This window comes from Sphingomonas cellulosilytica (assembly GCF_052321755.1).
Lineage (GTDB): Bacteria > Pseudomonadota > Alphaproteobacteria > Sphingomonadales > Sphingomonadaceae > Sphingomonas.
Genome location: NZ_JBQRTT010000002.1, coordinates 216,676 through 269,359, shown reverse-complemented (window position 1 = coordinate 269,359; position 52,684 = coordinate 216,676). Strand labels below are relative to the sequence as shown.

Genomic DNA, 52,684 nt, shown 5'->3' with positions numbered 1-52,684 from the left:
CGGGCACGTAGCTGCCCGCCTGCGCCAGCACCGCGATCAGCGCGTTCTGGCGCAGGAAGGTCGACTTGCCGCCCATGTTGGGGCCGGTGACCAGCCACAGGCGGGAGTCCGGCGACAGCGTGCAGTCGTTGGCGACGAAGCGATCGCCCGCGCGCGCCACCGCCGCCTCGACCACCGGGTGGCGGCCGCCGACGACGTCGAAACAGGCGTGGTCGGCGAGGCTGGGGCGCGCCCATTGCCCCTCCGCGGCGCGTTCGGCGAGCGCGGCGGCGACGTCGATGCGGGCGAGCGCATCGGCGGTGGCGGCGATCCCTTCGCGCTGGGCGAGCGCGGCGGCGGTGAGTTCCTCCAGGTGCGCGGCCTCGGCGGCGAGGGCGTGGGCGCCGGACTGGGCGACGCGGGCGGCGACCTCGTGCAGTGCGGGGGTGTTGAAGCGGACGACGCCGGCCAGGGTCTGGCGATGGGTGAAGCCGCTGTCGGGCTTCATCAGCGGGTCGGCGGCGCGTGCCGGCACCTCGACGTGATAGCCGAGGACGTTGTTGTGGCGGACCTTCAGCGTCGCGATGCCGGTCGCCGTCTTCATCTCCGCTTCCAGCGCGGCGATGGCGCGGCGGCCGCCGGCGCCGGCATCGCGCAGCTCGTCCAACGCGAGGTCGTAGCCGGCGGCGATATAGCCGCCGTCACCGGCGTCGATCGGCGGCGCGGGCACGAGCGCGCGCTTGAGGAGGTCGATCAGCGCGCCATGGCCGCGCAGCCGCGGCGCGATGCGATCGAGCAGCGCCAGCGGCGTGTCGATCTGCGCCAGCCGCTCGCCAAGGTGCCAGGCGCCGTCGAGGCCGTCACGAAGCTGGCCGAGATCGCGCGGGCTTCCGCGCCCTGCCGCGAGGCGGCCCAGCGCGCGGCCGATGTCGGGGAGCGCGCGCAAGGCGGCGCGGACCTGTTCGCGCTGGCCCGGCGTGTCGTGGAAATGCTGGACGAGGTCGAGCCGCGCGTCGATCGCCGCCTTGTCCATCAACGGCGCGCCGAGATCGCCGGCGAGCGCGCGGGCGCCGGCGCCCGTCACCGTGCGGTCGATGCAGTCGAGCAGGCTGCCCTTGCGCTGGCCGCCGGTGGTGCAGGTGAGCTCCAGGCTTTCGCGCGTCGCCGCGTCGATCGCCATCGTCTCCGCGGCGCGGGCAAGGCGCGGCGGGCGCAGGAAGGGGAGGGCGCCCTTGGCGGTATGATCGAGATAGGCGACGAGGCCGCCCGCCGCGACGAGGCCGGCGCGGCTGAACTGGCCGAAGCCGTCGAGCGTGGCGACGCCGAACAGGTCCTTCAGCCGCGCCTCGCCGGCGTGGCTGTCGAACGCGGCGCGCGGGCGCAGGCTGGTGGCGGCGGGCGCGTGGTCGCTGGTCTCGGACGCGACGACCTCCGCCGCGGCGAGGCGGGCGAGTTCGGCGCCGAGCGCGTCCGCCGAACAGTCGATCACCTCGAACCGGCCGGTCGAGACGTCGGCGGCGGCGAGGGCGACGGCGCCGCCCGCCTCGCCGATCGCGACGCACCAATTGTCGGCGCGCGCGTCGAGCAGCGCTTCCTCGGTCAGCGTGCCGGCGGTGACCACGCGGACGATGCCGCGCGCGACGAGGGCTTTCGACCCGCCGCGTGCCTTGGCCTCGGCGGGCGTTTCGGTCTGTTCGGCGATGGCGACGCGGTGGCCGGCCTTGATGAGCCGCTGGAGATAGGCGGTGGCGGCATGCACCGGCACGCCGCACATCGGGATCTTCTCGCCGTCATGCTCGCCGCGCGCGGTCAGCGCGATGTCGAGCACCTGCGCGGCGATGCGGGCGTCGTCGAAGAACAGTTCGAAGAAATCGCCCATGCGGTAGAACAGCAGGCAATCCTCCGCCTCCGCCTTCAGGCCGAGGTACTGCGCCATCATGGGAGTGGGATTGGTCATGTGCGTCAGTCTATGTTGCGGGCGCCGTGGTGAACGGAGAGAATCGTCACCTCGTCACCTCGTCCCCGTCGACGGCGTAGGTGATGATGTGCGGCGGCGCCGTCGTCAGCTGGCGCCGCCCATCATCCCGCGGCCGGCCGCGGTGCGGAAAAGCGATAAGGCTGTCGCCCAGATCCGACAGCCGGGCCCTGGTGCGCAGGGCGGCCGCGGGATCGAACTGCTGGATATAGGCCGTGATCGCATTGAGGTCGGTCAGTGCTTGCCTGCTCCAGAGGACGCTAGCCATTCTGGGCGGCGAGCCAGTCCTCGAATGGCACCTGGCCCGGTTCTCCCCACGTGCGAAGCCATTGGCGCACCACGATATGGTCGACGCCGCGGCCGGACGCATAACCTTCCCGGGCGCGCGCGAAATCCTCGGCGGTCGGCAGGGGGATCTTGGGAGAGGATAAGCCGGCCTCGTGCTTCATGCCGCGATCATACCTGCGCTCGCCGCGGGTTGAAAGCCCCGTCCGAATTGGCCAAGAGCCGTAACGTCAGCCCTGGCAGCGAGGTCCCATGTCCGACGAAGCGTCCGTCCAATTCTCCGAGCGCGAGGCGCTGCTGTTCCATTCGGAGGGGCGGCCGGGCAAGATCGAGATCATCGCCTCCAAGCCGATGGCGACGCAGCGCGACCTCGCGCTCGCCTATTCGCCCGGCGTCGCGGTGCCGGTGCAGGCGATCGCGGACGATCCCGCCACCGCCTACGACTATACCGCCAAGGGCAATCTGGTCGCCGTGATCTCCAACGGCACGGCGATCCTCGGCATGGGCAATCTGGGCGCGCTCGCCTCCAAGCCGGTGATGGAGGGCAAGGCGGTGCTGTTCAAGCGCTTCGCCGACGTCGATTCGATCGATATCGAGCTGAAGACCGAGGACGTCGACCGCTTCATCGACGCGGTCGAGCTGATGGAGCCGACCTTCGGCGGCATCAACCTCGAGGATATCAAGGCGCCCGAATGCTTCATCATCGAGCAGACGCTGCGCGAGCGGATGAACATCCCCGTCTTCCACGACGACCAGCACGGCACCGCGATCATCTGCGCGGCGGGGCTCATCAACGCCTGCCTGCTGACCGGGCGGCGGCTGGACGAGGTCAAGATCGTCGTCAACGGCGCGGGCGCGGCGGCGATCGCCTGCACCGAGCTGATGAAGGCGATGGGCGTGCGCGCCGACCACGTCATCATGTGCGACCGTACCGGCGTGATCTACCAGGGGCGCGAGGACGTGAACCAGTGGCAGTCGGCGCATGCCGCGGTCACCGACCGCCGCACGCTGACCGAGGCCCTGGAGGGGGCGGACGTGTTCCTCGGCCTCTCCGCCGCCGGCGCGCTGAAGCCCGAGATGGTCACCCACATGGCCAAGGCACCGATCATCTTCGCCATGGCCAACCCGGAGCCCGAGATCCGGCCCGAACTCGCCAAGGCGGCGCGGCCCGATGCGATCATCGCCACCGGCCGGTCAGACTACCCCAACCAGGTCAACAACGTCATCGGCTTCCCCTTCATCTTCCGCGGCGCGCTCGACGTGCGGGCGACGGGGATCAACGATGCGATGAAGATCGCCGCCGCCCGCGCCATCGCCGAACTCGCCCGCGAACGCGTGCCGGAGGAGGTGGCGATCGCCTATGGCGTGCAGCACAGCTTCGGCCCGGACTACATCATCCCGGCGCCGTTCGACCCGCGGCTGATGGAGCTCGTTCCCTCCGCGGTCGCCAAGGCGGCGATGGATTCGGGCGTCGCCACCAAGCCGATCCTCGACATGGAGGCCTATCGCCAGAAGCTGCGCGCGCGGCTCAACCCGACGACGTCGGTGCTCAGCCTCGCCTATGAGGGCGCGCGGGCGCGGCCCAAGCGCGTGCTGTTCGCCGAGGGCGAGGAAGAGGTGGTGCTGCGCGCCGCCATCGCCTTCAAGGAAGGGGGCTATGGCACGCCGGTCCTGGTCGGGCGCGACGACGTCTACGACCGGCTGGCGGCGCTGGGCGTCGCCAATCCGCAGGAATATGAGGTCCACAACAGCCGCCATTCGCCGCTGGTCCCCAGGATGGTCGACTTCGTCTACGGCCGCCTCCAGCGCCGCGGCTACCTGCGCCGCGATGTCGAGCGGATGATAAACCAGGATCGCAACGTCTTCGGCGCGGCGCTGCTGCAACTGGGCGAAGCCGATGCGATGATTACCGGCATCACCCGCACCTGGGCCGAATCGATGCGCCAGGTGAAGCGCGTGATCGATCCGGAGGCGGGGCGCACCCCCTTCGGCATCCACGTGCTGGTCGGGCAGAGCCACACCGTCTTCATCGCCGACACCACGGTGAACGAGCGGCCGACCGGCGAACAGCTGGCCGACTTCGCCGAACAGACCGCGCAGGTCGCGCGCCGCATGGGGCATGAGCCGCGCGTCGCGATGCTGAGCTATTCGACCTTCGGCAATCCCAAGGGCGCCTGGGTCGACAATATCCGCGACGCGGTGTCGGTGCTGGACGCCCGCAACGTCGGCTTCGAATATGAAGGCGAGATGCCGCCCGACGTGGCGCTCAACCGGCGCCAGCTGGCGAACTATCCGTTCGCCCGCCTCTCCGGCCCGGCCAACATCCTCATCATGCCCGGCCTGCAATCGGCGCATATCTCGGCCAAGCTGCTGCGCGAGCTGGGCGGCGACAACGTCATCGGGCCGATGCTGATCGGCATGGAAAAGCCGGTGCAGATCGCGCCGATGACCTCCACCGCCAGCGAGCTAGTGACGCTGGCGGTGCTGGCGGCGGGCGGCATCGCACGCTGATCGCCGCGCGTCCGGACGACGGACGCGCGGCCCCTTGCTGAGTCGGAAATGACGCGGCCCGCCTGTCCGGCGGGCCGCGTTCTTGTGCGTGGATTCGGGCGCGCCGGCCGCCGGAACGTGCCGGGCATTGTCAGCGTGTCATACTATCCCGTTGATAATGAAGCGGTCGCCTTGCCGTAATAGGACTCAAGTGTCAGCGGCGGGCAACATTGCGCCAAAGTCCTTGCCGGTAGCGGCATGGACGGCCTCGACTCCCGAACCCGGAAAAAGTTCCGACAGGTGATTCGTTGATTTAACATGTTGTAAACAAATTGAAAAAACGAGACTGGGTGAACGCCTGCCTCCGTCGGCACCCCGGTCGTACCGCGCAATCACCAAATCGGAGTGAATTGCCGCCGCACAAAAAATCGGTGATTTATCATAGCCTTGTACTTAGATCGGTCGAAATGGGACAAACTGGTATTTATTAACCCCCAAGTAATATTTGGCTTGGGGCCGTCTCGGGAGTAGAGGGTTGCCAACGCATTAACGCACAGCGGATGGGGGCAACGGTGAAAGCAGGGGGTTTCAGGATGATGCTAGGCGGCTTCGCGCTGCTGGCATCGACTGCGGCGGGGGCACAGGACCTGTCCTACCAGCCGATCAATCCGCGCTTCGGCGGCAATCCGTTCAATTCGAACCACCTGCTTGCCGAGGCGAATGCCCAGAACAAGTACAAGGATCCCGCCGACGCCGCCAACGAATCACAGGCGGATATCTTCGCCCGCCAGCTGCAATCGCAGCTGCTGTCGGCGCTGTCGTCGCAGGTGGTCAATGCGATCTTCGGCCCCAACCCGCAGCAGAACGGCGTCATCAACTTCGGTGGCCAGACGATCCGCTACGACCGCGGTCTCGACAGCGTCACGCTGACGATCACCGACACCACCACGGGCAAGGTCACGACGGTTTCGGTGCCGACGCTGGTGAAGGCGAGCTGAGATGCGCCGGTCGTGTCTTCTCCTGGCGGGGCTGATGAGCCTGGCGGCGTGTACGCCGTACGAATACGGCCCGTCGCACGTCGGCTCGGCGGCCTTCATCCCCGCCAAGACGCCTACCGAAGTCCGGTTGAACCAGCTGCCGCCGCCGGCGCGCCCCGTCGCGGTCGCCGTCTACGGCTTCGGTGACCAGACCGGGCAGTTCAAGCCGAGCGAACAGGGGCAGACGCTGTCGCGGGCGGTGACGCAGGGCGCCGGATCGATCCTGATGAAGGCCTTGCAGGATGCCGGCAACCGCCAGTGGTTCACCGTCGTCGAGCGCGAGCAGTTCAAGAACCTGCTGAGCGAGCGGCAGGTGATCCGTGAGATGCGGGAACGCTATCTCGGCGAAACCGCGGTCAATGCGCAGGCGCTGCCGTCGCTGCTGTTCGCCGGGGTGCTGCTGGAGGGCGGCGTGATCGGCTACGACACCAATACGGTGACCGGCGGTGCCGGCGCGGCGTTCCTGGGCCTCGGCGCCAGCACGCAATACCGGCAGGACACGGTGACCGTGTATCTGCGGGCCGTGTCGGTGCGGACCGGTGAGGTGCTGACGACGGTGACCGCGTCCAAGACGATCGCCTCGCGGTCGCTCAATGCCAGCACCTTCCGCTACGTCGCGTTCAAGGAGCTGCTGGAGGCGGAGATGGGCGTCACCACCAACGAACCCGATCAGCTGGCGCTGCGCCAGGCGATCGAAAAGGCGGTGTACGGCCTGGTGCTCGAAGGCGTCGAATTGAAGCTGTGGGATTTCAAGATGCCGGGCGCGGGCGCCGCGCTGGTGAATGCCTACACGGCGGAGCGCGACGGCAAGTTCGCGCGCGACAAGATCCAGACGGCGATGAAGGCGGCCGATGCCGCCCCGCCGCTCAAGATAGTGGCGACCCATGACCGACTGCAGGATGCGGCCGGTCCCAACAAGGGAAAGACCGGGTCGCCATGACAAGACATTCGGGTTGAAAGGCGCGCCCCAACAGGCGTGACGATCGACCGGATGGCCGTACCCCCGCGGCAAACGATGAATACAGGGGGGTCTTCACGACGGGGCTGCAACCCCGCCGTGAAGGAACGTTGCCGTGGAAAAACAACGATCATGCACCAGGCCGGTCACCCGGCAAGGCGGCATGGTTATCACCTCAAACATGAAGGAATGACAACCATGAAGATTCTCGTCCTCGCTTCGGCCTCGGTCCTCGCGATCGCTTCGCCTGCCTTCGCTCAGCGCGCCGTCTCCGACCCGGCCACCCCCTTTGTGAACCCGACGGTGGCTGCCAACTCCAACATTTCGTACATCGAACAGATCGGCAACTCGAACGCGGCTGCCGTGACGCAGTCGAACGATAAAAACATCTCGGGCGTGCAGGCCACCGGCAACGAGAACGTCGCCAGCGTCACGATGGCCAACAAGACCAATGGTGACTATAACGCTTCGGGCGTGCTGCAGATCGACAACAACAACCTGGCGGTCGTCGACATCAATGGTGCGGGCAACCGTTCGTCCGTGCAGCAGGAGGCGACGACGGCCGGCCAGTACGCCGGTAACGGTGCCAGCGTCACGCTGAAGGGCATGGGCAACCTGAGCGAAATCAATCAGAAGGGCTACAAGAACACCGCCGTCACCTATACCGGCAGCGGCGCGGACGGTAACAAGTCGTATGTCAACCAGACCGGCAACAACAATAACGCCGGCACCGGCTTCGAGGGCGACCGGAACTATTCGTACATCGTGCAGCAGGGCGACAGCAACTACGCGCAGGCCGGCGGTAGCGGCAGCGACAACTACTCGTACATCGGTCAGAACGGAAACAACAACGTAGCGTCCACCCTGCAGAATGGCGGCAACGACATCTCGGTCGCCTACCAGCAGGGCAATAGCAACTTCGCCAACACCATCCAGAAGAACTAACTTCTGGCGCGCGCCTGCAGCGATGCGGGCGCGCCTTTTTCCGTTAATGATCGCGCTGTCGGCGTAAGGATGGTCCAATGACGAACAGGATAGTGCGCCATGCGGTGTCTGCCGCGCTGATCGGCACCGTCGCGACGCCGTCCGCGGCACAGCAGCGCATGGAATCCACCGGCGTGTCGTCCGTCGCCTTCATCGCCCAGGTCGGCGACGCGCAGAGCGCGACGATCCGCCAGAATGCGGCGGAGAGCCAGAGCGTCATCCGCCAGTCCGGCAGGGGCAATCGGGCGATCGTGACCACCGGCGGCACGGCGCGGACCGATGCGCTGGTCGACCAGCGCGGGCGCGGCAACGAGGCATCGGTGCGCCAGACGGGCGAGGGCGATGTGTCGCTGGCGATCATCCAGCGCGGCGCCTATAACAACGCCACGGCGCAGCAGACCGGCAGCGGCGGCACCAACAGCGCGCTGATGGTGCAGGCCGGCGAGTTCAACACGATGAAGCTGACCCAGACCGGCAGCGACAATGACGCCAAACTGATGCAGAGCGGCAACGGCAATACGATGGACGCGACCCAGATCGGCGACCGCAATTCGCTCGACTGGCAGCAGCAGGGCAACAACGTGACCGGGATCAGGGTCCAGCAAGCGAACGGCGCCTCCGCCACCATCCGGCAGTGATGCCGCGGCCGCTGCCCGTCGGCGCGCTGCGGTTTGACCCGCGTTTCGGCCACCGCTCCGGCCCCCGTGTCGGATCGAATGCCGGGGCGATGCTGCTCGCGGCTTCGCTCGGCGCGGCGGCGCTTCCCGCGCAGCCGATGCCGCAGGATCGGGCCGTCGTGGCGAGCGAGCAAATCGATCCGGCCCGCGAACGGCCGTCGTCGGCGATCGGCCAGCTTTCCGGCGCACAGGATGCCGCGCCGCAGTCGCTGGTCGGGCAGATCGCGGCACCGGATGCCACCGCATCCGCCACCCCGCAATTGTCGCCGCGCGAGAACCGTGTTCCCGTCGTGGCCCGCACCGGCGAGCGGGATCGTGCGACGCAGGCGAGCCTTCCCCTGTCCAGGCCGAGCGACGGCCGCAACGTCGCCACCCCTCGCCTCACCGGCGCCGACCGCTGCGATCCGCAGGCGGCCGCGGCCGGCAACGGCGCCTGCCGCAACGTCATCGAGACGCGGGCGGACAGCTACGCCAACGAACGGCCGCAACTGTCGCCCGAACAGCGGCTTCTCGCCGAACGCTACGTGCAGGGCGAGCGCGGCGGCGTGGTGGCGGAGGTGCGCCGGGTCGGGCGCAACGACGTCGATCCGGCATCGATCGATGCCCAGGCGCTCGCCCAGGTGTTGCAGGCGCAGCGCGCCGCGGAACAGGCGGCGGCCGATGCCGCTGCCAAGACCGAAAAGGTCGACCCGGCGGTGGTCAATGCCGTCGCGACCGTTTTGAGCGGCGGCAAATAGCCGAACTTTCAGGTAGTTGGCCGATGCCCGCGCCTCATGGGGCCGGGTGGTCCGCAACACCCCCCTTGCGCAATAAAGAAAATTGCTTTCCATATGTGACCGCGGCGTCGAGACCGCGGATAAACGGAGGGGAAAGCCGATGAAGGGGATGCTGTTCGCCGTGCTGTGTGCGGGCGGAACGATGCTGGCGGCCGGGGCCGGGGCCGGCGTGTCGGCGCAGAATGGCGACATCCTGCAAAAGGCGATCAACACGCCGTCGATCGCCTACGCCGTCTACGGGCCGGCGCAGAAGACCAAGGTGGTCAAGGCCGAGGTGCCGGGCGGGCAGGCGATGCAGATCGACGTGCAGGCCAAGGGCGCCAACGCCTGGACGGTCGGCGCGAGTTCGCCGATCGCCAAGGGGATCGCCAGGGGCGACAGGATCGTCCTCGCCTTCTGGGCGCGGGCGCCGAAGCTTGCCGGCGATGCCACGACGCCGATCGCCTTTGCCGGCATCACCGGCACCGCCGCCCCCTTCGCGCAGGTGATCGGCGGGCCGGTGGCCGTCGGGCGCGCGTGGACATTGCAGCAGGTGACCGGCGTGGCGCCTGCCGATGCCGCGGCGGGGACGGTGCAGGTGACGCTGCATCTCGCCGCCGACAAGGCGTTGCTGGAACTGGGGCCGGTGTTCGTGCTCGACATGGGGCAGGCGGGCTGACGCCCGCGCCCCCCCGTATCAAAGGAGTGACCATGTATAGCCGGCGTTCGATCATCGTGGGAGGCGCGACGCTCGTCGCCGGCTGTGCGACGGGCGCCCCGTCCGGGGTGGCGGGGACAGGCGTGGCGCCGTCGCGCTTCGTGACCGTCGACGGATTGCACTTCCGCCGCGACGGCAAGCCCTATCGCTATGCGGGTGCCAATCTGTGGTACGGCGCGTGGCTGGGCGCCGACAGCGCCTATGGCGACCGCGCCCGGCTGGCGCGCGAGCTCGACCGGTTGCAGGCGCTCGGCATCCGCAACCTGCGCATCATCGGCTCGGCGGAGGAATCGCCGCTCAGGAACTCGATCACCCCCGGTTTCCGCGGGTCGGGGAGCACCTATAACGAGGATCTGCTGAAGGGGCTCGACTGGACGCTTGCCGAACTGGCGAAGCGCGACATGACCGCCGTCGTCTATCTCGCCAATTTCTGGGAATGGTCGGGCGGGATGATGACTTATCTCTCCTGGGTCAACGACGGCAAATACATCAACATGAACGATCCCGCGCATCCCTGGCCGGAATTTCCGGACTGGAACGCGGCCTTCTACAGCAATCCGCGCGCGCAGGCGCTGCTGCGCGACTATATCAAGGCGGTGGTGACGCGCACCAACAGCGTGACCGGCCGCCGCTATGCCGACGATCCGACGATCATGGCGTGGCAACTCGCCAACGAACCGCGGCCGGGCGGATCGGATGCGGTCGCGGTGCCGAACCTGCCGCATTTCTATCGCTGGATCGACACGACGGCGCGCTACATCAAGGCGCTCGATCCCCATCATCTGGTGACCACCGGATCGGAGGGGCTGAAGGGATCGATCGAGCGTGAGGACGTGGTGCTCGCTGCGCATCGTTCGCCCGCGATCGATTACATGACGACGCATATCTGGCCCAACAACTGGAGCTGGATGGATGCGGGCAACCTCGCCGCGACCTATGACGCCGGTGCGGCCAAGGTCGCCGATTATATCGCGACGCACGTCCGGCTGGCGCGGCAGTTGGGCAAGCCGTTGGTGATCGAGGAGTTCGGCTATCCGCGCGACGGCGCGGCGGCCTACGATCCGGGCATCCCGACGACGTTCAAGGATCGGTTCTACCGGCAGATCTATGCGGCGGTGGAGGCGGATGTCGCGGCGGGCGGGCCGCTCGCGGGCTCGAACTTCTGGGCGTGGAATGGCGAGGCGCGCAGCCGCCATGCGGACCACCGCTTCGTGCGCGGCGACCTGGCCTATATGGGCGATCCCCCGCACGAGCCGCAGGGCTGGTATGGCGTGTTCGACAGCGATGCGAGCACGCAGGCGGTGATCCGCGCGCATGCGAAGGCGCTGGCGGGGTGACCGGTTCCTTCCCGAAAGGGGAGGAGGCGCAGCGGAGTGGTGAGGGCGGCCTGATGGGGACGTGGATGTACACGTTCCGACCGGGCTCAAGCCGTCATTGCGAGCGCAGCGCAGCAATCCAGGGCGTCCTGGTCCGGCGCTGGATTGCTTCGCTGCGCTCGCAATGACGGGTGATGTTGCGCCGTGTCGTCAGGCGTCGATGCTGGTCCCCAAGGCCGCGTGGACCAGGCCGCCGTCGACGGTGATCGTCTCGCCGATCACGTAATCGCCGGCGCGGCTGGCGAGGTAGATGGCGGCGCCGGCCATGTCTTCGTCCGTGCCGATGCGGCCCGCCGGGATGCCGCGGGCGATGGTGTCGCCGTGGTCGCGTGCGGCGCGGTTCATCTCGCTGGGGAAGGCGCCGGGCGCGATCGAGGTGACGTTGATCCGGTCGCGCACCAGCCGCGCCGCCAGCCGCTTGGTGAGGTAGATCAGCGCCGATTTGGAGGCGTGATAGCTGTACGTCTCCCACGGATTCAGCCGCTGGCCGTCGATCGAGGTGATGTTGATGACCTTGGCCGGGCGCTCCGCCGAACCCGCCGCCTTGAGCAGGCCGTGCAGCGCCTGCGTCAGGAAGAAGGGTGATTTGACGTTGAGGTCCATCACCTTGTCCCAGCCGCTTTCGGGAAACTCCTCGAACGGCACGCCCCAGGCGGCGCCGGCGTTGTTGACGAGGATGTCGAGCCGCTCTTCGCGCGCGCTGAGCTGCTCGGCGAGCGCCTTGCAGCCGGCGACGGTGCTGACGTCCTGGGGCAGGGGGATGCAGTTCGGGCCGAGCTCTGCGGCGGCGTCCTCGCAGGCGGCGGCCTTGCGCGACGAGATATAGACTTTGGCGCCCTGGGCGATGAAGCCTGCCGCGATCATCTTGCCGATGCCGCGGCTGCCGCCGGTGACCAGGGCGACCTTGCCGTCGAGGCGGAATAGCGTGGTGGTGTCCAAAACGGCTTCCTTATGCATGTCCGTCATTGCGAGCGTAGCGAAGCAATCCAGAGCCGAACCCGGACGCCCTGGATTGCTTCGCTACGCTCGCAATGACGGCGGTGAGGCTGGTAAAGACACGTTACCCCCCGCGCTTCATCGTTTCGCGGGCGATGATGACCTGCTGGATCTGGCTGGTGCCTTCGTAGATGCGGAACAGGCGGACGTCGCGGTACAGCCGTTCGATGCCGTAATCGGCGATATAGCCGGCGCCGCCGTAGATCTGCACGGCCTTGTCGGCGACGCGGCCGACCATCTCGCTGGCGAAATATTTGGCGGCGGCGGATTCGAGCACCACGTCTTCCCCCCGATCCTTGGCCGCGGCCGTCTCCATCACCATCGCGCGGGCGACCAGCGCCTCGGTCTTCATGTCGGCGATCATGCCCTGGATCAGCTGGTGCGCGGCGATCGGCTGGCCGAACTGGTTGCGGCTGCCGGCATAGGCGACGCTGTCGGCGATCAGCCGTTCGGCGACGCCGACGCAGACCGCGCTGATGTGCAGCCGCCCGCGATCGAGCACGCGCATCGCGATCTTGAAGCCTTCACCCTCCGCACCCAGCCGGTTGGCGGCGGGTACGGGCACGTCGTCGAAATGGACGTCGGCGACCTTGGCGCCCTTTTGCCCCATCTTCTTTTCGGGTTCGCCGATGGAGATGCCGGGCAGGTCCCGGGGCACCAGGAAGGCGGAGACGCCGCGCCCGCCCTTTTCTTCACCGGTGCGGGCCATGACGGTGAACAGCTGCGCCTTGTCGGCATTGGTGATGTAGCGCTTGGTGCCGGACAGGCGATAGACGTCGCCGTCTTTGACCGCCCGCGTCTTCACCGATCCCGAATCGGAGCCGACGTCGGGCTCGGTCAGCGCGAAGCTGGTGACGATCGCGCCGCTTGCGATGCGCGGCAGCCATTCGGCCTTCTGTTCGGGCGTGCCGGCCATGACGAGGCCCTGGCTACCGATGCCGACATTGGTGCCGAACGTCGAACGGAAGGCGGGCGTCGTCCGCCCCATCTCGATCGCGACGCGGCATTCCTCGACCATGGTCAGACCAAGCCCGCCATAATCCTCGGCGATCGACAGGCCGAACAGGCCCAGGTCCTTCATCTCCGCGACCACCGCGTCGGGGATCGCATCGGCGGCCTCCACCTCCGCCTCTAGCGGGCGCAGCCGCTCGGCGACGAACCGGCGAACGGTGTCGATCAGCGCATCGAAGGTTTCGGGATCGAGAGCCATGTCACCTGCCCCTGGCGCCTGCGGCAGGCGCGGTTGATTGCCGCCTCTTGCTAGAACGGCGGACCGCCGCCTGCAAACCCGAAATTCGAAATGGCATGATTGACGGCAGATAACCCCATACTATGCTTGCGGAAAAAGATGAGGAGCGAGGATGCAGGTTGCAGGAGAAACCGCCGGCTCCGCCGCCGCCATCGTCCCACCCGCGCGCCGGCTCGGCCAGGGGACGATGGGCGCCTATGCCTTCGGCGCCGTCGCCTATGGCGTGAAGGACGCGGGGTTCGGCACCTTCCTGCTGCTGTTCTACAACCAGGTCGTCGGCTTGCCCTCCGCCACCGTCGGCCTGGTGGTGATGCTGGCCTTGCTGATCGATGCGCTGGTCGATCCGGCGGTCGGCTTCCTCTCCGATCGGACGCGGACCCGCTGGGGGCGGCGCCACCCGTGGATGTACGGGTCGGCGCTGCCGATCATGGTCGGCTGGGTGCTGCTGTGGAACCCGCCGTCGTCGCTGTCGCAGGCGGCGACGCTCGCCTGGCTGTTCGTCGCGGCGGTCGGCGTGCGTACCGCGGTCAGTTGCTATGAGGTGCCCTCGGTCGCGCTGACGCCGGAGCTGTCGTCCGATTACGACGAGCGCACGCGGATCATGGCCTGGCGTTACCTGTTCGGCTGGGCGGGCGGCCTGGCGATGCTGGTGAGCGCCTATCTCTATTTCCTGGCGCCGACGCCGGATCATGCCAACGGCCTGCTCAACCGGGCGGGCTATGCCGGGTTCGCGCTGCTCGGTGCGATGCTGATGGGCGCGGCGATCCTGGTTTCCGCCTGGGGTACGCATCGCGAGATCCCCAACCTGCCCAACCCGCCGATCGTGCGCCAGTCGATCGCCGCCGGCTTTCGCGAACTGGCGCAGACGGTGCGCAACCGCGCCTTTGCGATCCTGATGCTCGCCGGGCTGTGCGCCTATACGGTGCAGGGGATCAGCTATGCGATGTCGACCTACCTCTACACCTATGTCTGGGGGTTTCGCGGGGTGATCTTCGTCTATGCGACGCTGGCGCTGTTCGGCGGCGTGCTGATCGCCTTCGTCGCGGCGCCGCGGATCGGGCGGCGGGTGAGCAAGCCCGGCGCGGCGGCATCGGCGGTGGCGCTGGGGGCGAGCTGCAACATCCTGCCTTACGGCCTGCGGCTGCTCGGCCTGCTGCCGGAGGTGGGGACGCCGACGTTGCTGCCCATCCTGCTCGGCTTCTTCATCGCGGCGACGGCGTGCAACGTCACCGCCTTCATCCTCGGTGCCTCGATGATGGCGGATGTGGTGGAGGATTCGGAGGCGCGCACCGGCCGCCGGTCGGAGGGGGTGTTCTTCGCCGGATCGTTCTTCGTGCAGAAATGCACCTCGGGGATCGGCATCTTCCTGGCAGGGGTGATCCTGGCCAGCGCAGGCTTCCCCGACAAGGCCGTGCCCGGGCAGGTGGCGGTGGCGACGATCGACCGGCTGACGCTGACCTATGGCCTGGTCTATCTGACGATCGCGGGGCTGGCGGCGTTCTGTTTCACCCGCTTTCCGTTCGGGCGCGCCGAGCACGAAGCGCGGCTCGCCCGGCTTGGGGCAATAAAACTGTCTGATTCTCGCTAGATCCCGGCGTTCACCCAGGTGAAAGGATGATGCCGCGGCGACGCTTCGTCGTCTCGTCGGCGCGCAAACACCGTTCGCCGCTTATGGTTCCCGCGGCCATTGGAGAACGCCGAATCGCAGGGTAGCGACATCCTCGACGAACGGGTTTTGACCGGGGGGTCAGCAAATGACTTTGAAGGCGTTGGCAGCGCGTTTTGCGCTGGTGGTTTCGTGCGGCCTGATGATGGCCACCCCGGCCATGGCGCAGTTCTGGCAGTGCGCGCCTTATGCCCGTGAGATTTCCGGCATCGACATCCACGGCAACGCCAACACCTGGTGGGGTCAGGCCGCCGGCCGCTACGAGCGTGGCCATGCGCCCAAGGTCGGCGCGGTGCTCGCGTTCCAGTCCACCCGCCGCATGCGCGTCGGCCATGTCGCCATGGTGTCGAAGGTGGTGAGCGACCGCGAGGTGCTGCTCACCCACGCCAACTGGTCGCGCCCCGGCGCGGTCGAACACGACGTTCGCGCGATCGACGTGTCGGCCGCGGGCGACTGGAGCGAGGTGAAGGTGTGGTACGGCCCGACCGGCGGGCTCGGCACGTCGAGCTATCCGACCAACGGCTTCATCTATTCGGGCCGTGCCCCGGTCGTCGAGGCGGCGCCCGTCGTCGATACGACGATCATCGCCACCGCCGCCGCCGTGTCGGTGATCCCGGTCGCCGGCGAGTAAGCCGGGCGAGCGGAAGGCGCGTTACGCCGCCTTGAAGGTCATCGCGACGCCATTCATGCAATAGCGCTTGCCGGTCGGCTTCGGCCCGTCGTCGAAGACGTGGCCGAGATGCCCGCCGCATTGGCGGCAATGCACCTCGACGCGTTCCATCAGCATGGAACGGTCGCTGCGCGTCGCCACCGCGCGGGGCAGGGGGGCGTAGAAGCTCGGCCAGCCGGTGCCGCTGTCGAACTTGGTCTTCGACGAAAACAGCGGCTGCGCACAGCCCTTGCAGGCAAAGGTGCCGGCGCGATGCTCGTCGTTGAGCGGGCTGGTGAAGGGGCGTTCCGTGCTCTCGTGGCGCAGCACCGCCCAGGCGGCGTCACCCAGTTTCTTGCGCCATGCGGCATCGCTCATGTGCACCGGAAAGGTTTCCGCGGCGGCGGCGGGGGCGCTGCGGCAACCCCATAGGGCGGCGCCGGCGATCCCGGCGACGGCGAGCGACAGGAGCGAGCGGCGATCGGTCGGTTCGGACATGTGACCGATATAGGAAGCCGGCGTCCGTTCCGCATCCCGTTGACCGAACCCAATAACCCAGGTTGGAACAATGTGTCCGTATCGAGCGCTTGCAGCGCCGAGAGGCGAACCGATCCCATGTCCTTCCAACAGCTCGATCCCCCGTTACCCGTTCACGTGCTCGACAAGGGCGCCGGCTTTGCCTTTGCCGTCATCGACTATGGCCAGGAGCATAACCTGATCTGGGTCACCGCGATCAACGACACCGGCGAGATCTGGTGCGCGCCCAATCCGCGCGTGCGGATGCAGGCGAACTGGACGATGGGCCGGAAGAAGCCGGCCGCCGTGGCCGCGCGCGAGCAGGGCGAGTGTTCGGGAGCGTCCGAGCCGATCGCGGCAGAGACGGAGAAGCCGAACTGAGCGTCGAGCGCCTAGGCGTCTAACGCGAAGCTGCGCATGACGCCGACGTGATCGGACAAGCGGCTGCCATCCGCAAGCGTGCCGAAGCCGATCGTGCTGCCCTCTGCCGACACGGCGCCGCGGAACGCCAGGATCGTCTTGGCGCGGGCGACCGTCGGGGTGGACGCGATCGTCCGGCACTCCGGGCCGCACGCCGATTCCGATGCGGCGATGGTCATATCGCGGCCGTCGATCAGCGCATCGGCCAGATAATGCTGGCGGGCCGGATCGTTGCCGACGTTGAAGTCACCGGCGAGCACCAGCGGCGCCTTGGTGGCGGTGAGCGCGCCGACGAAGCCGTGCAGCGCATCGACCTGCCGCTGATAGGCGGCGAAGCTGCGCGCGTCGGCGACGCCCGATGCCGAACGGGCGTTGAGATGCGTGTCGAGCACGATCAGCGGCGTCGCGCGGCCGGGGATGCGCAGGGCGACGGCGAGCATGCCCTTGTTGGCGAGGCAATCGTAGCCGGCACAGGCGAAGCGCGCAAAGGCGATGCGCCGGACCGCGAGGATCGGATAGTCGGAGAAGATGGCGAGGCCGCTATCCTCGCGCGGCGCCTCCGTCTCGCCATGCCAGAAGCTCGCCGCATCCAGATAGGCGCGTTCCGCCGCCGTGGTCGCGGGTGCGGCGGCGAGATCGGCGCTCGGCCCGAAGGCGGCGTAGCGATAGCCGGCGGCGCGGCCGATATCCTTTTGCGCGTCGCCGAACGCCTCCTGCACGGCGACCACCTGCGGCCCCTCGCCGCGGGCGTGCAGGGCGCGCAGGTCGGCGGCGATCGAGGCCGCCGCCTGCGCCCGGCCGTGCGTCAGCGGCCAGGGCAGCCCTTCGACATTGTAGGACAGGATGCGGATCGGGCCGCTCGCCGGCACGGCATGGGGGGCCGTCGCCTCGATGGCCATGACCGGGCGCGGCTCGGCCACACCCATGGTCAGCACGGCTGCGGCCAACATCGCGATCCCGACCCTGCGCATCGAACGGTCCTCCCAACCCTGTCAGGACGGGGGGTACGCCGCATGGGATGACGCCGGGGCGTATCGCCGATGACATTCGCGTCATCTACGCCCGTTTCGGGACGATCAGTAGCGCGTGATCTCCACCGGCAACTGGCGATAGCCGTGGACGAAACAGGCGGCGACGCGGGTCGGTTCGGCCAGCACGTTCACGCGCATGCGCCGCTTCGCCATCTCTTCCAGCAGGATGCCGATCTGCAGTTCGGCGAGGCGGGCGCCGACGCAGCGATGGATGCCGTGGCCGAAGGCGAGGTGGCGGCGCGCATTGGGACGATCGACGACGATGCGGTCCGCGTCGGCCCCGAACACGCTCTCGTCACGGTTGGCGGAAAGATACCAGAGCGCGAGCTTGTCGCCGGCGCGGATCGTCTGCCCCATCAATTCGGTGTCGCGCGTCGCGGTGCGGCGCATATGGGCGAGCGGCGTCTGCCAGCGGATGATCTCCTGCGTCGCATTGGCGATCAGCGCGGGGTCCGCCTCCAGCTTGGCGCGTTCATCGGGGAAGCGGTCGAGGCCATAGGCGAGCGCCGACATGGAATTGCGCGTCGTGTCGTTGCCGCCGACGATCAGCAGGATCAGGTTTCCGATGAATTCGAAATGGTCCATGTGGCTCATCGCGTCCGAATGGATCATCATGCTGATGAGGTCGGGCGTCTGCTCTTTCCCGACCTTGGCGTTCCACAGGCCCTGAAAATAGGCGCCGCATTCGTACATGTAGCCGAGCCGCTGCTTGCGCGTTGCCTCGTTCTTGACCAGTTCGATATCGCCGGCCCAGTCGGACCAGAAGGTAAGCTTGCGCCGGTCCTCCCACGGGAAGTCGAACAGGATCGCCAGCATCTGCGTGGTGAGTTCGATCGACACGGTGTCGACCCAGTCGAACCGCGTGTTCCATGGCAGCGTGTCGAGCAGATCGGCGGTGCGGTGGCGGATATCCTCGCTCATCCGCGCCATCTCGGAGGGCGTGAAGGCGGGCGCGACGGTGCGGCGCTGGCCGGTATGCACCGGCCGATCGCGCGCGATGAACATCGGCATGCGCACGTCGCTGTCCGGAATGAAGTCGGCGAGCGTGATGCCGCCGGCTTCCGACGAATAGAGTTCGGGCAGCGATTCGACTTCGACGATCGGCTTGTAGGCGGACACCGACCAATAGGGGCCGTAGTCGCTATGGTCGCAGCGGTAGACCGGCGCCTCGGCGCGCAGCCGCGCGAAGGGCGCATGCCAGGTGTCGTCGCGGTACAGCTCCGGCCGGCTCACGTCGAGCGGATCGACGGACGGCTCGGCCGCCTGCATCAGGGTCGCCATCATTCCTCTCCTGTCGTTTTGCGACAGGAGATACCTCGCTGACACTTATGTCAATTGCTCTCGTGAGCGGTACGGCCCCGCTTCCAGAACGGCTTGGCGCTGCCCGATTGCAGCACGCCGCGGCGGAACAGGCGGGCGCCGAGCGTGATGAACAGCGTCACCCACAGCAATTGCCAGGCGATGGCGGCGATATGCGGCCACAGCTCCGGCGACGTCGCGGCGCGGCCCGCCATGGCGAAGGGCGAGGAGAGGGGGAACAGCTGCGCGGCGGTGGCGACCCAGCTGTCCGGCCGCGCCGTCCCGGCGAGCGCGAGCGCGAGCATGCCCATCTGCAGGACCGAGATCGGCAGCGCGAGCATCTGGATCTCGCGCGGGGTGGAGGCCTGCGCCCCGACCACCAGGAAGGCGGAGCCGAGCAGCAGATAGGCCATGGTGAAATAGGTGACGAACAAGGCGACGAAGGCCGGCATGCCGACCGCCGCCTGGATCGCCAGCGCCGATGCGACCTCCGGCGGCAGCAGCGATCCCAGCTTGGCGATGATCGTGCCCCAGAAACAGACGAACAGGATGGCGACGCCGAACATGCCGAGCAGCTTGCCGAGGAACACGCTTTCCAGCGGCACGGCGGCGGCGAGCACCTCGATCACCTTGTTGTTGCGCTCTTCCGCCATGGTGCCGACCACCTGGCTGGCGAGGAACAGGTTGAGCAGGAACACGCCGAAGACGGCGAAGGAGGCGGACTGGCGGCGGTTGCCCGCCGATCCGCCGGACCGCTCCATCGGGGTGGTCACGGCGGTGACGCGCGGCACGTCGCCGTTCAGCCGATCCGCCGCGATCGTCTCCGCAGCGAGCACGCCGAGGTAATCGGCGGCGCGCTTGCCGCGGGGGCCGTACAGCACCTGCGGACTGGCGAGTGGCCCGTAGAGCACCGCGCTCGCCTCGTAATCCTTGGCCTGGAAGGCGGCGCGCGCCTGCGCCGCCGGATCGGCGTCGGGGCGCAGCGTGGTGAGCGCCGGCGGCGCCTCGTCGTCGCGGCGGAAGACGGCGCGCAGCCGCGTGTCCGCCTCTGCGATCGTCCGCGCATCGCGATCCGGCACGATCGCGACGATCCGCGTCTTGTCGGCGCGCCCGTCGGCGACGCTGGCCGCCCCCATGCCGCCGACCGCACCGAACGATCCCATGATGACCGGCGCGAACAGGAAGAGGAGGAAGATCGGCGTGAACACGGTGGCGATGAAATCGCGCCGCGCGATGGTGAGCGCCTGACGGAGCGTGCGGGCGAGGCTCATGCCGCGTCTCCCGGAGCCGCGGCATCCCGGGCGGCATCCTGGCCGACGATGCGGACGAAGGCGTCGTGCAGACCGGGTCGCTCGATCGACAGGCCGCCGATCCCGTAGCCGCGCTCGATCAGCGTCACCAGCAACCCCTCGATCCCCTCGCGCGGCAATTGGAAGCGCCAGCCGTCGCCGTCCGCCACTGCATCGCGCGGCAGCACGTCGGCGATAGTGGGGTCGGGGCGGACCGGCAGATAGCGGACCCGGCTCGGCAGGGTGCCGCGCGCATCGTCCACCGTCCCTTCGAAACGGCGCTTGCCGCCGGCGATGATCGCCAGCCGGTCACACACCCGCTCGGCATGCGCCATGATGTGGGTCGAGAAGAGTACGGTGGCGCCGCGATCCCGCTCGGCGAGGATCAGCGATTCGAGCTTTTCCTGATTGACCGGGTCGAGCCCGGAGAAGGGTTCGTCGAGCACCAGCAGATCGGGGCGGTGCACCACCGACCCCAGCAACTGGACGAGCTGTGCCATGCCCTTGGACAGTTTCTTGATCTTCTCGTCCACGGCGTGGCCGAGGCCGGCCGCCTCCATCATCTCGGCGGCGCGGGCGCGGCCGGTCCGGCGGTCGAGCCCGCGCAGCGCGCCCATGAAGGCGATGGCGTCGCGCGCCTTCATCGACGGATAGAGGCCGCGCTCCTCGGGCAGGTAGCCGACGCGGTCGCTCGCCTCGCGCGGGGCGTCGTGGCCGAGGATCGCACGGCGGCCCTCGTCGGGTTCGAGGATACCGAGCAGGGTGCGCAGCGTCGTCGTCTTGCCGGCGCCATTGGGGCCGAGCACGCCGTAGATCGCGCCGCGCGGAACGGCGAGGTCGACGCCGTCGACCACGCGCCGGTCGCCGAAGCGCTTCACCAGATGCTCGGCGAAGACCGCCAACTCGCTTGATGTCACCGTTTTTCCCCGTTCGCGGCTGTGGTAGCGGGGCGACGTGGCCGAACACAAGCGACAACCAGACTTCGAGGCGCGGATCAGGGCAAAGGCGGCAGAGCTGGGCTTCGTCGCCTGCGGCATCGCGCGCGCCGATGCCGCGCCGCGCACCGCCGAGCGCCTGCGCCAATGGCTGGGCGAGGGGCGCCACGGCGACATGATCTGGATGGCGGAGCGCGAGCATCACCGCGGCTCGCCGGCGGGATTGTGGCCGGAGGTGCGCAGCGTGATCGCGCTCGGCATGAGCTATGCCCCGGCCGCAGACCCGCTGCGCCTGGCGACTGAGGGCGAGCGCGGCCGCATCTCCGTCTACGCGCAGGGGCAGGATTATCACGACGTGGTCAAGAAGGCGCTGAAGGCGCTCGGCCGCTGGCTGGCGCAGGAGGGCGGCGGCGACCTCAAGGTGTTCGTCGACACCGCGCCGGTGATGGAGAAGCCGCTCGCCGAGGCGGCGGGACTGGGGTGGCAGGGCAAGCACACCAATCTGGTCAGTCGCGCCCATGGCAGCTGGCTGTTCCTGGGCGCGATCTACACGACGCTGGACCTCTCGCCCGAAACGGCGGGGCGCGACAGCTGCGGCTCGTGCGATGCCTGCCAGCGCGCCTGCCCGACCGAGGCGTTTCCGGCGCCCTACCGCCTCGATGCGCGGCGCTGCATCTCCTACCTGACGATCGAGCATGCCGGGCCGATCCCGATCGAATTTCGGGAAGCGATCGGCAACCGCATCTATGGCTGCGACGATTGCCTGGCGGTGTGCCCCTGGAACAAGTTCGCCGCCGCGGCCGCGGCGAACCTCGCCTTCCAGCCGCGCGCCGAACTCACCGCCCCGGCGCTCGCCGACCTGCTGGCGCTCGACGATGCGGGGTTCCGGCAGGTGTTCGCCGGATCGCCGATCAAGCGGATCGGCCGCAACCGGATGGTGCGCAACGCGGCGATCGCGGCGGGGAACAGCGGCGCCCGGGGGTTGGTGCCGGTGTTGGAGCGGCTGCGCGAGGATGACGATCCGGTGGTGGCGGAGGCGGCGGCATGGGCGATCGGGCGGTTGGGCGTGAGTGCGTGACGGAAACCGTCTGCGCCATCTTCATGCGTGACGGGGCGGTGCTGCTGGCGAAGCGGGCGGCGCACAAGCGGACCTATGCCGGATGCTGGGATTTTGTCGGCGGCCACGTCGAACCCGGCGAAACCCCGGAGCAAGCGCTGATCCGCGAGGTGCGGGAGGAGACGGGGGTGACGCCGGTGCGGTTCCGGCCGGCGGCCGCGATCGACGATGCCGCTTGCGGCGCGACCTACCACCTCTTCCTCGTCGACGCATGGGATGGTGGCGAGCCGGTCATGCTCGGCGACGAGCATGACGCGTTGCGCTGGTTTCCTGCGGCCGAGGCGGCAGTGCTACCGGGGCTTGCGCTGGACGAATATCGGGGACTGATTACGAGAGTATCGACCGCCGCTTGACCTCGCCGGTACGCTGAGGGTGTCCTGCGCCTACTTTCCGCCATCTCGCCGGGTCAGGGCGGCGACGCAGCTGGCGCGGTCGATGGTGCTGCCGTCGGGTTCGCGGGCGTCGAGATAGGTGACGCGGGCGGGTTCCGAGCCCTTGGGGTAGAGATAGGCGTCGAGGACACAGATCGGGCCGGCGAACTGGAGCTTGCGTGCGGTGCCTTCGCGGACGTCGGCATCGGGCTGGCCGAACAGGGTGACGAGGCCGGCGGCGTCCTGGCCGATGACGCGTTCGAGGCCGGCGCTGGTGTAGGTGACCACCGGCCGCGCCACCGGGGGCGCGACGACGCCGGGGGCGGCGCAGGCGCTCAACCCCAGGGCCAACAGGAGAATCGCCGATGCCTTCACGTACCTACCCCCTTCGCGCCCGTCGCCCCGCGTGAGGCATGGAACAGGTGCGTCGCCAGCTGCGCGCCCAGGATCGGCGCCAGCAGGTTGACGAGCGGAACCACGAACAGGCCGGTGCCGGCAAGCCCCGTCGCGAAGCGGCGCCCCCGCGTCGCCTTGCGCCAGCCCCGCATCGTCGCATCGTCCATGTGGCGGCTCGCCACCATGTCGCCGAGGTCGCGGCCGAGCAGCCAGGCATTGACCAGAAAGAAGGCGATGGCCGGCCCGATCGCGGTGAACAGCAGCGCCAGATAGACGGGAAGCATCAGCAGGTTGACCGCGATCGCCCGCGCCGCCGAGCCAAGCCCCATGCGCAGCGAACGGCCGAGCCCCGCCGGGCGGGCGGCGGCATGGGCGGCGGGGTAGTGGCGCGCCTCCACGGCGGCGACCACATCGTCGGCGAAGACGCCGAGCACCGCGATGGCGATGACGCGGAACAGCAGCCAGGCGGCGAGCACGAAGACGACCACCGCCACCACTCCGGCAAGGCCATCATCGTAGCCGCCGGCGAAACCGGCGAGCCAGCGGCGCAATATCTCGAACACTCCGACCGCGAGCGCGGCGAAGATCGCCAGCGTCACCAGCAGCGACTTGCCCGCCACGCGCAGGATCGCAGGGTCGCCGAGTTGGCCGATGGAGAGGGCGAGCGCACGCAGCATCGCCCGCGGGGGTGGCGGCTTGCGGCGGCGGCGTCAACCGCCCGCGTTGCGCGGGGAAGGCGGCGCCTCTAGGGGACGGCGTTTGCTGATTTTCCGGAGCCTGCTTCTTGTCCCAGCCTACCTATGACGTCGTCGCGATCGGCAATGCCATCGTCGACATCCTCGCGCAGGCGGATGACGCCTTCATCGAATCGATCGGCGTCGCCAAGGGGTCGATGCAGCTGATGTTCTCGCCTGAGGACGCCGATGCGCTGTACGCGCGGATGGGGCCGGGGCGCGAGGTGTCGGGCGGATCGGCGGCGAACACCGTCGCCGGCATCGCCGCACTGGGCGGACGCACCGCCTTCATCGGCCAGGTCGCCGACGACCAGCTGGGCGAGGTCTTCGCGCACGACATCCGCGCCGCCGGCGTCGATTTCGCCACCGCGGTGCGGGCGGGCCAGCCGACCACGGCGCGCTGCCTGATCTTCGTCACGCCCGACGGGCAGCGGACGATGAACACCTATCTCGGCGCCTCGCAATTCCTGCCGGAAGGGGCGCTCGACCTGTCGGTGATCGAGGATGCGGCGATCCTCTATCTCGAAGGCTATCTGTGGGACCCGGAGGAGCCGCGCGCGGCGATGCGCGCTGCGATCGAGGCGGCGCGCAAGGCGGGGCGCAAGGTCGCCTTCACCCTGTCCGACGTGTTCTGCATCGGCCGTCACGGCGGCGATTTCCGCAAGCTGATCGCCGATGGGCTGATCGACATCCTGTTCGCCAACGAGGCGGAGCTGACCGCGCTCGCCGAGACGGAGGATTTCGAGGCGGCGGTGGCCGCCCTTTCGGCGCAGGTGCCGACGCTGGTGGTGACGCGGGGCGCGTCGGGTGCGTGCGCGATCCAGAACGGCACGCGGGCCGAGGTGCAGGCGGAGCCGATCGCGCAGGTGGTCGACACCACGGGTGCGGGCGACCTGTTCGCGGCGGGCTTCCTCCACGGCCAGGCGCAGGGCAAGGGGCTGGACGCTTCGCTGAAGCTCGGCGCGATCTGCGCCGCCGAGATCATCAGCCATTTCGGCGCGCGGCCGAACGTCGACATGAAGGCGCTGGCGGCGGCGAAGCTCGGCTGATCCGCCACGCCACGGGTGCCGATACAGGAAGGGCCGGGGGATCGCTCCCCCGGCCCTTTTTCGTCGTCTCGACCGCGGCGGATCAGTGCAGCGGCTTGGCGATCTCCGGCTGCATGGCGGGATCGTCCACCACGTCGGTGATGCCGCGCCCGACATAGGACCGGCTGCGGCTGTAGCCGAAGTAGATCACCAGCCCGATCAGCCCCCAGCCCGGCAGCACCAGGATGGCGAGCAGCGGCAGCGAGAAATAGAGATACAGGCAGCCGAGGATCGCGGCCGGTGCGACCAACCAGACCAGCGGGGTGCGGAACGGCCGCTTGCGGGTGGGATCGACCTTGCGCAGCACCAGCACCGATACCGCCACCATCAGGAAGGCGAACAGCGTTCCCGAATTGGAATAATCGGCGAGCTTGCCGACGGGCAGGAAGGCGGCGGCGAGCGTGGCGGCGATGCCGGTGACGATCGTCACGACGTGCGGCGTGCGATATTTCGGGTGGACCGCGGCGAGCCGGGTCGGCAGCAGGCCGTCGCGCGCCATGGTGAAGAACACGCGGGTCTGGCCGAACATCATCATCAGCACCACCGACGGCAGCGCCAGCGTGGCGGCGAGGCCGATCAGATTGCCGATCTGCACCCAGCCGATGGTGCGCAGCACGTGTGCCAGCGCCTCACGCGAGCAGGAGAGCGGCTCCAGCGCCCCGCCGGCGACGATCGCGCGGCAGCGATCGGCAAGCTCCGACGTGCCCGGCGACAGCAGGGTGCCCGCCGCGCTGCGCACCGGCTGCGCGCCCAGCGGCGAACCGATCGCACCGGCCGACACCAAAAGGTAGAAGATGGTGCAGAAGCCGAGCGACGCGATCAGGCCGATCGGCACGTTGCGTTGCGGGTTCTTGGTCTCCTCGGCAGCAGTCGAGACGGCGTCGAAGCCGACATAGGCGAAGAAGATCGAGGCGGCGGCCCCGGCGACGCCGGCGAAACCGGTCGGCATCAACGGTTCGAAATGCTGCATGTCCATCACCGGCAGCGACAGCGCGATGAACAGCGTCAGCGCGGCGACCTTGATGCACACGAGGATCGCGTTGACCCGCGCGCTTTCCGTGGTGCCGATCACCAGCAGCCAGGTGACGAGCAGCGAGATGAAGACCGCAGGCAGGTTGATGTAGCCGCCAGCCGACGGCCCGTTGACCCATTCCATCGGCACCTCGATGCCGAGCAGGTTCCTGATCTGGCCGACGACATAGCCGGACCAGCCGACCGCGACGGCGGATGCGCCGACGGCATATTCCAGGATCAGTGCCCAGCCGACCATCCAAGCGAGCAATTCGCCCATCACCGCATAGGTGTAGGTGTAGGCCGATCCCGCCACCGGCACCATGGAGGCGAGTTCCGAATAGCACAGCGCCGCGACCGCGCAGACGAAGCCGGCGATGATGAACGAGATCATCATGCCCGGCCCCGCCTTCTGCGCGGCTTCGGACGTCAGCACGAAGATGCCGGTGCCGATCACGGCCCCGATGCCGAGCATGGTGAGCTGGAACGCACCCAGCGAGCGGTGCAGGCCGCGTTTTTCGGCCGTGGCGAGAATGGCGTCGAGTGGTTTGACGCGCCCGAATATCATGTAGCGTATCCCCCCGGATGCGCACGGCCTCTACGCGCCGCCGCATGGTGAAGCGCGCGATGCTAGTCTCAAATGAGACGGTGGCAATCCCTTATGTGTCGTTCATGCTTTTCAAAGCAATGATAGATACTTAGCCTGCGAGCATCGGTCCGAGCGGCTTGCCGCCGAACAGATGGACGTGGAGGTGCGGCACCTCCTGGCCCGCGTCGCCGCCGATGTTGGCGAGCAGGCGGTAACCGGGGGCGACGAGGCCGTGCTCGCGCGCGACATGGCCGATCGCGCGGATGAAGCCGGCGATCTCCGCATCGGATGCGCGGGCGCTGAAATCGTCCCACGATACATAGGCGCCGCGCGGGATCACCAGGATGTGGACCGGGGCGGCGGGGGCGATGTCGTGGAAGGCGACGGCGTGGTCGTCTTCATAGACACGGCGCGACGGGATCTCGCCGCGCAGGATCTTCGCAAAGACGTTCTGGTCGTCATAGGGCAGGGTGGCATCGATCGGCATGCGGCAGGCTCCTGTCAGCGCGCGGCTTTTTCGTCATGGCCGGACACGCCCTCGCGCCGGGCGAGTTCGGCGCGCACATCGTCCAGGCCCAGGCCGGCATCGGCGAGCAGCACCAGCAGGTGGAAGACGAGGTCGGCGGCTTCCGAGGCGAGCGTCTCCGGCGCGGCGAGGGCGGCGATCACCGTCTCGGTCGCTTCCTCGCCGACCTTTTGCGCGATCTTCGGGCGGCCCTTGGCAAAGAGGCTCGCGACATAGGAGCGGCCGGGTTCGGCGGCGTCGCGGCGGGCGCGGATGGTGGCTTCCAGGCGGTCGAGCGGGTCCATGGACACCGCTTGGCGCGGGAGGCGGGGAGGGGTCAATCCTTGTTCGTCGGCGCCGGCCCGAATCGGCGGCGCATCGCGCGCCGCACCAGCCACAGGCCGGCCGCGGCGACGAGGAACAGCGCGAAGTCGGACAGTTCGGGCCCGGTCCGGCGATGGACCACGCCCGAATGCCCCCCGGCGACCGACAGCAGCGGCAGCATCATGCCGCCAGCCAGTCGCGCGCCTCGTCCGGGCAGGCGAAGATGCGCAGGTAGGATTGCGTCATGAACCGCCGCACCTGCAACCGCGTGATCGCACTGGCGGTGACGATCGCGATGCGGCTGGCGCGATGGAAGCTGCCGAGGCGCCGGTTGATAGCCGATGCCGCTTCGGCGGGCTGCACGCTGCAGCCGCTCATGTCCATCAGCAGGCGATAGCCGGGCGCGAAGCCTTCTTCGCGGAAACGGCGGATCAGTTCGTCGGCATAGGCATCGACGCTCGGCCCGTCGAACAGGCCGGTCCACCGGATGTCGACGAGGTTCAGGTCGTGGCGGAAGTCGATGCGGTACATGGTGCCGGTTTGCCGGCAAAGCCTTAGCGAAGCGCTAAGCGGCCGCGACGGGCCTGCGTACCGGGATGCCCGCCGCCGCCAGCGCGGCGTGCGCGTCGGCGACGCTCGCCTCGCCGAAGTGGAAGATCGAGGCGGCGAGGACCGCGCTGGCGTGACCGTCGCGGATACCGGCGACGAGGTCGGGAAGCCCGCCGACGCCGCCGCTCGCCACCACCGGCACGCTGACCCGGTCGGCGATGGCGCGGACGAGGTCGAGATCGTAGCCCGATCGGGTGCCGTCGCGGTCCATCGAGGTGACGAGCAGTTCGCCGGCGCCGAGTTCGGCCAGGTGGAGCGCATGCGCGACCGCATCGATCCCGGTCGGGCGGCGGCCGCCGTGGGTGAACACCTCCCATCCCTCGCCGACGCGGCGCGCGTCGACCGAGGCGACGCAGCACTGGCTGCCGAAGCGTTCGGCGATGTCGGCGACCACCTCCGGCCGGGCGACGGCGGCGGAATTGACCGCGACCTTGTCAGCGCCGGCGAGCAGCAGCGCGCGGGCATCGTCGGCGGTGCGCACGCCGCCGCCGACGGTCAGCGGCATGAAACAGACCGCCGCGGTGCGACGGACCACGTTGAGGATGGTGCCGCGATCCTCGTGGCTGGCGGTGATGTCGAGGAAGCAGAGCTCGTCCGCCCCCGCAGCGTCATAGGCGCGCGCCTGTTCGACCGGATCGCCGGCATCGCGCAGCTCGACGAAATTGACGCCCTTCACGACGCGGCCGTTCGCCACGTCGAGACACGGGATCACGCGCGCGCGGACGGTCATCGTTGTAGCCCCTCCTCTTCAGAGGAGGGGTTGGGGTGGAAGACGCGGGCGATGGTCTCTGTGAAACTCGCCCCACCCCAAACCCCTCCCTTGAAGGTGAGGGGCTTACAGCTTGGCGATATCCGAGCGATCATCACGCCGCCTGCGCCACGGCGAGCGCGGCGGCGAGGTCGAGGCGGCCGTCGTACAGCGCGCGGCCGGTGATGACGCCTTCGATGCCGTCGCCTGCGTGGATCGACAGCATGTGGATGTCGTCGATGCCCTTGACGCCGCCGCTGGCGATCACCGGGATCGACACCGCACGGGCGAGGTCGACGGTCGCATCGACGTTGCAGCCCTTGAGCAGGCCGTCGCGGCCGACGTCGGTGAACAGCAGCGCGGCGACGCCGGCATCCTCGAAGCGGCGGGCAAGATCGACGACGCTGGTGGTCGACACGTCCGCCCAGCCCTTGGTGGCGACCATGCCGTCCCTGGCGTCGACCGCGACGACGATGCCGCCGGGGAAGTCGCGCGCGGCGGCGCGGACGAAATCGGGGTCCTCCAGCGCCGCGGTGCCGATCACGACGCGCGATACGCCGAGGTCGAACCAGCGTTCGACGCTGGCACGGTTGCGGATGCCGCCGCCGAGCTGGACGTGGCCGGGAAAGGCGGAAACGATGGCGCGCACCGCCTGGCCGTTGACCGATTCGCCGGCGAAGGCGCCATCGAGGTCGACGACGTGCAGATGCTGCGCGCCGGCGTCGGCGAAGCGCAAGGCCTGCGCCGCGGGATCGTCGCCATAAACGGTGGCACGGTCCATATCGCCCTCGGCAAGGCGGACGACCTGGCCGCGCTTGAGGTCGATGGCGGGGAAGACGATGAGGGTCATGCCGCACATTCCTTCCCGAGCTCGCTCGAGGAGGGGGACCATCGCATCGCGATGGTGGAGGGGCGGCGGCGTAGCCGCCGTTGCACGGCGGCCCCCTCCACCACCGACCTGCGGTCGGCGGTCCCCCTCCCCAAGCGAGCTTGGGGAGGATCAAAAGGCGTTACGGCCGCCATGCGAGAAACCTTTCGAGCATCGCCAGGCCGTAGCGCTGGCTCTTTTCGGGATGGAATTGCACGCCGAGCATCGTGTCGCGGGCGATCGCGGCGGTAACCCGGCCGGCATGGTCGCTGGTCGCGATCACGTCTTCGCCCTCATAGGCGTAGCTGTGCAGGAAATAGGCCTCGCCCGCCGGCACCAGCGGGTGGTCGCCCGATGGCACCACGTCGTTCCAGCCCATGTGCGGGACCTTGGCGTCCATGGTGCCGGGCTCCAGCCGGCGTACGCGGCCGCGCATCCAGCCGAGGCCGCGGTGCTGCCCCAGCTCTTCGCCGACCTCCGCCATCAGCTGCATGCCGACGCAGACGCCGAGGAACGGGGTGCCGTCCCGCCGGACGCGCCGTTCCATCGCCTCGACCATGCCGGGCACCGCGCGCAGCGCCGCCGCGCAGGCGCCGAAGGCGCCGACGCCGGGCAGGACGATGCGATCGGCCTTCGCCACGACGTCGGGATCGGCGGTGACGGCAAGGTCTGTCGCGCCCGCTGCCCGCAACGCATTCTCGACCGAATGGAGGTTACCGGCGCCGTAGTCGATGAGGGCCAGCGCGCTCACAATACGCCTTTGGTCGAGGGGATCGCGTCCGCCTTGCGGGGATCGATCTCGACGGCGGCGCGCAGGGCGCGGGCGAGCCCCTTGAAGGCGCTTTCGACGATATGGTGGTTGTTGCTGCCGTACAGCGTCTCGACGTGCAGGGTGATGCCGGCGGTCTGTGCGAAGCTGTGGAACCAGTGTTCGATCAGCTCGGTGTCGAGCTCGCCGAGGCGCGCGACGGTGAAGCCCGATTTCCACACCAGCCACGGCCGGCCGGAAATATCGAGCGCCACGCGGGTCAGCGTCTCGTCCATCGGCGAGAGCGCATCGCCGTAGCGGCGGATGCCGCGCTTGTCGCCCAGCGCCTGCGCCACCGCCTGGCCGAGCGCGAGCGCCGAATCCTCGACGGTGTGGTGCCCGTCGATATGCAGATCGCCGTCCACCTTCAGGTCGATGTCGATCAGGCCGTGGCGCGAGAGCTGCTCGACCATATGGTCGAGGAAGCCGATGCCCGTCCTGATCGCATAGGTGCCGGTGCCGTCGAGATTGACGGTGACGTCGATCCGCGTCTCGGCGGTGGAGCGGTTGATGGTCGCGGTGCGCATGTCGGCCCGCCCCATACGTGGGTGTTACGGCACACACAATCTTGACCGGCCCCGCCAGTGCGCTACCCAAGGGGAATGACCGACGGCCTGCCCGATAGCCTTATCCCGTATGATGAAATCGTCCAGGAGGCGCTGCGTGCCGTCGTCGGCCGCGTGCTCGGCTCGGTGGCCGAATCGGGCGGGCTGCCCGGCGAGCATCATTTCTACATCACCTTCAAGACGCAGGCGCCCGGCGTCGACATCCCGCAGCGCCTGATGGAGCGCTTCCCGGACGAGATGACGATCGTGCTGCAGAACCGCTATTGGGACCTGACGGTGGACGAGCGGCGCTTTTCGGTGGGGCTGAGCTTCAACCAGGTGCCCTCCAAGCTGGTCATCCCCTATTCGGCGATCACCGGCTTCCACGATCCGGCGGTGAATTTCGAACTGCGCTTCCAGGCGACCGAAGGGCCGGGCGACCGGCCGGAACCGCACGACGAGGCGGAAAACGACGGCCCGACCGTGACCCCGGCCGAGGATGGCTCCAACGTCGTCAGCGTGGACTTCAAGCGGAAGAAGTGAGGCGAAGCGAGCGGTGTAGCGGACGCTAACCGCGGTCGCGCAAGTGACGCGAACGCCCGGCCGGGCTCGGCTTAGCCGAGCTTCGACGTCACGGGATTTACTCCCGTGACGGGCCATTGCGCCGCAACCATCATCGCCGCCGCCGGTTCACCACCGCATGACCACCCGCACCGAAACCGATTCGATCGGCCCGATCGAGGTCCCCGCCGACGCCTATTGGGGCGCGCAGACCGAGCGCAGTCTCGAGAATTTCCCCTTCGGCCCGCGCGAGCGGATGCCGGTGGAGATCGTCCATGCCCTCGCGATCGTGAAGCGCGCGGCGGCGCGCGTGAACCGGCGGCACGGGCTGCTGCCCGAAAAGGCGGATGCGATCGAGGCTGCCGCGGCGCGAATCGCGGACGGCGCGATGGACGACCAGTTTCCGCTCGTCATCTGGCAGACGGGCAGCGGCACGCAGTCGAACATGAACGTCAACGAGGTCATCGCCGGCCGCGCCAACGAGGCGCTGACCGGCACGCGTGGCGGCAAGACGCCGGTGCATCCCAACGATGACGTCAACCGCGGGCAATCGTCCAACGACAGTTTCCCGACCGCGCTGCACGTCGCCGCGGCGCTGGCGGTGACGCGGCAGCTGTACCCGGCGCTCGACCGGCTGCGCGATGCGCTGGCGGCGCGGGCGGCGGAATGGGACGACCTCGTCAAGATCGGCCGGACCCATTTGCAGGACGCGACGCCGTTGACGCTGGGCCAGGAATTTTCCGGCTACGTCCAGCAGCTTGCCAATGCGCGCGACCGGATCGAGGGCACGCTCGCCCGCAACATCATGCCGCTGGCGCAGGGCGGAACCGCGGTCGGCACCGGGCTCAACGCGCCGGCCGGCTTCGCCGAGGACGTGGCGGCGGAGATCGCGGCGTTGACGGACCTTCCCTTCGTCACCGCGCCCAACAAGTTCGAGGCGCTGGCGAGCAACGACGGCCTCGTCGACCTGCATGGCGCGCTCAACGTGCTGGCGGTGGCGCTGACCAAGATCGCCAATGACATCCGGCTGCTCGGATCGGGTCCGCGGTCCGGCCTCGGCGAGCTCGATCTGCCGGCCAACGAACCCGGCAGCTCGATCATGCCGGGCAAGGTCAACCCGACGCAGGCCGAGATGCTGACCATGGTCGCCGCACAGGTGATGGGCAACAACGTCGCGGTCACCGTCGGCGGATTGCAGGGGCATCTGGAACTCAACGTCTTCAAGCCGTTGATCGGCGCCAATGTGCTGCGGTCGATCGCGCTGCTCAGCGTCGGCATGACGAGCTTCGCCGAACGGACGGTCGACGGGCTACAGGCGAATGCCGGGCGGATCGGCGAGCTGGTCGAGCGATCGCTGATGCTGGTCACGGCGCTGGCGCCCGAGGTCGGCTATGACAATGCCGCCAAGATCGCCAAGCACGCGCACCAGCATGGCCAGACGCTGAAGCAGGCGGGGCTGGAACTGGGGTTGGTCGACGAGGCGACGTTCGATCGGCTGGTCCGCCCGGAGACGATGATCGGGCGATGACGCCGGAACGGGACCGTTACGGAACTTCGCGCAGCGTTCGCGCGCTTCAGCGGGCCAGGCAAACGAAGGACGACAGGTGAGCACCACGACAACGGGCGCGCTGATCGGCGCGGCGATCGATTCGCTCTCCGGCGACGACGATGGCGTTGCGGACGGCGCGATCATCGGCGCGGTCACGGCCAATGTGCTGAAGGTCGTGCTGCCGCTGGCGGTCACCTATGCGGTCGGCTGGGCGGTGCTGCGCGGTGCGGAGCAGCTGAAGGACACGGTGTTCGGAAAGGTGGAAGCATGATCGGCAGGATTATCGGTGCGCTCGTCGGGCGCGAAATGGACCGTCGCGACGGGTCGGGTGGCCTGAAGGGCGCGGCGATCGGCGCGCTCTCAGTCGGCGCGATGCGGCGCATGGGGCCGCTCGGCCTGTTGCTGGGCGGCGGCTATGTCGCGAAGAAGGCGTATGATCGCCGACGCGAGGCGAAGCGCGGGCTGTGAACGTCTCCGCCGCTCCCTCGCGGGAGCGGCCTGACCCATTGCGTTTTTGCAGCAGGTGCTTGACGCGCGGGGCGGGCAGACGCCACTAGCGCGCATGCCGACGACCCAGCCCCATGACCCGCACCATTTCAAGCGCCGCGGCGTCCTGTTCGTCCTGTCATCGCCATCCGGCGCGGGCAAATCGACGATCGCGCGCAAGCTGCTGGCGGACGAGCCGGAACTCGGCATGTCGGTGTCGGCGACGACGCGGCCGATGCGGCCGGGCGAAGTGGACGGCAAGGACTATCATTTCGTCGATCTCGAGGAATTCCGCCGCATGGTGGCGGAGGACGAATTCCTGGAATGGGCGCACGTCTTCGGCCAGCGCTACGGCACGCCGCGTGCGCAGGTCGAGGCGATGCTGGCGGCGGGCAAGGACGTGCTGTTCGATATCGATTGGCAGGGCGCGCAGCAGCTCTTTCAGATCGCTGGCGGCGACGTGGTCCGTGTGTTCATCTTTCCGCCGTCGATGGAGGAGCTGCGCGCCCGGCTCACCAACCGCAACACCGATTCGGCCGAGGTGATCGAGGCGCGCATGGCGCGTGCCGCCAATGAGGTGAGCCACTGGGACGGCTATGACTATGTCCTGGTCAACGACGACGTCGAGCAATGCTTCAAGGGGGTGAAGACGATCCTCGCTGCCGAACGGCTGAAGCGGTCGCGGCAAACGGGACTGATCGGCTTCATCCGCAAGCTGACCCGCGTGGCGGGATCGGCGTAACGCCGAAGATGAGGTGGTTAGCGCGTAGGTGAGACGCGGCTCAATGCTCTTCCATCATCATGCCAGGGCATCGAGCGGTAGACCCCTTCACCCTGTATCCCGTTTGCCCTGAGCTTGTCGAAGGGCGGGCTGCAACGGACGATACGCTTGCGGCGCTGCCCTTCGACAGGCTCAGGGCAAACGGTTCAAGTCTAAAGCGCGGCGCTATAGCGTGATGGGAGCGGCACACACTGCCGGCGCAAGACCTTCCCGCCTCCGCGCGAGCCCATCCTATCTCTGCAATTTTGCACGGAGCCGTCCCACTGGCCGCTCAATCCAGCGCGCGCAGGAAGGTGATGGCGGCGTCGTAATCGCGGCGGCGATTGTCGCGCGCCTGAATGGCCAGGGCGTCGGTACCCCACAGGTCCGCCTGCCAATCCTCGTCGACGTGCGCGGCCATCCACGCCGCATCGGGATCGGCCGCGCGTTCCAGCAGCGCCAGCGCCAGCACAAGCGAGCCGGTGATCGTCACGATCGGGGACAGCCCGGCGAGGTGGAAGGGATCGAGGGCGCTTACAGCGTCGCTCAGCCGGGTCAGCGTCGCCGCCGGCTGCGGTCGATGCATGACGCCGGAGGTCGGCTCGAAATGCACGTCATAGCGGGTACGCGCCCAGGTGAGCCACGGATCCCAGGCGTCGCGCTGGCGGGCGACCAGATCGTCGGGCGAATCGGCGCGGTAATAGAGCAGGTCGCTTTCGCCATAGGCGGCAAGGCCGGCGGCGAAGGCGGCGGGATCGGGCGCGATGCGGTCGATCGCGGCGTTGGCGAGGCCGGTGAGCGGCATCGTCCGCGGATCGAGCGTGTCGGGCACGGCGCGCCATTCGGCCGCCACTGCGTCGGCTAGGGCGGGCGTCGGCAGCGCCAGGGGCGTGCGGCCGGGCGTGCGCACCGGCCTGCCGTCCAGCGTCACCACGCGGTCGGCATCGATGGCCACATCGGTCCAGAAGCGCTTCATGGCTGTGGCGGCGTCCGCCAGCGCTGTGCGAAGCTCGCCGGCACGATCGCGATCACCGCCAGCGCCGACAGCGTGATCGCGACGCCCAGCGCCTTGGTCGGCCAGTCATGCGCGCGCGCCGCGAGGACCAGGCCGAAGATCGCGCCGATGCTGCCGGCAAGCCGGCTGCCGACCATGGCGAGCCAGCGCCGCCGCGCGGTATGGCCGCTCATGCGAGCAGCCCCGGCAGGGCGGCGACGCGCTCGGCGACGACGTCGGCCCCGGCGTCCACCAGATCGTGGAGGTCGTGATAGCCCCAGGCGACGCCGATCGCGCGGGCGCCCGCCGCCTTGGCCATCGCCATGTCGAAACTGGTGTCGCCGATCATCGCGGTCATATGGGGCGCCGCGCCTGCCTCTGCCATGGCGGCGAGCAGCATCGCCGGATCAGGCTTGGACGGGTGGCGGTCGGCGGTCTGTAAGGTGACGAACCGGTGGGCGAGGCCGTGATGGCCGAGGATATGCGCCAGGCCGCGGTCGGACTTGCCGGTCGCGACGCCGAGCAGCCAGCCGTCGTCCGCCAGCGTTTGCAGGACCGTGTCGATGCCCTCGAACAAGGGCTCCTCCGCCATTACGCCGCTGGTGCGCAGGCGGAAGAACGCGTCCTTGTAATCCGCCGCCATGCGTCGGTGCAGCGGGGCATCGGCCTGCGGCAGCAGCGCGGCGAGCGCCTCCACCAGGCTGAGGCCGACGATCCGCCGGATCGCGGCACGCGGCGGCGCCGGCATGTCGGCGAGCAGGAACGCCTCCTCCATCGCCCGGCAGATATTGGCCTGGCTGTCGACGAGCGTTCCGTCGCAGTCGAATACGGCAAGTCTGGTCATCGGCGCGGCGTAGCGGGGTCGGGAGGGAGGAGAAAGGTCAGAAATCCAGGCGTGCCCGGCCGACGATGCGATCGCCGGCATGGCGGGCATCGGCGAACGGGCCAAAGGCGGCGGCGCGCGATACGTCGGTGCCGACGTAATCCAGGCCGAACGTCAGCCGGTCGCGGCGATGCTCCACCCCCAGCCGCCAGTCGGTGTAATCGCCGCCGGGGCGCAGTCGCTGGGCGCGGACGGAATCGTCCACCGCGCCGGAGGAATGGCCGAGATCGGCGAGCACGGTCAGCGGCGTACCGGGGATACCGGCGCTGGCGTTGGCATAGAGATAGAGGTTGCTGCCACCGATCGCGCGCTGCGCCGGTGCATAACTGGCGCCGCCGGTCAGGTAGAGTGGGCCGTAGCCATAGCCGGCCGAGCCACCGAACTCGACATAGTCGATCCGCCCACGCGCACCGGCGAACAGGTGGCCGGTCGCCTGCGCGCGCAGTCGCACCGCACCCACGTCCCACCCCGAGCCGACGGTGAGATCGGCGACGGCATCGGCCCCGGCATGGCGATCGGAGCCGCGCGTGGTGACGATGCGCGCGGAGGCATCCAGTGCGCCGCTGGCGATGTGGGCGTCTGCCGATGCCACCGCCCGTCCTTCGCTCCAGCTGAGGCCGCGGCGGTTTTCGTCACTTGCCGCCTCGACACCGGAGGAGGTGGTCAGCTGCGCCGCGGCCGGGCCGGCCAGCAACGCGATTCCGGCGCCGAGGGCATATAGCGCTGGCTTCATCCAACGCTGACCGTGCCGTGCAGCCGATCGAGTTCGCCGCTCAGCACCTCATGGTCTTCACGCGCCACAGCCTGGAGGTGACGGTCGAGATCACCGGCCTGTGCCGCGACGTCGCGGGCGATCGCCTGCTGCTGGCCGCCGCACCAGCCGTTGCGGCTGCCGGTCGCCACCGGTTCGCTGACGAAGCTGCGGTGCAGGCGGTGGCCGCCGGGGGTGACGGCGTGGCGGGATACGTCGATCCGCGCGTTCCAGTGGCAGCGCAAGGTCGACGGGCGGCCGGCCGGCGCGACGGCGCCGATCTGGCGATGGTCGACGCGCAGGTCGCCGCGATAGCGGGCGTCGACGGGGCCGATGCGATGATCGATGCGGACGGCGTGATCGGTGCGGACGGGATCGCCGGGATTGGGCGCCGCCGCGATACCAAGAACGGCTGCCAAACCCAGGCCGACGTAGCGTAGACAGGTCATGACCGGCTCTCTCCTTGTGGGTCCCGGCGCATGCTGGCCGGTGACACCTTGCGCCGTGGCGGCGTACCCTATCAATGGCGCAGGCGCCGCTTGGTTGCGCGAACGGATCGTGAGAAAAGGTTTCCGCGAGGGGCAGGGTGCGGGCATCGCCAGCGCGCCCCGGGTCCGGAACGGGAAAGAGGCAAGCTGAATCGGCGCGTGATGCGCTACCTCACCTGACGCGGGAGTGGATCCCGCGTCGTCGGACGGGTTCGCTGCGCGACCCGCCGGCCGGGCCCGGCTGCACGCAATTGCGTGCGGCCTTGCCTTACTTGCTGCGCTCGACCTGCTCGAAGTCGAGCTCGACCGGCGTCGCGCGGCCGAAGATCGAGACGCTGACCTTGACCTTGGACTTGTCGAAATCGAGTTCCTCGACGATGCCGTTGAAGCTGGCGAACGGGCCTTCCAGCACCTTCACCGCATCGCCGATCTCGTAATCCACCTTGACCTTGGTCTTGGGGGCGGCGGCGGCCTCTTCCTTGCTGTTGAGCATGCGCGCGGCCTCGGCCTCGCTGATCGCCTGCGGCTTGCCCATCGATCCGAGGAAGCCGGTCACCTTGGGCGTGTTCTTGACCAGGTGATAGACGTCGTCGTTCATGTTGAGCTTGGCGAGGACGTAGCCGGGCATGAACTTGCGCTCGACCGCGATCTTCTTGCCGCGGCGTGCCTCCGTCACCGTCTCGGTCGGCACCTCGATCTGCTCGACCAGTTGTTCGAGGCCGAGGCGGGTCGCCTCCGACATGATCGCGTCGCGGACCTTGCCCTCGAAGCCCGAATAGGCGTGAATGATGTACCAGCGCGCCATTATGGAAACCCTTACTTCGCGAGCTTGAGCAGCGCCTGGACGACCGCGTTGAAGAACGTGTCGACGCCCAGGAAGAACAGCGCGAGGATGGTCGTCATGATGACGACCATGACGCCCGTCATGATCGTCTCGCGCCCGGTCGGCCAGACGACCTTCTTGGTCTCTGCCTGCACCTGACGGATGAACTCGATGGGGGTCGTCTTCGCCACTCTTGTCTCTCGAAGCCCGCTGGAATCACGATGATCCGGACAGCTGCGGCCATGGCGGCTCCGCCGCTTTCCCCTTGATGGGAAACCGGCGCGGCCCGTCCTGGCTGTCGGATGGCCTGCGCAGATAGCCCCCTGGGCGCGTCAGCGCAAGAGCGAGCGTGGAGGCAGGCCGGACCGCGGGCGATATGGGATCAGTGACCGTAACGCTTGATGCCGCGACGGCGCAGCTTGTCGCGTTTGCGTTTCCGCAAGTAGACGACAAGCGTCGGAACGCCGATCAGCAGCAGCGTGCCGATGATGACCAGTACAAGGGCATATCGCGTCGCCTCATCCATGCCTGCGGTATAGCAGGCCGGGCGCGCGCGTCACCGTCCGAAATGACAAAAAATTCATCATCCGCGCCAGCCGCTTGGCGAAAAGTCGCCGCTCCGCGGGCTGGCGAAGGACTGGCAGGAGTGCACGGACTCGAACCGTGGGCCCTCGGTTTTGGAGACCGATGCTCTACCAACTGAGCTACACTCCTGCAGCGCGGTGCGCCCTATCGCCATCGCGGCCAAAGGGCAAGCCGATCCTGCATCGCCCGTGACGATTCGCCGCAGGGCGGATGACGCCGCGAACCGGCGCCTTATAAGGCGCCGCTCGGTGTCGCTGGAAGGGAGCGCGGGGTTTTGGCCAGGATAGTTGCGGCGTGCACGGCGATGGTGGCGGCGATGATGCCGGTTGCCGGCGGGGCGGAGCAGACTGCGGCGCCGGACTTCGGCGCCAACCTGGAGCGCTTCACCTATCCCTGGCCGGTGCAGACGATGACGGTGGACGTGATCGGCCAGCCTGCGACCATGGCGTTCATGGACATCGCGCCGGCGCGGCCCAACGGCGCCAGCGTGGTGCTGTTGCATGGCAAGAACTTCTGCGGCGCCACCTGGGAAAGTACGGCGCGGGCGCTGAGCGGCGCGGGCTATCGCGTGCTCGTTCCCGATCAGATCGGCTTCTGCAAATCGTCCAAGCCGCGCAGCGCGCAATATAGCTTCGAGATGCTGGCCACCTTTACCCGCCGGCTGATGCAGTCGCGCGGCATCACCCGCGCGGCGATCGTCGGTCATTCGATGGGCGGCATGCTCGCGATGCGCTTTGCGATCATGTACCCCGACGCGGTCGACCGGCTGGTGCTGGTGAACCCGCTGGGGTTGAAGGACCGGTCCGAGGAAGGGCTGCCGTACGTCGATGTCGACACATTGTGGGCCGGCGAGCGCAAGACCAGCTACGCGACCATCAAGGCGTATCAACAGCAGAATTACTATCACGGCACCTGGAAGCCGGCCTATGATCGCTGGGTGTGGATGCTGGCGGGCATGTACGCGGGGCAGGGGCGCGACACGGTGGCTCTGGCGCAGGCCAAGACCAGCGAGATGATCAAGACGCAGCCGGTCGCGCACGAGCTCTACCGCATCAAGCCGCCCACCACGCTGATCGTCGGTACGCTCGACAAGACGGCGTTCGGCCGCGCGCAGATGCCGCCCGACCTGCGGCAGTTCCTGCAGGCGATCCCCGCGATCGCGGGCGAGGCGGTGAAGCGGATGCCGAACGCGGCGCTGGTCCGACTGGATGGGCTCGGCCATTCGCCGCAGGTCGAGGATCCGGCCCGATTCGAGAAGCTGTTGCTCGCGACTCTGGCGCAGCGGCGCTAGGCGGCGAGGCGGATCGTCACGCGGCGCATCGGCAGATTGTCGTTGGCGGCGATCCGCGCGGGCAGGGCGGCGAGCGGCAGCAGCGCCAGTGCGGCGACGAAGCCGAATGCTCCCGCCGGTAGCGGCAGCACGGCGGCGAGGACGAGCGTACCGAGTCGTGCTTCGCGCATCAGGTCCGCCGGCGCCGATGCGGCTGCGCGCGCGGCCAGCCACGCCGCGCTGCCCGCGCCCAGTGCGGCGACCAGCGCGACGCTGTGCGGAAGGGGGATGGCGGCCAGGTTCGGCAGGCCGGCCGATGGCGCGTGCCACGGCGACGCGAGCCACGCCGCTGCCGCCGTCAGGGCGGCGATGGGCAGGTGGCGCGCTGCACCGCGGGCGATCGGCCAACCGACAAGGAGTGGCGCCAGCAGCAGCCCCGCCGACGACAGGCCTGCGGCGAGGCCGGCCGCTACCAGCATGGCGCGATACCGCCGGTCATGCGCCGCGACCAAAGCCGCGACCAGCGCCAGCAAGGCCGTCGCATCGCTCCAGCCGCCGCCCGGCAGCACGGCCGCAAATGCCGCCATCAGCGCCAATGCCGCGACCGAGGTCGAAGGCAGGGCAGGGGGCGACTTCAGGCGCAAGGCAGGAAAAGAGGCCGGCATGCCGGTGCCGTACGCGGGGGGCGGTTGCGAGCCGGTTAAGGGCGGCGATGTTGACCGCAAGCCCGACTCTGCGTATAGGCCCGCCCGCTCGCCGGAGCGATCCGACGGGCAAGCTTGAACATTGCTGGATGCAAATGTGTGGGGCCCCTGGTGACGTGCGCGTCGCTTGTGTGTCCCTTTTTGTATTCCGAAGTGCTGTGATGGCTCCAGCAAAGTAACCCTTTTACAGAGGTGAAGGCTTCATGCCGACGATCAACCAGCTGGTCCGCAAGGGCCGCGACCCGCAGAAGGCCAAGTCCAAGGTCCCTGCGATGGAGCAGAACCCGCAGAAGCGCGGCGTCTGCACCCGCGTCTACACGACGACCCCGAAGAAGCCGAACTCGGCGCTGCGCAAGGTGGCCAAGGTCCGCCTGACCAACAGCCGCGAAGTCATCAGCTACATCCCGGGCGAAGGCCACAACCTTCAGGAGCACTCGGTGGTCCTGATCCGCGGCGGCCGTGTGCGCGACCTTCCCGGCGTGCGCTACCACGTGCTGCGCGGCGTGCTCGACACGCAGGGCGTCAAGGATCGCCGCCAGTCCCGCTCCAAGTACGGCGCCAAGCGTCCGAAGTAAGCCGGATGTCCCCGTCCGGGGATCATCCATCAGGCTGAAGTTTGAAAGGTTTTTGAAATGGCACGTCGTCGTCGTCCCGAAAAGCGGGTCATCCTGCCTGATCCCAAGTTCGGGGATGAGGTTCTGTCGAAGTTCATGAATTCGGTGATGCTGGACGGCAAGAAGTCCGTCGCCGAACTCATCGTCTATGGTGCGCTCGAAACCGTCGAGACCCGCGCGAAGCGCGAGCCGATCGGCGTGTTCCACGACGCGCTGAACAACATCAAGCCGGGCATCGAGGTCCGCAGCCGCCGCGTCGGCGGTGCGACCTACCAGGTCCCCGTCGAGGTGCGTCCGGAGCGTGCCCAGGCGCTCGCGATCCGCTGGCTGATCGCCGCGGCCCGCGCCCGCTCGGAGAACACCATGTCGGCGCGCCTGTCGGGCGAGCTGATGGACGCCGCCAACAACCGCGGCAACGCGGTGAAGAAGCGGGAAGACACGCACCGCATGGCCGAAGCCAACCGGGCGTTCTCGCACTACCGCTGGTAAGGCTTGGAAGCTTTCCGCTTTTGACCTATATCATGGGGAGCCGGCGGAAGCTGCGCTCCCCATATCTCTAAGGAAACCACGATCATGGCCCGCAGCCATCCGCTCGAGCGCTATCGCAACATCGGCATCATGGCGCACATCGACGCCGGCAAGACGACCACGACCGAGCGCATCCTCTATTACACCGGCAAGTCGTACAAGATCGGCGAAGTGCACGAAGGCACCGCGACGATGGACTGGATGGAGCAGGAGCAGGAGCGCGGGATCACGATCACGTCGGCTGCGACGACCTGCTTCTGGTCCGCCGACGAGGGCAAGGGCCCCGAGCATCGCATCAACATCATCGACACCCCCGGCCACGTCGACTTCACCATCGAAGTCGAGCGTTCGTTGCGCGTGCTCGACGGTGCGGTCGCCTGCTTCGACGGCGTCGCCGGCGTTGAGCCGCAGTCGGAAACCGTGTGGCGTCAGGCTGACAAGTACGGCGTGCCGCGCATGTGCTTCGTCAACAAGCTCGACCGCACCGGTGCCGACTTCTACTTCTGCGTCAACTCGATCATCGAGCGCCTCGGCGCGCGTCCGGCCGTGCTGTATCTGCCGATCGGCATCGAGGGCGGCTTCAAGGGCCTCGTCGACCTGGTGAACAACCGCGCGATCATCTGGCTGGAAGAGAGCCTGGGCGCGAAGTTCGAATATCAGGACATCCCCGACGACCTGAAGGAAAAGGCCGCGAAGTATCGCAGCGACCTGATCGAGATGGCCGTGGAGCAGGACGATGCGCTGATGGAAGCGTATCTCGAGGGCAACGAGCCGTCGGTCGCCGACCTCAAGATGCTGATCCGCAAGGGCACGCTCGAAATGGCGTTCGTGCCGATCGTCTGCGGCTCGGCGTTCAAGAACAAGGGCGTGCAGCCGCTGCTCGACGCAGTGGTCGACTATCTGCCGAGCCCGCTCGACGTGCCGGCGATCAAGGGCGTCAAGCTCGACGGCGAGACGCCGGACGAGCGTCCCTCTTCGGACACCGAGCCGTTCGCGGCACTGGCGTTCAAGATCATGAACGATCCCTTCGTCGGCACGCTCACCTTCGCGCGCATCTATTCCGGCAAGCTGGAAACCGCGTCGCAGGTGATGAACTCGGTCAAGGACAAGAAGGAAAAGGTCGGTCGCATGCTGCTGATGCATGCGAACAGCCGTGAGGACATCCAGGAAGCCTATGCCGGCGACATCGTCGCGCTGGCGGGCCTCAAGGACACCACCACCGGCGACACGCTCTGCGCGCAGAACGCCCCGATCATCCTCGAGCGGATGGAATTCCCCGAGCCCGTGATCGAGCTGTCGGTGGAGCCGAAGACCAAGGCGGACCAGGAGAAGATGGGCGTCGCGCTCAATCGCCTCGCCCGCGAGGACCCCTCGTTCCGCGTGACCTCGGACGCCGAATCGGGCCAGACCATCATCAAGGGGATGGGCGAGCTCCACCTCGAGATCCTGGTCGACCGCATGAAGCGCGAGTTCAAGGTCGAGGCGAACGTCGGTGCACCGCAGGTGGCGTATCGCGAATACCTCAAGAAGCCGGTCGACATCGACTACACGCACAAGAAGCAGTCGGGTGGTACCGGCCAGTTCGGTCGCGTGAAGGTGAAGTTGACGCCGGGCGAGCGCGGCAGCGGCTTCGTGTTCAAGGACGAGGTGAAGGGTGGTAATATTCCGAAGGAATATATCCCCGCGATCGAGAAGGGATTCCGCGAAACGGCGGAAACCGGTTCGCTGGTCGGCTTCCCGATCATCGACTTCGAGGTCAACCTGTACGACGGCGCGTACCACGACGTCGACTCGTCGGCGCTGGCGTTCGAGATCTGTGCCCGCGGCGCGATGCGCGAAGCGGCCCAGAAGTCGGGCATCACGCTGCTCGAGCCGGTCATGAAGGTCGAGGTCGTCACCCCGGAGGATTACCTGGGCGACGTCATCGGCGACATGAACAGCCGTCGCGGCCAGATCCAGGGTACGGACAGCCGCGGCAACGCGCAGACCGTCGAGGCGATGGTCCCGCTGGCCAACATGTTCGGCTATGTGAACGCGCTCCGCTCGTTCACCCAGGGCCGCGCGCAGTACAGCATGCAGTTCTCGCACTATGACGAAGTGCCGCAGAACGTCGCGGACGAAGTGAAGGCGAAGCTCGCTTAAGCCGCACGGGGCCAGGGCGACCTGGCCCCGAGACGCGCGAGCAGGCCTGCCCGGAGAAACCAGGCAGGGGCTGGCATTACCCACAAACTCCCGCTACAGGGCCGCGTTCGCGTGGCCCCGGCGGCACCGAATTCGAATCAGAAGGTAGGAAAATGGCTAAGGCAAAATTCGAGCGGACCAAGCCGCACCTCAACATCGGCACCATCGGTCACGTCGACCACGGCAAGACCTCGCTGACCGCAGCGATCACCAAGGTTCTCGCAGAGACCTCGGGCGGCGTCGCCGTCGACTTCGCGAACATCGACAAGGCTCCGGAAGAGCGCGAGCGCGGCATCACCATCTCGACCGCCCACGTCGAGTATGAGACGACGAACCGCCACTATGCGCACGTCGACTGCCCGGGCCACGCCGACTACGTCAAGAACATGATCACCGGTGCCGCCCAGATGGACGGCGCGATCCTGGTCGTCTCGGCCACCGACGGCCCGATGCCGCAGACCCGCGAGCACATCCTGCTCGCCCGTCAGGTCGGCGTGCCGGCGATGGTCGTGTTCATGAACAAGGTCGACCTGGTCGACGACGAGGAAATCCTCGAGCTCGTCGAGCTGGAAATCCGCGAGCTGCTGAGCTCGTACGAGTTCCCGGGCGACGACATCCCCATCATCAAGGGTTCGGCGGTCAAGGCTCTCGACGGCAGCGACACCAAGCTCGGCCAGGAGTCGGTCCTGGAGCTGATGAAGGCGGTCGACGACTACATCCCGCAGCCCGAGCGTCCGCTCGACAAGCCGTTCATGATGCCGATCGAAGACGTGTTCTCGATCTCGGGCCGCGGCACGGTCGTGACCGGCCGCGTCGAGACCGGCATCGTCAAGGTCGGTGAGGAAGTCGAGATCGTCGGTATCCACCCGACCGTCCGCAAGACCACCGTCACCGGCGTCGAGATGTTCCGCAAGCTGCTCGACCAGGGCCAGGCCGGCGACAACGTCGGCGCGCTGATCCGCGGCGTCGCTCGCGACGAAGTCGAGCGTGGCCAGGTGCTCTGCAAGCCGGGCTCGATCAAGCCGCACACCGACTTCAAGTCGGAAGTGTACGTGCTGTCGAAGGAAGAGGGTGGCCGTCACACGCCGTTCTTCGCCAACTATCGTCCGCAGTTCTACTTCCGCACCACGGACGTGACCGGCACCGTCGAACTGCCCGAGGGCACCGAGATGGTGATGCCGGGCGACAACATCGCCCTCGGCATCAAGCTGATCGCGCCGATCGCCATGGACGTCGGCCAGCGCTTCACCATCCGTGAGGGCGGTCGTACCGTCGGCGCGGGCGTCGTGAGCGCGATCGACAAGTAAGTCGCGTGATCGGCGCCCTCCGGCGCCGACCACAGGAATAGCGGCCCGGCTCTCCAAAAAAGGAGAGTCGGGCCGTTGCCTTTTTATGAGGGCTCCTTTAAGGGCGCCCCTCCAGTTTTACTGAGTTGCGGCTCTTTCTCGTCGTCGCGGATGCCCAAATGAACGGGCGACGCGATCTCATCCCGCCGGTCCAGCACCAGCGGCACGAGTCCTTCGCTACGGCGGGGGAGACGGCCGGGGTCGTGCTCCTTCGCATCGGTAGGGATCATGGACAGCAACATCCGTATTCGCCTCAAGGCATTCGACCATCGCGTGCTCGACCAGGCGACCGGCGACATCGCCGACACCGCACGCCGCACCGGCGCGCTCATCCGCGGCCCGATTCCGCTGCCGACCCGCATCGAGAAGTTCACGGTGAACCGCGGTCCGCACATCGACAAGAAGTCGCGCGAGCAGTTCGAGGTGCGCACCTACAAGCGCATGCTCGACATCGTGCAGCCGACCCCGCAGACGGTCGATGCGCTGATGAAGCTCGACCTCGCCGCCGGCGTTGACGTCGAGATCAAGCTGGCGTAATGGCGCGCATCCCCGCGGTTGACGTGAGTCCCGCGGGTTTGCTGTTTTCCGCGTTATGCGGTGACAGCCGGTTGGGAACCCGCCTGGCGGGCCCCTGACAGACACGAGATACCGCCGGCTCCTTGCGAGCCGGGCCAGCGTCTCCCGTCACGCTCCCGGCAACGGGAGCATCCAGCCCGGGACGGGGCCGACGCAGTTACATCCGGGTTGGATGACACGCCTTCGGGGGTGTCGCACGCACGTGCGGGAATGGTCCCGGGCGTGCCTCTGTAAAAGGAGTGCAGGATCATGCGTACTGGCGTGATCGCGAAGAAAATGGGGATGACCCGCCTGTTCCAGGACGACGGCCGCCACGTGCCGGTCACCGTCCTGCAGCTCGAAGGCGTTCAGGTCGTCGCCCGTCGCGAAATGGATCGGGACGGCTACACCGCCGTCCAGCTTGGTGCCGGCGTCGCCAAGGCCAAGAATGTCGCCAAGCCGCAGCGCGGCCACTTCGGCAAGGCCGAGGTCGAGCCCAAGGCGGTGGTCGCCGAATTCCGCGTGACCGAGGACAACCTCCTCGATGTCGGCGCCGAACTGTCGGCCGATCACTATGTCGCCGGCCAGCTGGTCGACATCCAGGGTCGTACCCAGGGTAAGGGTTTCGCCGGCGCGATGAAGCGCTGGAACTTCGGCGGTCTGCGCGCCACGCACGGCGTGTCGGTCAGCCACCGTTCGCACGGTTCGACCGGTAACCGCCAGGACCCGGGTCGCGTCTTCAAGAACAAGAAGATGGCCGGCCACATGGGCGACAAGAACCGCACCCAGCAGAACCTCGAGATCGTCGGCACCGACGTCGAGCGCGGCCTGATCTTCGTCAAGGGCTCGGTGCCCGGTTCGAAGGGCGGCTGGCTGTTCGTCAAGGACGCCGTCAAGGTGAAGGCGCACGCCGACGCCCCGTATCCCGCCAGCCTGAAGCAGGCTGCCAACAGCAACACCGCCGCCGACACGCCCGCTGAGACGAGCGCGCCGGAAGCGACCGACGGCCAGGAGGGCTGAACGTGAAGGTCAAGGTTCAATCCTTCGCCGGGACCGCTGGCGCGGACGTCGAGCTCAACGACGAGGTCTTCGGCCTCGATCCGCGCGCCGACATCCTGCACCGCGTCGTCACCTGGCAGCTCGAGAAGCGTCGCGAGACGGCTCGCGGCACGCGTGAGCGTGCCGATGTCGCCCGCACCGGCAAGAAGTTCGGTCGCCAGAAGGGCGGCGGTACCGCCCGTCACGGCGATCGCCGCGCTCCCGTCTTCATCGGCGGTGGTAAGGCTCACGGTGCCCGCGTTCGCGACTTCAATCCGTCGCTGAACAAGAAGATCCGTGCGCTCGGCCTCAAGATGGCGCTGAGCAGCCATGCCAAGGCCGGCTCGCTGATCGTCATGGACAGCATCGCGGTCGAGAACAACAAGACCAAGACGCTGGTCGGCGATCTCGCCAAGCTGGGCTTCGGCAAGTCGGCGCTGGTCATCGACGGCGATGCGGTCGAGACGAGCTTCGCGCTGGCCGCCGGCAACCTGCACGGCATCAACGTCCTGCCGTCGGCCGGTGCCAACGTCTACGACATCCTGAAGGCTGACACGCTGGTGCTGACCCGCGCGGCGGTCGAGAAGCTGGAGGCACGGTTCAATGGCTAAGCAGCAGAAGGCCGTCGACAACCGTCACTATGACGTGATCGTCGCGCCGCACATCACCGAAAAGGCGACCGTGCTCTCCGAGCATAACGCCGTCGTGTTCAAGGTCGCCAACGACGCGACCAAGCCGCAGATCAAGGCTGCCGTCGAAGCGATCTTCGACGTCACCGTGACCGGCGTGAACACGATCGTCCAGAAGGGCAAGACCAAGAAGTGGAAGGGCGCTCCCTACCAGCGCTCCGACATGAAGAAGGCCATCGTCACCCTGAAGGACGGCCAGTCGATCGACGTAACCGAGGGGGCCAAGTAAGTGGCACTCAAGCATTATAACCCGACGAGCCCGGCCCGCCGCGGCCTGATCCTCGTCGACAAGTCGCAGCTCTACAAGGGCAAGCCGGTCAAGGCGTTGACCGAAGGCAAGCGCAAGACCGGTGGCCGCAACAACAAGGGCCATGTGACCAGCCGCGGCATCGCGGGCGGCCACAAGCAGAAGTACCGCTACGTCGACTTCAAGCGTCGGAAGTGGGACGTCGAGGGCACCGTCGAGCGGCTGGAATACGATCCCAACCGCACCGCGTTCATCGCGCTGGTGAAGTATGCCGACGAAGAGCTGGCCTACATCATCGCGCCGCAGCGTCTGGCGCCGGGCGACAAGGTCCTCGCGGCCAAGAAGACCGACACCAAGCCGGGCAACGCGATGGAGATCGGCCAGGTCCCCGTCGGCACCATCGTCCACAACGTGGAGATGAAGCCGGGCAAGGGCGGCCAGATCGCCCGTTCGGCCGGCACCTACGTGCAGGTCGTCGGCCGTGACCGCGGCATGGTGATCGTTCGCCTGAACTCGGGCGAGCAGCGCTACATTCGCGGCGAGTGCATGGCGACGGTGGGTGCGGTGTCGAACCCGGACAACCAGAACCAGAACCTCGGCAAGGCCGGGCGTTCGCGCTGGATGGGCAAGCGCCCGCTGACCCGCGGCGTCGCCAAGAACCCGGTCGACCACCCGCACGGCGGTGGTGAAGGCCGGACCTCGGGCGGCCGTCACCCGGTCACGCCTTGGGGCAAGCCGACGAAGGGTGCGCGCACCCGTCACAACAAGTCGACCGACAAGATGATCATCCGGTCGCGTCATTCGACCAAGAGGAAGGGCTAACCCATGGCTCGTTCAGTCTGGAAGGGCCCGTTCGTCGAACTGAGCCTTCTGAAGAAGGCGGAAACCGCGCAGGACGCCGGTGGCCGCGCGCCGATCAAGACCTGGTCGCGTCGCTCCACCATCCTGCCGTCGTTCGTCGGCCTTACGTTCAACGTCTACAACGGCCGCAAGTTCGTGCCGGTGTCGGTCAATGAGGACATGGTCGGCATGAAGCTGGGTGAGTTCGCGCCGACGCGCTACTTCCCGGGTCACGCCGCCGACAAGAAGGGCAAGCGCTGATGAGCAAGCCTGCATCCCCCCGCAAGGTCGGCGACAAGGAAGCCTTGTCGGTCGGCACCCAGATCCGCGGCTCGGCGCAGAAGCTGAACCTGGTCGCGGCGCTGATCCGCAACAAGCCGGTCGGTGACGCGATGAACATCCTCGCCTTCTCGAAGAAGGCGATGGCGGTCGACGCGCGCAAGGTGCTGGCGTCCGCCATCGCCAATGCCGAGAACAACCACAACCTCGACGTCGACGCGCTCGTCGTTGCCGAGGCGTCGGTCGGCAAGTCGATCACCATGAAGCGCTTCGCGACCCGTGGCCGTGGCAAGTCCACCCGCATCCTGAAGCCGTTCAGCCGTCTGCGCATCGTCGTGCGCGAGCAGGAAGAAGCATAATGGGTCACAAGAGCAACCCGATCGGCATGCGGCTCCAGATCAACCGGACCTGGGACAGCCGCTGGTTCGCCGAGGGCCATGACTATGGCCAGCTGCTGCTGGAGGATCTCAAGATCCGCCAGTATATCGTGAAGACGCTGCCGCAGGCGGCGATCTCCAAGGTGGTGATCGAGCGTCCGGCCAAGCTGTGCCGCATCTCGATCTTCGCCGCGCGCCCCGGTGTCATCATCGGCAAGAAGGGCTCGGACATCGAGAAGCTGCGCAAGACGCTCGGCACGATGACCAAGTCGGACGTGTCGCTGAACATCGTCGAGATCCGCAAGCCGGAGATCGACGCCAAGCTCGTCGCGCAGGGTATCGCCGATCAGCTGGAGCGTCGTATCGCCTTCCGCCGCGCCATGAAGCGTGCGGTGCAGTCGGCGATGCGCCTGGGTGCCGACGGCATCCGCGTCGCGTGCGGCGGCCGCCTGGGCGGTGCCGAGATCGCCCGTTCCGAGAGCTATCGCGAAGGTCGCGTTCCGCTGCACACGCTGCGCGCGAACATCGACTATGCCGAGGCCGAAGCCCACACGTCCTATGGCGTGTGCGGCGTGAAGGTCTGGGTCTTCAAGGGCGAGATCCTCGGCCATGACCCGATGGCGCAGGACCGGCTGATGATGGAGGCTCAGACCTCCGGCGTCCGTCCGGCCCGCGACGACCGTCGTTAAGGACTGACACGACATGCTGCAGCCAAAGCGCACCAAATTCCGCAAGGCCTTCAAGGGCCGCATCCATGGCGACGCCAAGGGTGGCACCACGCTCAACTTCGGGTCGTACGGCCTGAAGGCGATGGAGCCGGAGCGGATCACCGCCCGCCAGATCGAGGCGGCCCGCCGCGCGATCACCCGCCACATCCGCCGTCAGGGCCGGTTGTGGATCCGCGTGTTCCCGGACGTGCCGGTTTCGTCGAAGCCGGCCGAAGTCCGCATGGGCTCGGGCAAGGGTTCGCCCGAATTCTGGGCCGCCCGCGTCAAGCCGGGCCGGATCCTGTTCGAGCTGGACGGCGTCGAGGGCAAGATCGCCGCGGAGGCGTTCGAGCGCGCCGCGATGAAGCTCCCGATCAAGACCAAGGTCGTTGCCCGCCTGGGCGACACCAGCCACCTCGGAGGCGAGTAACCATGGCTCAGAAGACCGATTTCAACGGCCAGAGCGACGACCAGCTGAGCGAGAGCCTCGGCCAGCTGAAGCGTGAGCAGTTCAACCTCCGCTTCCAGGCGGCGACGAACCAGCTCGAAAAGTCGAGCCGCGTGAAGGAAGTCCGTCGCGACATCGCGCGGATCAAGACCCTCCAGGCGCAGCGCACCAGCGCCGCGGCTGCCAAGTAAGGATACGTTTCATGCCGAAGCGCGTGCTGACCGGACTGATCGTGTCCGACAAGGGCGACAAGACGGTGGTCGTGAACGTGGAGCGCAAGGTCAAGCACCCGCTCTACGGCAAGATCATCCGTCGTTCGAAGAAGTACCACGCCCATGACGAGGCGAACGAGTACAAGCAGGGCGAGACCGTGCGCATCGAAGAGACTGCGCCGATCTCCAAGCTGAAGACCTGGAAGGTCGTCGATCGGGTGAACACCCATGCGACGCCCGAGCGGGTCGACGTCGACGCATAAGCACGCGCCGGCTGCGGCCGGCGGGTGAAGGGCAGGGGGCTTGCCTCCTGCCAGCGGAGTGGTTACAGGGCCGCTCCCCCGGTGCAGTTCGCTGCGCCGGGGTCATTGTTTTAGGCGGGGTTGGGTCGGTATCCACCCCATAGACGAGAAGGAAATGGATCGATGATCCAGATGCAATCCAATCTCGACGTCGCTGACAACAGCGGCGCGAAGCGGGTGCAGTGCATCAAGGTGCTGGGCGGCTCGAAGCGTCGCACGGCATCGGTCGGCGACATCATCGTCGTCAGCATCAAGGAAGCACAGCCCCGCGGCAAGGTGAAGAAGGGCGACGTGCATCGTGCCGTCATCGTTCGCACCGCCAAGGACATCCATCGTGCCGATGGCTCGACCATCCGCTTCGACGGCAACGCCGCCGTCCTGGTCAACAAGAACGAGGAGCCGATCGGCACCCGTATCTTCGGCCCGGTCGTGCGCGAGCTGCGTGGCAAGAAGCACATGAAGATCATCTCTCTGGCGCCGGAGGTGCTGTAATGGCCGCCGCGAAGATCAAGAAGGGCGATCGCGTCATCGTCCTGTCCGGCAAGGACAAGGGCAAGACCGGCACCGTCACCATCGCCATGCCGAAGGACGGCAAGGTCGTGGTGGAGGGCGTCAACGTCGCGACCCGCCACCGCAAGCCGACCCAGGCGAACCCGCAGGGCGGCCTGGAGCGCACCGAAGCGCCGCTGCACATCTCGAAGGTCGCGCACGTGACCGCCGACGGCAAGCCCACCCGCGTCCGTTTCGAGTCGCAGGACGGCAAGAAGGTCCGCGTGGCCGTGAAGTCCGGGGAGAAGATCGATGGCTGATGCCTACAAGCCCCGGATGAAGGGCATCTACGAAGACACGATCATCAAGGCGATGGTCGAGAAGTTCGGCTACAAGAACGTCAACGAGATCCCGCGGATCGAGAAGATCGTGCTGAACATGGGCGTCGGCGAGGCGACCCAGGACAAGAAGCGCGTCGATCAGGCCGCGTCGGAAATGGAGCTGATCGCCGGTCAGAAGCCGGTCATCACCAAGGCGAAGAAGTCAATCGCGCAGTTCAAGCTGCGTGAAGGCATGCCGATCGGCGTCAAGGTGACGCTGCGTCGCGAGCGCATGTACGAGTTCCTCGACCGCTTCATCACGATCGCGCTGCCCCGCGTGCGCGACTTCCGTGGCCTGAACCCCAAGAGCTTCGATGGTCGCGGCAATTATGCCTGCGGCATCAAGGAACAGATCATCTTCCCGGAGATCAACTACGATCGCATCGACAAGGTGCGCGGGATGGACGTGATCGTCACCACCACGGCGAAGACCGACGACGAGGCGCGCGAGCTGCTGCGTCTGTTCGGCTTCCCGTTCCCTCAGCCCGAGGCTGAGCAGCAGAAGCAGGCCGCGTGAGCGGTCTTGCTTCCCTGAACTAAGGAAGAGAGCTTAAGTCCATGGCGAAACTGAGTTCCATCAACAAGAACGAGCGTCGCAAGA

69 protein-coding genes and 1 tRNA gene (2 of these 70 running past the window's edge) are annotated in these 52,684 nt (G+C 67.8%); 39 read left to right on the top strand and 31 right to left on the bottom strand.

Features of this window, described 5'->3' with window-relative positions; translation table 11 throughout:
• The 3 genes from mutS to ACTZQ5_RS04620 all read right to left on the bottom strand — a co-directional run.
• Positions 1-1,918, bottom strand: the 5' portion of a protein-coding gene (gene mutS, locus ACTZQ5_RS04630; protein ID WP_443584138.1) for a DNA mismatch repair protein MutS. 662 nt of this gene lie to the left of the window's left edge; 1,918 of the gene's 2,580 nt are visible here — the first part of the coding sequence; it begins with the start codon at positions 1,916-1,918; its stop codon lies beyond the left edge, outside the window.
• A gap of 64 nt (positions 1,919-1,982) precedes the next feature.
• Positions 1,983-2,222: a type II toxin-antitoxin system RelE/ParE family toxin gene (locus tag ACTZQ5_RS04625; protein WP_443583985.1), complete on the bottom strand. Its 240-nt coding sequence runs from the start codon at positions 2,220-2,222 to the stop codon at positions 1,983-1,985.
• Positions 2,215-2,403 carry a hypothetical protein gene (locus ACTZQ5_RS04620; protein ID WP_443583984.1) on the bottom strand — a complete coding sequence of 63 codons (189 nt, stop codon included), beginning with the start codon at positions 2,401-2,403 and terminating at the stop codon, positions 2,215-2,217. The genes ACTZQ5_RS04625 and ACTZQ5_RS04620 overlap by 8 nt, the downstream gene beginning before the upstream one ends.
• 88 nt (positions 2,404-2,491) lie before the next feature.
• Between ACTZQ5_RS04620 and ACTZQ5_RS04615 the strand changes: the two genes are divergently transcribed.
• The 8 genes from ACTZQ5_RS04615 to ACTZQ5_RS04580 all read left to right on the top strand — a co-directional run bounded on the left by ACTZQ5_RS04615 (position 2,492) and on the right by ACTZQ5_RS04580 (position 11,195).
• Positions 2,492-4,750 carry an NADP-dependent malic enzyme gene (locus ACTZQ5_RS04615; protein WP_443583983.1) on the top strand — a complete coding sequence of 753 codons (2,259 nt, stop codon included), beginning with the start codon at positions 2,492-2,494 and terminating at the stop codon, positions 4,748-4,750.
• 572 nt (positions 4,751-5,322) lie between these two features.
• Entirely contained in the window at positions 5,323-5,727 is a 405-nt protein-coding gene (locus ACTZQ5_RS04610; protein ID WP_443583982.1) for a curli assembly protein CsgF, read from the top strand.
• A 34-nt stretch (positions 5,728-5,761) separates the two neighbouring features.
• On the top strand, positions 5,762-6,706 hold the full coding sequence (locus ACTZQ5_RS04605) for a CsgG/HfaB family protein (RefSeq protein WP_443583981.1): 945 nt from the start codon (positions 5,762-5,764) through the stop codon (positions 6,704-6,706).
• 216 nt (positions 6,707-6,922) lie between these two features.
• Positions 6,923-7,669, top strand: a complete 747-nt coding sequence (locus tag ACTZQ5_RS04600; RefSeq protein ID WP_443583980.1) for a hypothetical protein — start codon at positions 6,923-6,925, stop codon at positions 7,667-7,669.
• Positions 7,670-7,746: 77 nt separating this feature from the next.
• Positions 7,747-8,346: a hypothetical protein gene (locus ACTZQ5_RS04595; protein WP_443583979.1), complete on the top strand. Its 600-nt coding sequence runs from the start codon at positions 7,747-7,749 to the stop codon at positions 8,344-8,346.
• On the top strand, positions 8,346-9,122 hold the full coding sequence (locus tag ACTZQ5_RS04590) for a hypothetical protein (protein ID WP_443583978.1): 777 nt from the start codon (positions 8,346-8,348) through the stop codon (positions 9,120-9,122). The genes ACTZQ5_RS04595 and ACTZQ5_RS04590 overlap by 1 nt, the downstream gene beginning before the upstream one ends.
• A gap of 139 nt (positions 9,123-9,261) precedes the next feature.
• Positions 9,262-9,819 (top strand): hypothetical protein, encoded by a 558-nt coding sequence (locus ACTZQ5_RS04585; RefSeq protein WP_443583977.1) that lies wholly within the window; start codon positions 9,262-9,264, stop codon positions 9,817-9,819.
• A gap of 32 nt (positions 9,820-9,851) precedes the next feature.
• Positions 9,852-11,195: a glycoside hydrolase 5 family protein gene (locus tag ACTZQ5_RS04580; protein ID WP_443583976.1), complete on the top strand. Its 1,344-nt coding sequence runs from the start codon at positions 9,852-9,854 to the stop codon at positions 11,193-11,195.
• Positions 11,196-11,384: 189 nt separating this feature from the next.
• Here ACTZQ5_RS04580 and ACTZQ5_RS04575 read toward each other — a convergent pair whose 3' ends face one another.
• Entirely contained in the window at positions 11,385-12,173 is a 789-nt protein-coding gene (locus ACTZQ5_RS04575; protein ID WP_443583975.1) for an SDR family oxidoreductase, read from the bottom strand.
• Between the two features lie 121 nt (positions 12,174-12,294).
• Entirely contained in the window at positions 12,295-13,440 is a 1,146-nt protein-coding gene (locus ACTZQ5_RS04570) for an acyl-CoA dehydrogenase family protein (protein ID WP_443583974.1), read from the bottom strand.
• A 226-nt stretch (positions 13,441-13,666) separates the two neighbouring features.
• Between ACTZQ5_RS04570 and ACTZQ5_RS04565 the strand changes: the two genes are divergently transcribed.
• Together ACTZQ5_RS04565 and ACTZQ5_RS04560 are read left to right on the top strand one after the other, a co-directional pair.
• The gene (locus ACTZQ5_RS04565; RefSeq protein ID WP_443584137.1) at positions 13,667-15,067 is read left to right on the top strand and encodes an MFS transporter; all 1,401 of its coding nucleotides are present in this window, start codon (positions 13,667-13,669) and stop codon (positions 15,065-15,067) included.
• 166 nt (positions 15,068-15,233) lie between these two features.
• Positions 15,234-15,776, top strand: coding sequence for a CHAP domain-containing protein (locus ACTZQ5_RS04560; RefSeq protein WP_443583973.1), 543 nt, complete (start codon positions 15,234-15,236; stop codon positions 15,774-15,776).
• Between the two features lie 21 nt (positions 15,777-15,797).
• On the opposite strand, the gene msrB is transcribed toward ACTZQ5_RS04560, so the two are convergent.
• On the bottom strand, positions 15,798-16,292 hold the full coding sequence (msrB, locus tag ACTZQ5_RS04555) for a peptide-methionine (R)-S-oxide reductase MsrB (RefSeq protein WP_443583972.1): 495 nt from the start codon (positions 16,290-16,292) through the stop codon (positions 15,798-15,800).
• A gap of 117 nt (positions 16,293-16,409) precedes the next feature.
• Here msrB and ACTZQ5_RS04550 point away from each other — a divergent pair, with 117 nt between their 5' ends.
• On the top strand, positions 16,410-16,691 hold the full coding sequence (locus ACTZQ5_RS04550) for a hypothetical protein (RefSeq protein ID WP_443584136.1): 282 nt from the start codon (positions 16,410-16,412) through the stop codon (positions 16,689-16,691).
• An 11-nt stretch (positions 16,692-16,702) separates the two neighbouring features.
• Here the strand turns inward: ACTZQ5_RS04550 and ACTZQ5_RS04545 are convergent, their stop codons facing one another.
• From ACTZQ5_RS04545 to ACTZQ5_RS04530, 4 genes are all read right to left on the bottom strand, one after another.
• Complete coding sequence (locus ACTZQ5_RS04545) at positions 16,703-17,680, bottom strand: endonuclease/exonuclease/phosphatase family protein (RefSeq protein WP_443583971.1); 978 nt, start codon at positions 17,678-17,680, stop codon at positions 16,703-16,705.
• Positions 17,681-17,806: 126 nt separating this feature from the next.
• A complete protein-coding gene (locus tag ACTZQ5_RS04540; protein WP_443583970.1) occupies positions 17,807-19,042 on the bottom strand; it encodes a cytochrome P450 in 1,236 nt (411 codons plus the stop codon).
• 50 nt (positions 19,043-19,092) lie between these two features.
• A complete protein-coding gene (locus ACTZQ5_RS04535) occupies positions 19,093-20,331 on the bottom strand; it encodes an ABC transporter permease (RefSeq protein ID WP_443583969.1) in 1,239 nt (412 codons plus the stop codon).
• Entirely contained in the window at positions 20,328-21,251 is a 924-nt protein-coding gene (locus ACTZQ5_RS04530; protein ID WP_443583968.1) for an ABC transporter ATP-binding protein, read from the bottom strand. The genes ACTZQ5_RS04535 and ACTZQ5_RS04530 overlap by 4 nt, the downstream gene beginning before the upstream one ends.
• 52 nt (positions 21,252-21,303) lie before the next feature.
• On the opposite strand from ACTZQ5_RS04530, the gene queG reads away from it, so the two are divergent.
• On the top strand, positions 21,304-22,362 hold the full coding sequence (gene queG, locus ACTZQ5_RS04525; RefSeq protein ID WP_443583967.1) for a tRNA epoxyqueuosine(34) reductase QueG: 1,059 nt from the start codon (positions 21,304-21,306) through the stop codon (positions 22,360-22,362).
• Positions 22,359-22,754: an NUDIX domain-containing protein gene (locus ACTZQ5_RS04520; protein ID WP_443583966.1), complete on the top strand. Its 396-nt coding sequence runs from the start codon at positions 22,359-22,361 to the stop codon at positions 22,752-22,754. Before queG ends, ACTZQ5_RS04520 begins: the two co-directional genes overlap by 4 nt.
• 30 nt (positions 22,755-22,784) lie before the next feature.
• Here the strand turns inward: ACTZQ5_RS04520 and ACTZQ5_RS04515 are convergent, their stop codons facing one another.
• Complete coding sequence (locus ACTZQ5_RS04515; RefSeq protein ID WP_443583965.1) at positions 22,785-23,147, bottom strand: hypothetical protein; 363 nt, start codon at positions 23,145-23,147, stop codon at positions 22,785-22,787.
• Positions 23,144-23,845, bottom strand: a complete 702-nt coding sequence (locus ACTZQ5_RS04510) for an EI24 domain-containing protein (RefSeq protein WP_443583964.1) — start codon at positions 23,843-23,845, stop codon at positions 23,144-23,146. The genes ACTZQ5_RS04515 and ACTZQ5_RS04510 overlap by 4 nt, the downstream gene beginning before the upstream one ends.
• Before the next feature lie 107 nt (positions 23,846-23,952).
• Here ACTZQ5_RS04510 and ACTZQ5_RS04505 point away from each other — a divergent pair, with 107 nt between their 5' ends.
• Entirely contained in the window at positions 23,953-24,951 is a 999-nt protein-coding gene (locus ACTZQ5_RS04505; protein ID WP_443583963.1) for an adenosine kinase, read from the top strand.
• Positions 24,952-25,033: 82 nt separating this feature from the next.
• Here ACTZQ5_RS04505 and ACTZQ5_RS04500 read toward each other — a convergent pair whose 3' ends face one another.
• The 9 genes from ACTZQ5_RS04500 to hisB form a co-directional block, all read right to left on the bottom strand.
• Positions 25,034-26,569, bottom strand: coding sequence for an amino acid permease (locus tag ACTZQ5_RS04500; protein WP_443583962.1), 1,536 nt, complete (start codon positions 26,567-26,569; stop codon positions 25,034-25,036).
• 130 nt (positions 26,570-26,699) lie between these two features.
• Entirely contained in the window at positions 26,700-27,077 is a 378-nt protein-coding gene (locus tag ACTZQ5_RS04495) for a histidine triad nucleotide-binding protein (protein ID WP_443583961.1), read from the bottom strand.
• Between the two features lie 14 nt (positions 27,078-27,091).
• Positions 27,092-27,400: a phosphoribosyl-ATP diphosphatase gene (locus tag ACTZQ5_RS04490; RefSeq protein WP_443583960.1), complete on the bottom strand. Its 309-nt coding sequence runs from the start codon at positions 27,398-27,400 to the stop codon at positions 27,092-27,094.
• A gap of 32 nt (positions 27,401-27,432) precedes the next feature.
• Positions 27,433-27,603: a hypothetical protein gene (locus tag ACTZQ5_RS04485; protein ID WP_443583959.1), complete on the bottom strand. Its 171-nt coding sequence runs from the start codon at positions 27,601-27,603 to the stop codon at positions 27,433-27,435.
• Positions 27,600-27,950 (bottom strand): SpoIIAA family protein, encoded by a 351-nt coding sequence (locus ACTZQ5_RS04480; RefSeq protein WP_443583958.1) that lies wholly within the window; start codon positions 27,948-27,950, stop codon positions 27,600-27,602. Before ACTZQ5_RS04480 ends, ACTZQ5_RS04485 begins: the two co-directional genes overlap by 4 nt.
• Before the next feature lie 34 nt (positions 27,951-27,984).
• Positions 27,985-28,758: an imidazole glycerol phosphate synthase subunit HisF gene (gene hisF / locus ACTZQ5_RS04475; protein ID WP_443583957.1), complete on the bottom strand. Its 774-nt coding sequence runs from the start codon at positions 28,756-28,758 to the stop codon at positions 27,985-27,987.
• 133 nt (positions 28,759-28,891) lie between these two features.
• Complete coding sequence (gene hisA / locus ACTZQ5_RS04470; protein WP_443583956.1) at positions 28,892-29,626, bottom strand: 1-(5-phosphoribosyl)-5-[(5-phosphoribosylamino)methylideneamino]imidazole-4-carboxamide isomerase; 735 nt, start codon at positions 29,624-29,626, stop codon at positions 28,892-28,894.
• 160 nt (positions 29,627-29,786) lie between these two features.
• On the bottom strand, positions 29,787-30,395 hold the full coding sequence (gene hisH / locus ACTZQ5_RS04465; RefSeq protein ID WP_443583955.1) for an imidazole glycerol phosphate synthase subunit HisH: 609 nt from the start codon (positions 30,393-30,395) through the stop codon (positions 29,787-29,789).
• Positions 30,392-30,979 (bottom strand): imidazoleglycerol-phosphate dehydratase HisB, encoded by a 588-nt coding sequence (gene hisB / locus ACTZQ5_RS04460; RefSeq protein ID WP_443583954.1) that lies wholly within the window; start codon positions 30,977-30,979, stop codon positions 30,392-30,394. The genes hisH and hisB overlap by 4 nt, the downstream gene beginning before the upstream one ends.
• A gap of 75 nt (positions 30,980-31,054) precedes the next feature.
• Between hisB and ACTZQ5_RS04455 the strand changes: the two genes are divergently transcribed.
• The 5 genes from ACTZQ5_RS04455 (at position 31,055) to gmk (ending at position 34,335) form a co-directional block, all read left to right on the top strand.
• Positions 31,055-31,540, top strand: coding sequence for an SspB family protein (locus tag ACTZQ5_RS04455; protein WP_443583953.1), 486 nt, complete (start codon positions 31,055-31,057; stop codon positions 31,538-31,540).
• A gap of 157 nt (positions 31,541-31,697) precedes the next feature.
• A complete protein-coding gene (fumC, locus tag ACTZQ5_RS04450) occupies positions 31,698-33,086 on the top strand; it encodes a class II fumarate hydratase (protein WP_443583952.1) in 1,389 nt (462 codons plus the stop codon).
• Between the two features lie 76 nt (positions 33,087-33,162).
• Positions 33,163-33,378, top strand: coding sequence for a hypothetical protein (locus ACTZQ5_RS04445; RefSeq protein WP_443583951.1), 216 nt, complete (start codon positions 33,163-33,165; stop codon positions 33,376-33,378).
• Positions 33,375-33,575: a hypothetical protein gene (locus ACTZQ5_RS04440; RefSeq protein ID WP_443583950.1), complete on the top strand. Its 201-nt coding sequence runs from the start codon at positions 33,375-33,377 to the stop codon at positions 33,573-33,575. Before ACTZQ5_RS04445 ends, ACTZQ5_RS04440 begins: the two co-directional genes overlap by 4 nt.
• A gap of 94 nt (positions 33,576-33,669) precedes the next feature.
• Complete coding sequence (gmk, locus tag ACTZQ5_RS04435; protein ID WP_443583949.1) at positions 33,670-34,335, top strand: guanylate kinase; 666 nt, start codon at positions 33,670-33,672, stop codon at positions 34,333-34,335.
• 310 nt (positions 34,336-34,645) lie between these two features.
• On the opposite strand, the gene ACTZQ5_RS04430 is transcribed toward gmk, so the two are convergent.
• From ACTZQ5_RS04430 to ACTZQ5_RS04390, 9 genes are all read right to left on the bottom strand, one after another.
• The gene (locus tag ACTZQ5_RS04430) at positions 34,646-35,329 is read right to left on the bottom strand and encodes an ATP12 family chaperone protein (RefSeq protein WP_443583948.1); all 684 of its coding nucleotides are present in this window, start codon (positions 35,327-35,329) and stop codon (positions 34,646-34,648) included.
• Entirely contained in the window at positions 35,326-35,541 is a 216-nt protein-coding gene (locus ACTZQ5_RS04425) for a hypothetical protein (RefSeq protein WP_443583947.1), read from the bottom strand. The genes ACTZQ5_RS04430 and ACTZQ5_RS04425 overlap by 4 nt, the downstream gene beginning before the upstream one ends.
• Entirely contained in the window at positions 35,538-36,191 is a 654-nt protein-coding gene (locus tag ACTZQ5_RS04420; protein WP_443583946.1) for an HAD-IA family hydrolase, read from the bottom strand. Before ACTZQ5_RS04420 ends, ACTZQ5_RS04425 begins: the two co-directional genes overlap by 4 nt.
• A gap of 37 nt (positions 36,192-36,228) precedes the next feature.
• The gene (locus ACTZQ5_RS04415) at positions 36,229-36,963 is read right to left on the bottom strand and encodes a TorF family putative porin (RefSeq protein WP_443583945.1); all 735 of its coding nucleotides are present in this window, start codon (positions 36,961-36,963) and stop codon (positions 36,229-36,231) included.
• The gene (locus tag ACTZQ5_RS04410; protein ID WP_443583944.1) at positions 36,960-37,430 is read right to left on the bottom strand and encodes a hypothetical protein; all 471 of its coding nucleotides are present in this window, start codon (positions 37,428-37,430) and stop codon (positions 36,960-36,962) included. The genes ACTZQ5_RS04415 and ACTZQ5_RS04410 overlap by 4 nt, the downstream gene beginning before the upstream one ends.
• Before the next feature lie 307 nt (positions 37,431-37,737).
• Positions 37,738-38,274, bottom strand: coding sequence for a transcription termination/antitermination protein NusG (nusG, locus tag ACTZQ5_RS04405; RefSeq protein WP_443583943.1), 537 nt, complete (start codon positions 38,272-38,274; stop codon positions 37,738-37,740).
• A gap of 11 nt (positions 38,275-38,285) precedes the next feature.
• Complete coding sequence (gene secE, locus ACTZQ5_RS04400; RefSeq protein WP_443583942.1) at positions 38,286-38,483, bottom strand: preprotein translocase subunit SecE; 198 nt, start codon at positions 38,481-38,483, stop codon at positions 38,286-38,288.
• A gap of 191 nt (positions 38,484-38,674) precedes the next feature.
• Positions 38,675-38,818, bottom strand: coding sequence for a hypothetical protein (locus ACTZQ5_RS04395; RefSeq protein ID WP_443583941.1), 144 nt, complete (start codon positions 38,816-38,818; stop codon positions 38,675-38,677).
• 112 nt (positions 38,819-38,930) lie between these two features.
• Positions 38,931-39,006, bottom strand: a tRNA-Trp gene (locus ACTZQ5_RS04390).
• A gap of 145 nt (positions 39,007-39,151) precedes the next feature.
• Here ACTZQ5_RS04390 and ACTZQ5_RS04385 point away from each other — a divergent pair.
• Positions 39,152-40,168 (top strand): alpha/beta fold hydrolase, encoded by a 1,017-nt coding sequence (locus ACTZQ5_RS04385; protein ID WP_443583940.1) that lies wholly within the window; start codon positions 39,152-39,154, stop codon positions 40,166-40,168.
• Here the strand turns inward: ACTZQ5_RS04385 and ACTZQ5_RS04380 are convergent.
• Positions 40,165-40,812, bottom strand: a complete 648-nt coding sequence (locus ACTZQ5_RS04380; RefSeq protein ID WP_443583939.1) for a hypothetical protein — start codon at positions 40,810-40,812, stop codon at positions 40,165-40,167. The two genes, ACTZQ5_RS04385 and ACTZQ5_RS04380, sit on opposite strands and share 4 nt — an antisense overlap.
• A gap of 242 nt (positions 40,813-41,054) precedes the next feature.
• On the opposite strand from ACTZQ5_RS04380, the gene rpsL reads away from it, so the two are divergent.
• From rpsL to rpsN, 19 genes are all read left to right on the top strand, one after another.
• A complete protein-coding gene (rpsL, locus tag ACTZQ5_RS04375) occupies positions 41,055-41,426 on the top strand; it encodes a 30S ribosomal protein S12 (protein WP_010185487.1) in 372 nt (123 codons plus the stop codon).
• A 57-nt stretch (positions 41,427-41,483) separates the two neighbouring features.
• Complete coding sequence (rpsG, locus tag ACTZQ5_RS04370; RefSeq protein WP_443583938.1) at positions 41,484-41,954, top strand: 30S ribosomal protein S7; 471 nt, start codon at positions 41,484-41,486, stop codon at positions 41,952-41,954.
• Between the two features lie 84 nt (positions 41,955-42,038).
• Entirely contained in the window at positions 42,039-44,135 is a 2,097-nt protein-coding gene (gene fusA / locus ACTZQ5_RS04365) for an elongation factor G (RefSeq protein ID WP_443583937.1), read from the top strand.
• A 152-nt stretch (positions 44,136-44,287) separates the two neighbouring features.
• Positions 44,288-45,481: an elongation factor Tu gene (gene tuf / locus ACTZQ5_RS04360; RefSeq protein WP_443583936.1), complete on the top strand. Its 1,194-nt coding sequence runs from the start codon at positions 44,288-44,290 to the stop codon at positions 45,479-45,481.
• A gap of 267 nt (positions 45,482-45,748) precedes the next feature.
• The gene (rpsJ, locus tag ACTZQ5_RS04355) at positions 45,749-46,057 is read left to right on the top strand and encodes a 30S ribosomal protein S10 (protein ID WP_007406109.1); all 309 of its coding nucleotides are present in this window, start codon (positions 45,749-45,751) and stop codon (positions 46,055-46,057) included.
• A 288-nt stretch (positions 46,058-46,345) separates the two neighbouring features.
• Positions 46,346-47,095 carry a 50S ribosomal protein L3 gene (gene rplC / locus ACTZQ5_RS04350; RefSeq protein ID WP_443583935.1) on the top strand — a complete coding sequence of 250 codons (750 nt, stop codon included), beginning with the start codon at positions 46,346-46,348 and terminating at the stop codon, positions 47,093-47,095.
• 2 nt (positions 47,096-47,097) lie between these two features.
• A complete protein-coding gene (gene rplD, locus ACTZQ5_RS04345; RefSeq protein ID WP_443583934.1) occupies positions 47,098-47,724 on the top strand; it encodes a 50S ribosomal protein L4 in 627 nt (208 codons plus the stop codon).
• Complete coding sequence (locus ACTZQ5_RS04340) at positions 47,717-48,031, top strand: 50S ribosomal protein L23 (protein WP_443583933.1); 315 nt, start codon at positions 47,717-47,719, stop codon at positions 48,029-48,031. Before rplD ends, ACTZQ5_RS04340 begins: the two co-directional genes overlap by 8 nt.
• Positions 48,032-48,871, top strand: coding sequence for a 50S ribosomal protein L2 (gene rplB, locus ACTZQ5_RS04335; protein WP_443583932.1), 840 nt, complete (start codon positions 48,032-48,034; stop codon positions 48,869-48,871).
• Positions 48,872-48,874: 3 nt separating this feature from the next.
• Entirely contained in the window at positions 48,875-49,150 is a 276-nt protein-coding gene (gene rpsS, locus ACTZQ5_RS04330) for a 30S ribosomal protein S19 (protein ID WP_017979490.1), read from the top strand.
• Positions 49,150-49,527 carry a 50S ribosomal protein L22 gene (gene rplV, locus ACTZQ5_RS04325; RefSeq protein ID WP_443583931.1) on the top strand — a complete coding sequence of 126 codons (378 nt, stop codon included), beginning with the start codon at positions 49,150-49,152 and terminating at the stop codon, positions 49,525-49,527. The genes rpsS and rplV overlap by 1 nt, the downstream gene beginning before the upstream one ends.
• Positions 49,527-50,234, top strand: a complete 708-nt coding sequence (gene rpsC / locus ACTZQ5_RS04320; protein WP_443583930.1) for a 30S ribosomal protein S3 — start codon at positions 49,527-49,529, stop codon at positions 50,232-50,234. The genes rplV and rpsC overlap by 1 nt, the downstream gene beginning before the upstream one ends.
• A 13-nt stretch (positions 50,235-50,247) precedes the next feature.
• The gene (gene rplP / locus ACTZQ5_RS04315; protein ID WP_443583929.1) at positions 50,248-50,682 is read left to right on the top strand and encodes a 50S ribosomal protein L16; all 435 of its coding nucleotides are present in this window, start codon (positions 50,248-50,250) and stop codon (positions 50,680-50,682) included.
• A gap of 2 nt (positions 50,683-50,684) precedes the next feature.
• Positions 50,685-50,891: a 50S ribosomal protein L29 gene (gene rpmC / locus ACTZQ5_RS04310; RefSeq protein WP_443583928.1), complete on the top strand. Its 207-nt coding sequence runs from the start codon at positions 50,685-50,687 to the stop codon at positions 50,889-50,891.
• 11 nt (positions 50,892-50,902) lie between these two features.
• On the top strand, positions 50,903-51,175 hold the full coding sequence (rpsQ, locus tag ACTZQ5_RS04305; RefSeq protein ID WP_037534161.1) for a 30S ribosomal protein S17: 273 nt from the start codon (positions 50,903-50,905) through the stop codon (positions 51,173-51,175).
• A gap of 162 nt (positions 51,176-51,337) precedes the next feature.
• Positions 51,338-51,706 (top strand): 50S ribosomal protein L14, encoded by a 369-nt coding sequence (gene rplN / locus ACTZQ5_RS04300; RefSeq protein WP_017979484.1) that lies wholly within the window; start codon positions 51,338-51,340, stop codon positions 51,704-51,706.
• Positions 51,706-52,023 (top strand): 50S ribosomal protein L24, encoded by a 318-nt coding sequence (rplX, locus tag ACTZQ5_RS04295; RefSeq protein ID WP_443583927.1) that lies wholly within the window; start codon positions 51,706-51,708, stop codon positions 52,021-52,023. The genes rplN and rplX overlap by 1 nt, the downstream gene beginning before the upstream one ends.
• Positions 52,016-52,600 carry a 50S ribosomal protein L5 gene (gene rplE, locus ACTZQ5_RS04290; protein WP_017979482.1) on the top strand — a complete coding sequence of 195 codons (585 nt, stop codon included), beginning with the start codon at positions 52,016-52,018 and terminating at the stop codon, positions 52,598-52,600. Before rplX ends, rplE begins: the two co-directional genes overlap by 8 nt.
• 41 nt (positions 52,601-52,641) lie before the next feature.
• Positions 52,642-52,684 carry the 5' portion of a 30S ribosomal protein S14 gene (rpsN, locus tag ACTZQ5_RS04285; protein WP_443583926.1) on the top strand. 263 nt of this gene lie beyond the right edge of the window, so only the first 43 of its 306 coding nucleotides appear in the window; it begins with the start codon at positions 52,642-52,644; its stop codon lies beyond the right edge, outside the window.

Excerpts from the sequence above, each read along its gene's own strand:
- ACTZQ5_RS04490 (WP_443583960.1), bottom strand. The coding sequence starts at position 27,400 with ATGGACCCGCTCGACCGCCTGGAAGCCACCATCCGCGCCCGCCGCGAC.
- ACTZQ5_RS04545 (WP_443583971.1), bottom strand. The coding sequence starts at position 17,680 with ATGTTGGCCGCAGCCGTGCTGACCATGGGTGTGGCCGAGCCGCGCCCG.
- rplC (WP_443583935.1), top strand. The coding sequence starts at position 46,346 with ATGCGTACTGGCGTGATCGCGAAGAAAATGGGGATGACCCGCCTGTTC.
- ACTZQ5_RS04480 (WP_443583958.1), bottom strand. The coding sequence starts at position 27,950 with ATGTACCGCATCGACTTCCGCCACGACCTGAACCTCGTCGACATCCGG.
- hisF (WP_443583957.1), bottom strand. The coding sequence starts at position 28,758 with ATGACCGTCCGCGCGCGCGTGATCCCGTGTCTCGACGTGGCGAACGGC.
- ACTZQ5_RS04570 (WP_443583974.1), bottom strand. The coding sequence starts at position 13,440 with ATGGCTCTCGATCCCGAAACCTTCGATGCGCTGATCGACACCGTTCGC.
- rpmC (WP_443583928.1), top strand. The coding sequence starts at position 50,685 with ATGGCTCAGAAGACCGATTTCAACGGCCAGAGCGACGACCAGCTGAGC.
- ACTZQ5_RS04615 (WP_443583983.1), top strand. The coding sequence starts at position 2,492 with ATGTCCGACGAAGCGTCCGTCCAATTCTCCGAGCGCGAGGCGCTGCTG.
- rpsL (WP_010185487.1), top strand. The coding sequence starts at position 41,055 with ATGCCGACGATCAACCAGCTGGTCCGCAAGGGCCGCGACCCGCAGAAG.
- gmk (WP_443583949.1), top strand. The coding sequence starts at position 33,670 with ATGCCGACGACCCAGCCCCATGACCCGCACCATTTCAAGCGCCGCGGC.
- nusG (WP_443583943.1), bottom strand. The coding sequence starts at position 38,274 with ATGGCGCGCTGGTACATCATTCACGCCTATTCGGGCTTCGAGGGCAAG.
- msrB (WP_443583972.1), bottom strand. The coding sequence starts at position 16,292 with ATGTCCGAACCGACCGATCGCCGCTCGCTCCTGTCGCTCGCCGTCGCC.
- ACTZQ5_RS04580 (WP_443583976.1), top strand. The coding sequence starts at position 9,852 with ATGTATAGCCGGCGTTCGATCATCGTGGGAGGCGCGACGCTCGTCGCC.
- ACTZQ5_RS04440 (WP_443583950.1), top strand. The coding sequence starts at position 33,375 with ATGATCGGCAGGATTATCGGTGCGCTCGTCGGGCGCGAAATGGACCGT.
- rplX (WP_443583927.1), top strand. The coding sequence starts at position 51,706 with ATGGCCGCCGCGAAGATCAAGAAGGGCGATCGCGTCATCGTCCTGTCC.
- tuf (WP_443583936.1), top strand. The coding sequence starts at position 44,288 with ATGGCTAAGGCAAAATTCGAGCGGACCAAGCCGCACCTCAACATCGGC.
- ACTZQ5_RS04610 (WP_443583982.1), top strand. The coding sequence starts at position 5,323 with ATGATGCTAGGCGGCTTCGCGCTGCTGGCATCGACTGCGGCGGGGGCA.
- ACTZQ5_RS04600 (WP_443583980.1), top strand. The coding sequence starts at position 6,923 with ATGAAGATTCTCGTCCTCGCTTCGGCCTCGGTCCTCGCGATCGCTTCG.
- ACTZQ5_RS04540 (WP_443583970.1), bottom strand. The coding sequence starts at position 19,042 with ATGGCGACCCTGATGCAGGCGGCCGAGCCGTCCGTCGATCCGCTCGAC.
- rplN (WP_017979484.1), top strand. The coding sequence starts at position 51,338 with ATGATCCAGATGCAATCCAATCTCGACGTCGCTGACAACAGCGGCGCG.
- ACTZQ5_RS04550 (WP_443584136.1), top strand. The coding sequence starts at position 16,410 with ATGTCCTTCCAACAGCTCGATCCCCCGTTACCCGTTCACGTGCTCGAC.
- ACTZQ5_RS04620 (WP_443583984.1), bottom strand. The coding sequence starts at position 2,403 with ATGAAGCACGAGGCCGGCTTATCCTCTCCCAAGATCCCCCTGCCGACC.
- ACTZQ5_RS04410 (WP_443583944.1), bottom strand. The coding sequence starts at position 37,430 with ATGACCTGTCTACGCTACGTCGGCCTGGGTTTGGCAGCCGTTCTTGGT.
- ACTZQ5_RS04535 (WP_443583969.1), bottom strand. The coding sequence starts at position 20,331 with ATGAGCCTCGCCCGCACGCTCCGTCAGGCGCTCACCATCGCGCGGCGC.
- ACTZQ5_RS04455 (WP_443583953.1), top strand. The coding sequence starts at position 31,055 with ATGACCGACGGCCTGCCCGATAGCCTTATCCCGTATGATGAAATCGTC.
- ACTZQ5_RS04590 (WP_443583978.1), top strand. The coding sequence starts at position 8,346 with ATGCCGCGGCCGCTGCCCGTCGGCGCGCTGCGGTTTGACCCGCGTTTC.
- ACTZQ5_RS04595 (WP_443583979.1), top strand. The coding sequence starts at position 7,747 with ATGACGAACAGGATAGTGCGCCATGCGGTGTCTGCCGCGCTGATCGGC.
- ACTZQ5_RS04510 (WP_443583964.1), bottom strand. The coding sequence starts at position 23,845 with ATGCTGCGTGCGCTCGCCCTCTCCATCGGCCAACTCGGCGACCCTGCG.
- rplV (WP_443583931.1), top strand. The coding sequence starts at position 49,150 with ATGAGCAAGCCTGCATCCCCCCGCAAGGTCGGCGACAAGGAAGCCTTG.
- rplE (WP_017979482.1), top strand. The coding sequence starts at position 52,016 with ATGGCTGATGCCTACAAGCCCCGGATGAAGGGCATCTACGAAGACACG.
- ACTZQ5_RS04485 (WP_443583959.1), bottom strand. The coding sequence starts at position 27,603 with ATGATGCTGCCGCTGCTGTCGGTCGCCGGGGGGCATTCGGGCGTGGTC.
- ACTZQ5_RS04500 (WP_443583962.1), bottom strand. The coding sequence starts at position 26,569 with ATGATATTCGGGCGCGTCAAACCACTCGACGCCATTCTCGCCACGGCC.
- rpsJ (WP_007406109.1), top strand. The coding sequence starts at position 45,749 with ATGGACAGCAACATCCGTATTCGCCTCAAGGCATTCGACCATCGCGTG.
- ACTZQ5_RS04625 (WP_443583985.1), bottom strand. The coding sequence starts at position 2,222 with ATGGCTAGCGTCCTCTGGAGCAGGCAAGCACTGACCGACCTCAATGCG.
- hisA (WP_443583956.1), bottom strand. The coding sequence starts at position 29,626 with ATGACCCTCATCGTCTTCCCCGCCATCGACCTCAAGCGCGGCCAGGTC.
- ACTZQ5_RS04560 (WP_443583973.1), top strand. The coding sequence starts at position 15,234 with ATGACTTTGAAGGCGTTGGCAGCGCGTTTTGCGCTGGTGGTTTCGTGC.
- rplP (WP_443583929.1), top strand. The coding sequence starts at position 50,248 with ATGCTGCAGCCAAAGCGCACCAAATTCCGCAAGGCCTTCAAGGGCCGC.
- ACTZQ5_RS04395 (WP_443583941.1), bottom strand. The coding sequence starts at position 38,818 with ATGGATGAGGCGACGCGATATGCCCTTGTACTGGTCATCATCGGCACG.
- rpsQ (WP_037534161.1), top strand. The coding sequence starts at position 50,903 with ATGCCGAAGCGCGTGCTGACCGGACTGATCGTGTCCGACAAGGGCGAC.
- ACTZQ5_RS04380 (WP_443583939.1), bottom strand. The coding sequence starts at position 40,812 with ATGCCGGCCTCTTTTCCTGCCTTGCGCCTGAAGTCGCCCCCTGCCCTG.
- hisB (WP_443583954.1), bottom strand. The coding sequence starts at position 30,979 with ATGCGCACCGCGACCATCAACCGCTCCACCGCCGAGACGCGGATCGAC.
- ACTZQ5_RS04340 (WP_443583933.1), top strand. The coding sequence starts at position 47,717 with ATGGCTAAGCAGCAGAAGGCCGTCGACAACCGTCACTATGACGTGATC.
- fusA (WP_443583937.1), top strand. The coding sequence starts at position 42,039 with ATGGCCCGCAGCCATCCGCTCGAGCGCTATCGCAACATCGGCATCATG.
- ACTZQ5_RS04420 (WP_443583946.1), bottom strand. The coding sequence starts at position 36,191 with ATGACCAGACTTGCCGTATTCGACTGCGACGGAACGCTCGTCGACAGC.
- ACTZQ5_RS04415 (WP_443583945.1), bottom strand. The coding sequence starts at position 36,963 with ATGAAGCCAGCGCTATATGCCCTCGGCGCCGGAATCGCGTTGCTGGCC.
- fumC (WP_443583952.1), top strand. The coding sequence starts at position 31,698 with ATGACCACCCGCACCGAAACCGATTCGATCGGCCCGATCGAGGTCCCC.
- ACTZQ5_RS04605 (WP_443583981.1), top strand. The coding sequence starts at position 5,762 with ATGAGCCTGGCGGCGTGTACGCCGTACGAATACGGCCCGTCGCACGTC.
- ACTZQ5_RS04565 (WP_443584137.1), top strand. The coding sequence starts at position 13,667 with ATGGGCGCCTATGCCTTCGGCGCCGTCGCCTATGGCGTGAAGGACGCG.
- ACTZQ5_RS04495 (WP_443583961.1), bottom strand. The coding sequence starts at position 27,077 with ATGCCGATCGATGCCACCCTGCCCTATGACGACCAGAACGTCTTTGCG.
- ACTZQ5_RS04425 (WP_443583947.1), bottom strand. The coding sequence starts at position 35,541 with ATGAGCGGCCATACCGCGCGGCGGCGCTGGCTCGCCATGGTCGGCAGC.
- ACTZQ5_RS04430 (WP_443583948.1), bottom strand. The coding sequence starts at position 35,329 with ATGAAGCGCTTCTGGACCGATGTGGCCATCGATGCCGACCGCGTGGTG.
- rpsG (WP_443583938.1), top strand. The coding sequence starts at position 41,484 with ATGGCACGTCGTCGTCGTCCCGAAAAGCGGGTCATCCTGCCTGATCCC.
- rpsC (WP_443583930.1), top strand. The coding sequence starts at position 49,527 with ATGGGTCACAAGAGCAACCCGATCGGCATGCGGCTCCAGATCAACCGG.
- rpsS (WP_017979490.1), top strand. The coding sequence starts at position 48,875 with ATGGCTCGTTCAGTCTGGAAGGGCCCGTTCGTCGAACTGAGCCTTCTG.
- ACTZQ5_RS04585 (WP_443583977.1), top strand. The coding sequence starts at position 9,262 with ATGAAGGGGATGCTGTTCGCCGTGCTGTGTGCGGGCGGAACGATGCTG.